General features: G+C 70.9%; 60 protein-coding genes and 2 pseudogenes (1 of these 62 cut by a window edge). 40 read left to right on the forward strand and 22 right to left on the reverse strand.

The genetic code is table 11. The features are described 5' to 3' along the window. Positions 1-56 precede the first annotated feature (56 nt). On the reverse strand, positions 57-974 hold the full coding sequence (locus JHN45_RS31110) for an SDR family oxidoreductase (protein WP_201051967.1): 918 nt from the start codon (positions 972-974) through the stop codon (positions 57-59). Positions 975-1,069: 95 nt separating this feature from the next. Here JHN45_RS31110 and JHN45_RS31115 point away from each other — a divergent pair, with 95 nt between their 5' ends. Then, positions 1,070-2,026 (forward strand): cyclase family protein, encoded by a 957-nt coding sequence (locus JHN45_RS31115; RefSeq protein WP_201051969.1) that lies wholly within the window; start codon positions 1,070-1,072, stop codon positions 2,024-2,026. A gap of 341 nt (positions 2,027-2,367) precedes the next feature. Here the strand turns inward: JHN45_RS31115 and JHN45_RS31120 are convergent, their stop codons facing one another. The 4 genes from JHN45_RS31120 to JHN45_RS31135 all read right to left on the reverse strand — a co-directional run bounded on the left by JHN45_RS31120 (position 2,368) and on the right by JHN45_RS31135 (position 6,554). Beyond that, complete coding sequence (locus tag JHN45_RS31120) at positions 2,368-2,838, reverse strand: ATP-binding protein (protein WP_019075564.1); 471 nt, start codon at positions 2,836-2,838, stop codon at positions 2,368-2,370. A gap of 509 nt (positions 2,839-3,347) precedes the next feature. Beyond that, entirely contained in the window at positions 3,348-4,223 is an 876-nt protein-coding gene (locus tag JHN45_RS31125) for an acyl-CoA dehydrogenase family protein (protein ID WP_201051971.1), read from the reverse strand. Between the two features lies 1 nt (position 4,224). Then, positions 4,225-5,358, reverse strand: a complete 1,134-nt coding sequence (locus JHN45_RS31130; protein ID WP_201051978.1) for an acyl-CoA dehydrogenase family protein — start codon at positions 5,356-5,358, stop codon at positions 4,225-4,227. Further along, entirely contained in the window at positions 5,358-6,554 is a 1,197-nt protein-coding gene (locus JHN45_RS31135) for an amidohydrolase family protein (RefSeq protein ID WP_200715005.1), read from the reverse strand. Before JHN45_RS31135 ends, JHN45_RS31130 begins: the two co-directional genes overlap by 1 nt. Before the next feature lie 86 nt (positions 6,555-6,640). Here JHN45_RS31135 and JHN45_RS31140 point away from each other — a divergent pair, with 86 nt between their 5' ends. Further along, the gene (locus JHN45_RS31140) at positions 6,641-8,182 is read left to right on the forward strand and encodes a class I adenylate-forming enzyme family protein (protein WP_201051983.1); all 1,542 of its coding nucleotides are present in this window, start codon (positions 6,641-6,643) and stop codon (positions 8,180-8,182) included. Here the strand turns inward: JHN45_RS31140 and JHN45_RS31145 are convergent. Next, on the reverse strand, positions 8,166-8,678 hold the full coding sequence (locus JHN45_RS31145; protein WP_200715007.1) for an EF-hand domain-containing protein: 513 nt from the start codon (positions 8,676-8,678) through the stop codon (positions 8,166-8,168). The genes JHN45_RS31140 and JHN45_RS31145 overlap by 17 nt on opposite strands. A 141-nt stretch (positions 8,679-8,819) precedes the next feature. After that, the gene (locus tag JHN45_RS31150; protein ID WP_200715008.1) at positions 8,820-9,209 is read right to left on the reverse strand and encodes an STAS domain-containing protein; all 390 of its coding nucleotides are present in this window, start codon (positions 9,207-9,209) and stop codon (positions 8,820-8,822) included. A gap of 321 nt (positions 9,210-9,530) precedes the next feature. On the opposite strand from JHN45_RS31150, the gene JHN45_RS31155 reads away from it, so the two are divergent. Beyond that, entirely contained in the window at positions 9,531-10,112 is a 582-nt protein-coding gene (locus tag JHN45_RS31155) for a sigma-70 family RNA polymerase sigma factor (protein ID WP_019075572.1), read from the forward strand. A gap of 59 nt (positions 10,113-10,171) precedes the next feature. Beyond that, positions 10,172-11,362 carry a maleylpyruvate isomerase N-terminal domain-containing protein gene (locus JHN45_RS31160; protein ID WP_236584312.1) on the forward strand — a complete coding sequence of 397 codons (1,191 nt, stop codon included), beginning with the start codon at positions 10,172-10,174 and terminating at the stop codon, positions 11,360-11,362. Positions 11,363-11,538: 176 nt separating this feature from the next. On the opposite strand, the gene purU is transcribed toward JHN45_RS31160, so the two are convergent. After that, positions 11,539-12,420, reverse strand: a complete 882-nt coding sequence (gene purU / locus JHN45_RS31165; protein WP_200715010.1) for a formyltetrahydrofolate deformylase — start codon at positions 12,418-12,420, stop codon at positions 11,539-11,541. 70 nt (positions 12,421-12,490) lie between these two features. Then, positions 12,491-12,991, reverse strand: coding sequence for a hypothetical protein (locus JHN45_RS31170; protein ID WP_200715011.1), 501 nt, complete (start codon positions 12,989-12,991; stop codon positions 12,491-12,493). Between the two features lie 117 nt (positions 12,992-13,108). On the opposite strand from JHN45_RS31170, the gene JHN45_RS31175 reads away from it, so the two are divergent. Beyond that, the gene (locus tag JHN45_RS31175; RefSeq protein ID WP_200715012.1) at positions 13,109-14,422 is read left to right on the forward strand and encodes an ABC transporter substrate-binding protein; all 1,314 of its coding nucleotides are present in this window, start codon (positions 13,109-13,111) and stop codon (positions 14,420-14,422) included. A 27-nt stretch (positions 14,423-14,449) separates the two neighbouring features. Here JHN45_RS31175 and JHN45_RS31180 read toward each other — a convergent pair whose 3' ends face one another. Further along, a complete protein-coding gene (locus JHN45_RS31180; protein ID WP_201051986.1) occupies positions 14,450-16,210 on the reverse strand; it encodes a hypothetical protein in 1,761 nt (586 codons plus the stop codon). A gap of 201 nt (positions 16,211-16,411) precedes the next feature. Further along, positions 16,412-17,797, reverse strand: coding sequence for a transcriptional regulator (locus JHN45_RS31185; RefSeq protein ID WP_200717061.1), 1,386 nt, complete (start codon positions 17,795-17,797; stop codon positions 16,412-16,414). 265 nt (positions 17,798-18,062) lie between these two features. Here JHN45_RS31185 and JHN45_RS31190 point away from each other — a divergent pair, with 265 nt between their 5' ends. The 3 genes from JHN45_RS31190 (at position 18,063) to JHN45_RS31200 (ending at position 21,182) form a co-directional block, all read left to right on the forward strand. After that, positions 18,063-18,716, forward strand: coding sequence for a bifunctional DNA primase/polymerase (locus JHN45_RS31190; protein ID WP_201051988.1), 654 nt, complete (start codon positions 18,063-18,065; stop codon positions 18,714-18,716). An 85-nt stretch (positions 18,717-18,801) separates the two neighbouring features. Beyond that, positions 18,802-19,575: an ABC transporter ATP-binding protein gene (locus tag JHN45_RS31195; RefSeq protein WP_201051995.1), complete on the forward strand. Its 774-nt coding sequence runs from the start codon at positions 18,802-18,804 to the stop codon at positions 19,573-19,575. Then, a complete protein-coding gene (locus JHN45_RS31200) occupies positions 19,572-21,182 on the forward strand; it encodes a transporter (protein ID WP_201051997.1) in 1,611 nt (536 codons plus the stop codon). The genes JHN45_RS31195 and JHN45_RS31200 overlap by 4 nt, the downstream gene beginning before the upstream one ends. Positions 21,183-21,332: 150 nt before the next feature. Here JHN45_RS31200 and JHN45_RS31205 read toward each other — a convergent pair whose 3' ends face one another. Then, complete coding sequence (locus tag JHN45_RS31205; RefSeq protein WP_201051999.1) at positions 21,333-22,190, reverse strand: alpha/beta fold hydrolase; 858 nt, start codon at positions 22,188-22,190, stop codon at positions 21,333-21,335. A 529-nt stretch (positions 22,191-22,719) separates the two neighbouring features. Further along, positions 22,720-23,412 carry a metal-dependent transcriptional regulator gene (locus JHN45_RS31210; RefSeq protein ID WP_019075666.1) on the reverse strand — a complete coding sequence of 231 codons (693 nt, stop codon included), beginning with the start codon at positions 23,410-23,412 and terminating at the stop codon, positions 22,720-22,722. A 226-nt stretch (positions 23,413-23,638) separates the two neighbouring features. On the opposite strand from JHN45_RS31210, the gene JHN45_RS31215 reads away from it, so the two are divergent. Further along, a complete protein-coding gene (locus JHN45_RS31215) occupies positions 23,639-24,394 on the forward strand; it encodes an SIS domain-containing protein (RefSeq protein WP_200715393.1) in 756 nt (251 codons plus the stop codon). A gap of 39 nt (positions 24,395-24,433) precedes the next feature. Here JHN45_RS31215 and JHN45_RS31220 read toward each other — a convergent pair whose 3' ends face one another. Continuing rightward, entirely contained in the window at positions 24,434-25,852 is a 1,419-nt protein-coding gene (locus JHN45_RS31220) for a PAS domain-containing protein (protein WP_201052001.1), read from the reverse strand. Between the two features lie 101 nt (positions 25,853-25,953). Here JHN45_RS31220 and JHN45_RS31225 point away from each other — a divergent pair. After that, positions 25,954-26,287 (forward strand): annotated as a pseudogene (locus JHN45_RS31225) (nucleotidyltransferase family protein). A 172-nt stretch (positions 26,288-26,459) separates the two neighbouring features. On the opposite strand, the gene JHN45_RS31230 reads toward JHN45_RS31225, so the two are convergent. Both JHN45_RS31230 and pdxH read right to left on the reverse strand, forming a co-directional pair. Then, entirely contained in the window at positions 26,460-26,951 is a 492-nt protein-coding gene (locus JHN45_RS31230) for a DUF3592 domain-containing protein (protein WP_200715391.1), read from the reverse strand. A 139-nt stretch (positions 26,952-27,090) separates the two neighbouring features. Continuing rightward, positions 27,091-27,810: a pyridoxamine 5'-phosphate oxidase gene (pdxH, locus tag JHN45_RS31235; protein ID WP_374192803.1), complete on the reverse strand. Its 720-nt coding sequence runs from the start codon at positions 27,808-27,810 to the stop codon at positions 27,091-27,093. A gap of 153 nt (positions 27,811-27,963) precedes the next feature. Here pdxH and JHN45_RS31240 point away from each other — a divergent pair, with 153 nt between their 5' ends. After that, positions 27,964-29,070, forward strand: a complete 1,107-nt coding sequence (locus tag JHN45_RS31240) for a citrate synthase 2 (RefSeq protein WP_201052003.1) — start codon at positions 27,964-27,966, stop codon at positions 29,068-29,070. Positions 29,071-29,136: 66 nt separating this feature from the next. Here JHN45_RS31240 and JHN45_RS31245 read toward each other — a convergent pair whose 3' ends face one another. From JHN45_RS31245 to JHN45_RS31270, 6 genes and pseudogenes are all read right to left on the reverse strand, one after another. Further along, a complete protein-coding gene (locus tag JHN45_RS31245; RefSeq protein WP_200715389.1) occupies positions 29,137-29,763 on the reverse strand; it encodes a TetR/AcrR family transcriptional regulator in 627 nt (208 codons plus the stop codon). Continuing rightward, positions 29,751-30,485, reverse strand: coding sequence for an enoyl-CoA hydratase family protein (locus JHN45_RS31250; RefSeq protein ID WP_200715388.1), 735 nt, complete (start codon positions 30,483-30,485; stop codon positions 29,751-29,753). The genes JHN45_RS31245 and JHN45_RS31250 overlap by 13 nt, the downstream gene beginning before the upstream one ends. Continuing rightward, positions 30,482-31,402 (reverse strand): annotated as a pseudogene (locus JHN45_RS31255) (AMP-binding protein); the annotation flags it as partial. The gene JHN45_RS31250 and the pseudogene JHN45_RS31255, both read right to left, overlap by 4 nt. 109 nt (positions 31,403-31,511) lie before the next feature. Continuing rightward, positions 31,512-33,143 (reverse strand): recombinase family protein, encoded by a 1,632-nt coding sequence (locus tag JHN45_RS31260; protein ID WP_307783238.1) that lies wholly within the window; start codon positions 33,141-33,143, stop codon positions 31,512-31,514. After that, positions 33,140-33,490 carry a hypothetical protein gene (locus tag JHN45_RS31265; protein ID WP_201052005.1) on the reverse strand — a complete coding sequence of 117 codons (351 nt, stop codon included), beginning with the start codon at positions 33,488-33,490 and terminating at the stop codon, positions 33,140-33,142. Before JHN45_RS31265 ends, JHN45_RS31260 begins: the two co-directional genes overlap by 4 nt. Positions 33,491-33,525: 35 nt before the next feature. Further along, complete coding sequence (locus tag JHN45_RS31270) at positions 33,526-33,972, reverse strand: helix-turn-helix domain-containing protein (protein WP_201052007.1); 447 nt, start codon at positions 33,970-33,972, stop codon at positions 33,526-33,528. Between the two features lie 260 nt (positions 33,973-34,232). Between JHN45_RS31270 and JHN45_RS31275 the strand changes: the two genes are divergently transcribed. From JHN45_RS31275 to JHN45_RS54155, 29 genes are all read left to right on the forward strand, one after another. Then, positions 34,233-34,439: an XRE family transcriptional regulator gene (locus JHN45_RS31275; protein WP_201052009.1), complete on the forward strand. Its 207-nt coding sequence runs from the start codon at positions 34,233-34,235 to the stop codon at positions 34,437-34,439. Continuing rightward, positions 34,436-34,627, forward strand: a complete 192-nt coding sequence (locus JHN45_RS31280) for a hypothetical protein (RefSeq protein ID WP_201052011.1) — start codon at positions 34,436-34,438, stop codon at positions 34,625-34,627. Before JHN45_RS31275 ends, JHN45_RS31280 begins: the two co-directional genes overlap by 4 nt. A gap of 68 nt (positions 34,628-34,695) precedes the next feature. Next, positions 34,696-35,118, forward strand: coding sequence for a hypothetical protein (locus JHN45_RS31285; RefSeq protein WP_307783239.1), 423 nt, complete (start codon positions 34,696-34,698; stop codon positions 35,116-35,118). Then, on the forward strand, positions 35,115-35,492 hold the full coding sequence (locus tag JHN45_RS31290) for a hypothetical protein (protein ID WP_201052013.1): 378 nt from the start codon (positions 35,115-35,117) through the stop codon (positions 35,490-35,492). The genes JHN45_RS31285 and JHN45_RS31290 overlap by 4 nt, the downstream gene beginning before the upstream one ends. Then, on the forward strand, positions 35,483-36,973 hold the full coding sequence (locus tag JHN45_RS31295; protein WP_201052015.1) for a DNA cytosine methyltransferase: 1,491 nt from the start codon (positions 35,483-35,485) through the stop codon (positions 36,971-36,973). The genes JHN45_RS31290 and JHN45_RS31295 overlap by 10 nt, the downstream gene beginning before the upstream one ends. Then, positions 36,970-37,488 carry a hypothetical protein gene (locus JHN45_RS31300; protein ID WP_201052017.1) on the forward strand — a complete coding sequence of 173 codons (519 nt, stop codon included), beginning with the start codon at positions 36,970-36,972 and terminating at the stop codon, positions 37,486-37,488. The genes JHN45_RS31295 and JHN45_RS31300 overlap by 4 nt, the downstream gene beginning before the upstream one ends. An 84-nt stretch (positions 37,489-37,572) precedes the next feature. Continuing rightward, positions 37,573-38,532, forward strand: a complete 960-nt coding sequence (locus JHN45_RS31305; RefSeq protein ID WP_201052019.1) for a mucin-2 — start codon at positions 37,573-37,575, stop codon at positions 38,530-38,532. Then, on the forward strand, positions 38,529-39,221 hold the full coding sequence (locus JHN45_RS31310) for a cell surface glycoprotein (protein ID WP_201052021.1): 693 nt from the start codon (positions 38,529-38,531) through the stop codon (positions 39,219-39,221). The genes JHN45_RS31305 and JHN45_RS31310 overlap by 4 nt, the downstream gene beginning before the upstream one ends. Continuing rightward, positions 39,218-39,691: a hypothetical protein gene (locus tag JHN45_RS31315; protein ID WP_201052023.1), complete on the forward strand. Its 474-nt coding sequence runs from the start codon at positions 39,218-39,220 to the stop codon at positions 39,689-39,691. Before JHN45_RS31310 ends, JHN45_RS31315 begins: the two co-directional genes overlap by 4 nt. Beyond that, positions 39,688-39,855 (forward strand): hypothetical protein, encoded by a 168-nt coding sequence (locus JHN45_RS31320; protein WP_201052025.1) that lies wholly within the window; start codon positions 39,688-39,690, stop codon positions 39,853-39,855. Before JHN45_RS31315 ends, JHN45_RS31320 begins: the two co-directional genes overlap by 4 nt. 131 nt (positions 39,856-39,986) lie before the next feature. Next, positions 39,987-40,502, forward strand: coding sequence for an HNH endonuclease signature motif containing protein (locus JHN45_RS31325; RefSeq protein WP_201052026.1), 516 nt, complete (start codon positions 39,987-39,989; stop codon positions 40,500-40,502). 83 nt (positions 40,503-40,585) lie between these two features. Next, on the forward strand, positions 40,586-41,293 hold the full coding sequence (locus tag JHN45_RS31330; protein WP_236584307.1) for a hypothetical protein: 708 nt from the start codon (positions 40,586-40,588) through the stop codon (positions 41,291-41,293). Beyond that, positions 41,290-41,508: a hypothetical protein gene (locus JHN45_RS31335; RefSeq protein ID WP_201052030.1), complete on the forward strand. Its 219-nt coding sequence runs from the start codon at positions 41,290-41,292 to the stop codon at positions 41,506-41,508. The genes JHN45_RS31330 and JHN45_RS31335 overlap by 4 nt, the downstream gene beginning before the upstream one ends. Next, complete coding sequence (locus JHN45_RS31340; protein ID WP_201052032.1) at positions 41,505-41,999, forward strand: hypothetical protein; 495 nt, start codon at positions 41,505-41,507, stop codon at positions 41,997-41,999. The genes JHN45_RS31335 and JHN45_RS31340 overlap by 4 nt, the downstream gene beginning before the upstream one ends. 17 nt (positions 42,000-42,016) lie before the next feature. Beyond that, the gene (locus JHN45_RS31345) at positions 42,017-42,856 is read left to right on the forward strand and encodes a hypothetical protein (protein WP_201052034.1); all 840 of its coding nucleotides are present in this window, start codon (positions 42,017-42,019) and stop codon (positions 42,854-42,856) included. A gap of 174 nt (positions 42,857-43,030) precedes the next feature. Further along, positions 43,031-43,888: a hypothetical protein gene (locus JHN45_RS31350; protein ID WP_201052035.1), complete on the forward strand. Its 858-nt coding sequence runs from the start codon at positions 43,031-43,033 to the stop codon at positions 43,886-43,888. 83 nt (positions 43,889-43,971) lie between these two features. Continuing rightward, positions 43,972-44,343: a hypothetical protein gene (locus JHN45_RS31355; RefSeq protein WP_307783240.1), complete on the forward strand. Its 372-nt coding sequence runs from the start codon at positions 43,972-43,974 to the stop codon at positions 44,341-44,343. A gap of 235 nt (positions 44,344-44,578) precedes the next feature. After that, positions 44,579-44,923: a hypothetical protein gene (locus JHN45_RS31360; RefSeq protein ID WP_201052039.1), complete on the forward strand. Its 345-nt coding sequence runs from the start codon at positions 44,579-44,581 to the stop codon at positions 44,921-44,923. 58 nt (positions 44,924-44,981) lie between these two features. Next, positions 44,982-45,905 carry a hypothetical protein gene (locus tag JHN45_RS31365; protein WP_201052041.1) on the forward strand — a complete coding sequence of 308 codons (924 nt, stop codon included), beginning with the start codon at positions 44,982-44,984 and terminating at the stop codon, positions 45,903-45,905. A 76-nt stretch (positions 45,906-45,981) separates the two neighbouring features. After that, positions 45,982-46,275 carry a hypothetical protein gene (locus JHN45_RS31370; RefSeq protein WP_201052044.1) on the forward strand — a complete coding sequence of 98 codons (294 nt, stop codon included), beginning with the start codon at positions 45,982-45,984 and terminating at the stop codon, positions 46,273-46,275. A gap of 279 nt (positions 46,276-46,554) precedes the next feature. Beyond that, positions 46,555-46,968, forward strand: a complete 414-nt coding sequence (locus JHN45_RS31375) for a hypothetical protein (RefSeq protein ID WP_201052046.1) — start codon at positions 46,555-46,557, stop codon at positions 46,966-46,968. A 70-nt stretch (positions 46,969-47,038) separates the two neighbouring features. Then, a complete protein-coding gene (locus JHN45_RS31380; RefSeq protein WP_201052049.1) occupies positions 47,039-47,560 on the forward strand; it encodes a helix-turn-helix domain-containing protein in 522 nt (173 codons plus the stop codon). Then, positions 47,550-48,782: a PBSX family phage terminase large subunit gene (locus JHN45_RS31385; protein ID WP_201052051.1), complete on the forward strand. Its 1,233-nt coding sequence runs from the start codon at positions 47,550-47,552 to the stop codon at positions 48,780-48,782. The genes JHN45_RS31380 and JHN45_RS31385 overlap by 11 nt, the downstream gene beginning before the upstream one ends. Further along, a complete protein-coding gene (locus JHN45_RS31390) occupies positions 48,779-48,979 on the forward strand; it encodes a hypothetical protein (RefSeq protein ID WP_201052052.1) in 201 nt (66 codons plus the stop codon). Before JHN45_RS31385 ends, JHN45_RS31390 begins: the two co-directional genes overlap by 4 nt. Beyond that, entirely contained in the window at positions 48,966-50,441 is a 1,476-nt protein-coding gene (locus JHN45_RS31395; protein WP_236584308.1) for a phage portal protein, read from the forward strand. Before JHN45_RS31390 ends, JHN45_RS31395 begins: the two co-directional genes overlap by 14 nt. A gap of 694 nt (positions 50,442-51,135) precedes the next feature. After that, on the forward strand, positions 51,136-53,355 hold the full coding sequence (locus JHN45_RS31400) for a phage minor capsid protein (protein WP_307783241.1): 2,220 nt from the start codon (positions 51,136-51,138) through the stop codon (positions 53,353-53,355). Positions 53,356-53,364: 9 nt separating this feature from the next. Then, a complete protein-coding gene (locus JHN45_RS31405; RefSeq protein ID WP_201052054.1) occupies positions 53,365-53,529 on the forward strand; it encodes an Rmf/CrpP fold protein in 165 nt (54 codons plus the stop codon). A 456-nt stretch (positions 53,530-53,985) separates the two neighbouring features. After that, complete coding sequence (locus JHN45_RS54150) at positions 53,986-54,615, forward strand: hypothetical protein (protein ID WP_201052056.1); 630 nt, start codon at positions 53,986-53,988, stop codon at positions 54,613-54,615. Between the two features lie 21 nt (positions 54,616-54,636). Beyond that, a protein-coding gene (locus JHN45_RS54155) for a major capsid protein (protein WP_201052058.1) crosses the window boundary here: on the forward strand, positions 54,637-54,766 show its 5' portion. Its footprint extends 875 nt past the window's final position; 130 of the gene's 1,005 nt are visible here — the first part of the coding sequence; it begins with the start codon at positions 54,637-54,639; its stop codon lies beyond the right edge, outside the window.

Below are 54,766 nucleotides of genomic sequence, written 5' to 3' on the forward strand. Positions count from 1 at the left end.
GCGCGACCAGCCCCCACGCACCCGCACCCGCCACACAACGCATCGCCCCCACCCCCTTAGGCGTTAGGCCGACTCCCCTCCCGCGCAGCCCGCTCCATCTCCTGCAACCGAGAAAGCATCGGCATCGGATCCACCCCCACGGACCCCGGCAAGAACTCCGCGATCTTCTCGGCCGTCCAACCGCCGGAGGCAGACGCATACCCCGCCCGCAACTCCCGAGGCTGCGCCCACACCGCGATCTTCGGCCCCGCGACGGTATAGACCTGACCGGTGACCCCGAACTCCCGAGCCGCATCCGACAGCAGATAGACGACCATCGCCGCCACATCCTCCGGCGACCCGATCTCCGCCAACTCCATGGGCACGTTCGCCGACATCCGCGTACGAGCGACAGGTGCCACCGCATTCGCGGTCACCCCGTACTTGTTCAGGCCCAGCGCAGCGCTCCGCACCAGCGAGATGATCCCGCCCTTGGCCGCGCTGTAGTTGGCCTGCGAAACAGACCCTTGATGATTCCCACTGGTGAATCCGATCAACGTCCCGCTCCGCTGCTTCCGCATCACCGCGGAAGCCGCCCGGAAAACAGTGAACGTCCCCTTCAAATGCGTGGCGAGAACGGGATCCCACTCCTCCTCGGACATGTTGAAGAGCATCCGCTCCCGCAGAATCCCGGCAACGCACACCACTCCGTCGAGGCGCCCGTACGAAGACAGCGCGACGTCGACGACCCGCTGGCCGCCCGCCATCGTAGAAATGTCATCGGCGACGGCGACGGCGTCTCCCCCCGCCGCCTCTATCTCCTTGACGACGCCCTCGGCGATCTCGCTCGTCGGCGACGCGCCGTCCATCGAGACGCCGTAGTCGTTGACGACGACCCGTGCCCCCTCGGCCGCCGCGGCGAGCGCGACGGCCCGGCCGATGCCCCGGCCCGCGCCCGTGACGGCTACGACCTTGCCTGCCAAGAAGTTCCCCATGTCCGGCCCCTCCCGCAGTTTCTGACGGTCCGTTAGATTCGACTCAGATTCTACGACCCGTCAGATGCCTGAGGACAAGCCCCGGGGAGCCCCCGATGTCACTGCCGCCGTCACCACCGCCACCGCCGTCACTCGGTCCGGAGTTCCACGACATCGCCAAGCGCGTGAACAACTGGGGCCGTTGGGGACCGGACGACGAGATCGGCACGCTGAACCTGATCACCGACGAGGTGGTCCGCGAGGCGGCCGCCGAGATCCGGACCGGCCGCCGTATCCCGCTCGCCCTCCCCCTCCAGGCCGACGGCGTGCAGACGGGGATGATCCCGGGCCGGGTCAACCCGCTGCACGCGATGGTGCAGATCAACCAGGAGCTGTTCGGCCCGGGCACGGTGGCGTGCAGCGACGACGCGGTGACGATGGGGCTGCAGGCGGGCACGCACTGGGACGCGCTGACGCATGTCTCGCACTCGGGGAAGCTGTACAACGGCCGCCCGGCCGGCACCGTGACGCCGCACGGGGGCGCCGAGTTCAGCGGTATCGACAAGGCGCGGCACATCGTCTCGCGCGGGGTGCTGCTGGACGTGGCACGCGCGCGGGGCGTCGACCGTCTCGAAGGCGGTCACGCGGTGACCCCGGAGGATCTGGAGGCCGCCGAGCAACTCGCCGGCACCCAGGTGCGCGCGGGCGACATCGTGCTCGTACGGACCGGGCAGGTGCAGGTGTACCTGTCCGGCGACAAGCACGGTTACGGCTATCCCTCGCCCGGTCTGTCGGTCCGTACGCCGGAGTGGTTCCACGCGCGGGATGTCGCGGCGGTCGCCAACGACACCCTGACCTTCGAGATATTTCCGCCGGAGATCGAGGACTTGTGGCTGCCGGTGCACGCTCTCGACCTGGTCGAGATGGGGATGCTGCAGGGGCAGAACTGGAATCTCGAAGAGTTGTCCACAGCTTGTGGACAAGAGAACCGTTACGCGTTCTTCCTGTCGGCGATGCCCGAACCTTTCGTGGGCGCCACGGGAACCCCGGTGGCCCCGATCGCCATCCTCTAGGGCAGTCCGGTTTTGACGAGGGCCGGACTTACGGTCGGATGGCGGCGCGCTGCTGCCCGCCCCGAGCACGGCACCGCGCTGCCGCCATCCGACTCCGGCGCACCCGTCCCGGCCCCCGGCCCCGAGGGAACCCACGCCGAACACGACCCACACTCGCCGAGGGCTCCCGTCACCGAAGCCCTCGTCGTCCCCTCGCGGCGAATCGCTGCCCACAAGCGTGACCAAACGGTCACGTCGCGTCAACGCCCATCCGGGGATTTATTCCTTAAGCACCACTTTGCCGCAGGGCGCGCGTGGAAGCACGGCCCGGCGCATCTTCGCCGGGCACTTGCAGACAGCACCTACACGGCTTCGTACGCGAAGCCCTCGAACCCCCCGTACGCCGTGACACCGCCCCCGAACGCGGCTGCGGCGTCCCGGGGTTGGCTGCCCCGGTCCAGCTCGCACCAGATGCGCTTGCCGGTGCCCTCGGCGCTCCAGCCCCAGCGGTCGGCGAGGCCGTCCACCAGCGCCAGTCCGCGACCGCCGGTCTCGTCACCGTCCGCGCAACGCGGCACGGGAGCCGTACAGCTGGTGTCGGCGACCTCGAGACGGACCGTGGCCGACTCGTCCGCCTCGTCCGGCAGGGAGAGCCGCAGCACAGCCGGACAACCGGTGTGCACCACCGCGTTGGTGACCAGCTCGGAGACCAGCAGGATCAGCGTCTCCGCGAGCGGTTCGTCTGCTTCTATCCCGGACCCGGCGAGCCGGGAGCGCGCCCATCTCCTGGCCCGCCCCACCTCTGCGGGGTCGGGCCGGATCTCCAGCTGCACTTGAAGCACCTGCACCGCTCACACCATCCGAACCGGCGGACACATAGCCTCGCGCCTCACGAGGGCCACGATCGTAGCCATTTTCTGCATGGCCAGAACAACGACCGGAGCCAGGGTCACGGAACGTGAATCCCTTGCGAGACAGCATGATTGACGTTCCGTCACCCCAACAAGCGCTTCGGGCATATTCCAGCGCGAAGGAGTACGCGTGCGGGATACTGTGCGACGCTCGTTGCGGGGAGTCGAACAGGCAGGGGTGAAAGCCCGTTCTGCCATACGAACTGCGGAGCGCACCGCCCGACCCGGAGCCGCCTCACAGGCAACTCCGGCATGGCTCGTACCTTGAACCACTCGCATCCCACACAAGGTACCGGAGCCCCACGGCGACTCCGGGCCGTGACGAGTCACGCCTAGGACACAACCCGATATCAACGCTGCGTGATTCCGCTGTGCCACGATCCGCGACACCGTTGTCGGAGCCGCCCCGGTCGCCGCAGGCAGGCGCCCCACTACACCGCTCCGCCCACCAGATCGGCCGCGAGCAGCTCCTCACTCTCCGTACTCCCACCACCACGCTGGGCCCGCACCCACGCCCGCTTCAGATGCAGATGGACCTCGGACTCCCAGGTGAAGCCCATCCCGCCATGCACCTGCAGACAGTCCCGGGCCCCGCGCACGGCGGCCTCGTCGGCCAGCAGCCGGGCCGCGGCGATGTCCACCGGATCGGCGGTCACAGCCGCCGCGTACACGGCGGCCCGCGCCACCTCGACGCGCACCAGCAGCTGCGCGCACAGATGCTTGACGGCCTGAAACGCCCCGATCGGCTGCCCGAACTGCTCACGAGTCCGGGCGTGTTGCACCGCGAGCCCACACACCCGCCCGGCCGTACCGAGCTGCTCGGCAGCGGTGAGCAGCACGGCAACAGGGTCGCTACGCGCAGGTGCCGGCACCCGATGCAACGGCGTCAACGGATCCACCGACCGCAGCGCTACGGCCCCCTCGGCCCCCGGCAACACGACATCGGCCGCGTCCAGCCACTCCACGAGCCGCCCATCGGCAGCGGCGACCACGGTCTCCCCGGTGGCGGCCCCCGGAACCACCCCGGCAGCAAGATGCGTGGCGACCAACGGCCCGGGCACCAGCGCCGCCCCGACCTCCTCAAACACCAACACGGCTTCGGGCAGGCCGAGTCCGGCTCCGCCGTCGGCTTCGGGCAGTCGCAGGGAAAACACCCCAAGCTCTCCGAGAGCCCGCCAGAAACTCCGATTTAGGGGCGCGGGGAACTGCGCGCCCAGCCCCCACACACCCGCACCCGACGAACGACCAATCACATCCCGCACCGCAGCCCGCAACGCCCTTTGATCATCCGTAAGTTGAAAGCGCATGTCAGCGACCCTTCGGCAACCCGAGAATCCGCTCGGCCACGATGTTCTGCTGAATCTGCGAGGTCCCCGCAGCGATCGTGTACGACAGCGACGACAACCGATCGAGAACCCAAGGCCGTTCAAGATCAAGGGAGTCAGGACCAAGCACATCCGCCGCCACGTCATACAGCTCCTGACGGGCATGCGAGTACCGGAGTTTGAACACCGACCCGCCCACACCGGGAACGCCACCGGAGGCTTCCGCCTCACTCACGTTCCACTGGGTCAGCCGCCACAACGCCCGGAACTCCGCGTTCAACCGCCCCAGTTGCCGCCGCAGCACGGGATCGTCCCACCGCCCGTTCCGCCGCGCCTCGACGGCGAGTTCACCCAATACCCGCCGACAAGCGACGACCTCGCCCACAAAAGCCGTCCCGCGCTCGAAGGACAGCGTCACCATCGTCACGCGCCAGCCGTCGTTCTCGTCCCCCACCCGGTTGCCGACAGGCACCCGCACCTCGTCGAGGAACACCTCGGCGAACTCCGCGGACCCGGCGAGCGTGCGCAGCGGCCGTACGGTGATGCCCGCCGCGTCCATCGGCATGGCGAGCCAGCTGATCCCCCGATGCTTGGGCGCCGCAGGATCCGTCCGCACCAACAGCTCGCACCAGTCGGCGACTTCGGCGTGCGAGGTCCAGATCTTGGAACCGGTCACCACGTACTCGTCGCCGTCCCGCCACGCGCGCGTGCGCAACGACGCGAGGTCGGAACCGGCCTCGGGTTCGCTGAACCCCTGGCACCACACCTCGTCGCCGCGCAGCACGGGCGGCAGCCAGCGTTCCCGCTGCTCGGGCGTACCCTCGGCGGCTATGGTCGGGCCCGCGTGCAACAACCCCACGAAGTTGGCCCCCACGTAGGGCGCGCCCGCCTTCTCCGTCTCCTCCAGGAAGATGAGGCGGGTGGTCGGGGACGCGTCCCAGTGCACATCGGCGTACCCGGCGTCGTACAACATCCGCTGCCAGCCGAGGTCGTAGGAGCGCCTGCCCGGCCAGTCGTCCGGGGACGGCTTCGCGGGCAGGGTGGGGAGCACCTTGGCCAGCCACTCCCGCAATCGGACCCGGTACTCGTCCTCCTCGGCCGTGTAGGAGAGGTCCATTACCGGTCGAGGTCCAGGCCCAGCATGCGGATCGCGTTGCCCCGCATGAGCTTGTAGACGGTCTCGTCGTCGAGGCCCTTCACATGGTCGAGGGCGACTTCCTTGGTGTGCGGGAAGGTCGAGTCGACGTGCGGGTAGTCGGTCTCGAAGGTCGCGTTGTCCCGCCCCACCACGTCCAGCGAAGCGACCCCGTGCTTGTCGCGGAAGAAGCAGCAGAACATCTGGCGGTAGTAGTACGTGGACGGCGGGTCGGGGATGAGGTCCCGCACCCCGCCCCACGCGCGGTGCTCCTCCCAGACGTCGTCGGCGCGCTCCAGGGCGTACGGGATCCAGCCCATCTGCCCTTCGCTGTAGGCGAGTTTGAGGGTCGGGAACTTCACCAGGACCCCGCTGAAGAGGAAGTCCATCATCGAGGCCATGGCGTTGTTGAAGGAGAGCGAGGCCTGTACGGCGGGCGGTGCGTCCGGGGAGGCGGCGGGCATCTGGGAGCTGCTGCCGATGTGCATGTTGACGACCGTGCCGGTCTCCTGGCAGACCGCGAAGAACGGGTCCCAGTAGCCGGAGTGGATGGACGGCAGTCCGAGGTAGGTGGGGATCTCGGAGAACGTCACCGCGCGGACCCCGCGTGCCGCGTTGCGCTTGATCTCCTCGACCGCCAACTCGACGTCCCACAAAGGGATCAGGCAGAGCGGGATGAGCCGGCCGCCGCTGTCGCCGCACCACTCCTCGACCATCCAGTCGTTGTAGGCGCGCACGCAGGCGAGCGCGACCTCCTTGTCGTGCGCCTCGGCGAAGGTCTGGCCGCAGAAGCGCGGGAAGGTCGGGAAGCAGAGCGAGCCCTCGACGTGGTTGGCCGTCATGTCCTTGAGCCGCTCGACCGGGTCCCAGCAACCCCGCCGCATCTCCTCGCGGGTGATGCCCTCCAGGGTCATCTCGTCGCGGTCGAAGCCGACGGCGGCGATGTTGCGCTTGTACGGGAACTTGAGGTCCTCGTAGATCCACCAGTCGGTGGGCGGGCCGTCCGGGTCCATCGTGATCTGGTACTTGCCCGCCACGTAGGCGAGTTCGCCGATTCCGGCGGTGAGCGGCTGGGGGCCGCGCTCGCGGTACTTCGCCGGCAGCCAGGTCTCGAAGAGGTGCGCGGGTTCGATCACGTGGTCGTCGACGCTGATGATGCGGGGCAGTTCGGTGGTCATGGGTTCCCCTCCGCCGGACGGTACTTATCTGATGACCCGTCAGATAGCATGTCACCTGACGAGTCGTCAGCCAAGGAGGGGGCACCATGAACGAGACGCCGCACTCCCTGAGTTCCGCCCCCACGCTGTGGGAACTGGTCGTCCGCCGCGCCGAGTTGACTCCCGACCGGCCGGTCTTCCTCCAGGACGACCGCGCCCTGACCTTCGGCGGGTTGCGGGACCGCTCGGAGCGGGTGGCGGCGGGTCTGTACGGCATGGGTGTACGGCCCGGCACGGTCGTCGCCTGGCAGTTGCCCACCCGGATCGAGACCGCCCTGCTCTCCTTCGCGCTGGCCCGCCTGGGCGCCGTACAGACGCCGGTGATCCCCTTCTACCGCGACCGCGAAGTCGGCTTCGCGCTGCGGGAGTCGAAGGCGGAGTACTTCGCGGTGCCGGGCACCTGGCGCGGCTTCGACCACACGGAGATGGCACGACGGCTCGGCGCGCGAGGGATCTTCGAGGCGTACGACGACGCCCAACTCCCGGACGGAGAGCCGTCCTTGCTCCCCGCGCCGCCCGCCGACGGCACCTCGGTCCGCTGGATCTACTGGACCTCCGGCACCACCTCCGACCCCAAGGGCGTGCTGCACACGGACCGTTCACTGATCGCCGGCGGCTCCTGCCTCGCGCACGCGCTGCGGCTGACGGCGGAGGACGTGGGCTCGATGGCTTTCCCGTACGCGCACATCGCGGGGCCCGACTACACGGTGATGCTGCTGCTGTACGGCTTCCCCGCGGTGATGTTCGAGCAGTTCGCGCTGCCGGACGCGTTGGAGGGCTACCGCAAGCACGGGGTGACAGTGGCCGGCGGCTCAACTGCCTTCTACTCCATGTTCCTTGCCGAGCAGCGCAAACAGCCCGACCAGAAGGTGATTCCCTCGCTACGGCTGCTCGCCGGCGGCGGGGCGCCCAAGCCACCGGAGGTCTACCACTCCGTCGTACGGGAGATGGGGGTCCAACTCACCCATGGCTACGGCATGACCGAGGTGCCGATGATCACCATGGGCGACCCGGAGGACACCACCGAGAACCTGGCGACGACCGAGGGACGGCCGCCCGAGGGGATGGAGATACGGATCGCCGAGGGCGGGGAGGTGCGGCTGCGCGGGGAGGCCGTGTGCCAGGGGTACTTGGACCCGGCGCAGACGGCTGAGGCCTTCGACGCGGACGGGTTTCTGCGCACCGGGGACCTGGGGGTCGTGACCGACAGCGGGCATCTCATCCTCACCGGGCGGCTCAAGGACGTGATCATCCGCAAGGGCGAGAACATCTCCGCGAAGGAGATCGAGGATCTGCTCGCCGCGCATCCGGACGTCGGTGACGTGGCCGTCGTAGGACTGTTGGACGCGGAGCGCGGGGAGCGGGTGTGCGCGGTGATCGAACAGCCGCCGGGGGCCGGGGAGTTGACCTTGTCCGTCGTGACGGACTATCTGCGCGCGGAAGGGCTGTCCGTGCACAAGCTGCCGGAGCAGCTGGAGATCGTGGACGCCCTTCCGCGCAACGAGACGCTGCGCAAGGTGCTCAAGTACAAGCTGCGGGAGCGCTATTCGGATCCCGGGACGGATCCCCGACCTACTCAGGCACGGTGAAGTAGCGGGCGAAGGCGGAGACGATCTCCGACTCGCCGACCTTGCCGTCGCTGTCCGTGTCGAGGGCGTCGGCGGCCATGGCGGCGATGTCGTCGGGCACCCCGAGGGCCTTGAGGACGCGCACGGTGTCCTCGATGGTGGCCGAGCCGTCACCGTCCGGGTCCGCGACGTCGAGGGCCGCGTGCAGGAAGGGGCGGCCGATCTCGGCGAAGCGCTCCGGGTTGTCGCGCAGCCGCTTGACCGCGCCACCGACGAACTCCTCGCGGCTGACCCGCTGGTCGCCGTCCCGGTCCGCGATGCCCGCCATGCCCTGCCAGAACGCCTCCGCGCCGATGTACAGGGCCTGTCCCTTGTCGGAGCGGGCCGCCGTGCCGAACTCCGCGAGCAGCGCCTTGGCCGCCGAGTTGAAGTCCTCGCGGTCGATGAAGCCGTTGCCGTCCTGGTCGAAGGTGGCGAACCGGGCGGCGATCCGTCGCTCGTACTCGGTGCTGACCATGTCTTTCGGGCCGCCTTACTCATGTGGGGGTGCGCTTGGCTGGAGCGTACGACGCCGGGGCGGGTCCGGGAGCCGAAAACGTCGCTTGTACCAAGACCGGGGAAATTCCGAAACAACGGCGTCACCCCGGAAACCGACGCGTCACGCCGAGAGGGGGTCCGCCTCCTCTTCGGGGTCCTCTTCTGTGGCCGTCATCACATCGGGGTAGACGTCGAACAGGCGGCGCACTCCGAGGGCGCCGAGGACCCGGTTGACGTGCGAGCCGTCGACAGCCCCCTGGGCCGGCAGGATCAGCCGCAGGTGCCCCTGGCAGGAGCGGATCAGGCGGCGGGCGGCGATCAGCACGCCGACACCGCTGGAGTCGCAGAACAGCACCTCGGAGAGGTCCACGACCAGGCTGTGCCGGCCGTCCGCCACCACGTCGTGCACCCGCTGGCGCAGCACCGGCGAGGTCACCAGGTCCAGTTCGCCGGACACGAGGAGCACGGACCAGCCGCCGCGCTCGCCGTCGTTCACTTTGAAGGCCACCATCGCGCCTTTCGCTAGCCGGAACTCCCGGAAACCGTCCGGAAACGGAAGCCGTACCTACGCTTCCTTGCAGCGCGGCTGCCCAGCGGCCGTTCCCTGAAACACGGGGACAGAAACGGAAACCGGTCCGAAGAGGCTTGTTTTAGTCGCCTTCGATCCTGTTCGATCAGTTGTGGACCGGGTAGGCACACGTCCGCTACCACCTGCGCCCCCTCGGGGGCGTGCAATTGCACGAAGGGGCGTGCGCTGTCCGAGGTGCCGACTACATTCGAAGAGACGGTGGGCGCAGGCTTGACCCGGGCACGGACACGGTGAGGGGGCCGCATGGCGACGAAGGACGCACCGCCCCGATGGGACCGCAAGATGCAGCAGCGGCTGGCCCGCGGCGAGGCGGCGGCCCTCGGTGAGCTCTACGACCGCTTCGCCTCCCTCGTGCACGCCCTCGCCCACCGCGTCCTCGGCGACGAGCGCGCCGCCGACGGCATCACCCGCGAGGTCTTCGCCCACGTGTGGGAACACCCCGACGCCTACGACCCCAAGCAGGGCCCGCTGCGCTCCTGGGTGGCCGCGCTGACCGCCCGCCTCGCCGTGCAGCGGCTGCGCGCCACCGAGACCGCCGCGCTCGCCCAGGGCGGCCAGGGCTCCACCGAGGAACTGGAGCGCAAGGTCCGCCGCGCCTCCGTCGCCGCCCGCGCCGACTACATCGTCACGTCCATGCCCGCCCCGCTGCGGGCCGCCCTGGAGCTGGCCTACTTCCAGCGCCGGGACTACCGCCAGACCGCCGTCGACCTCGGCGTCACCGAGGACGAGGCCCGCCGCCGGCTGCGCCTGGGCCTCCAGCTCCTGTCCACCGCCCACGACACCGGCGCACCGCCGGAACCAGCGGGACCAGGGGGTGCGGTGTGAGCGACGCGAACGACGAGCACGAGGCGTACGAAGGGCCCGCCGTGCCGCCGCGCATTCCCATGCCCCGGGCCTCCGTCGAGGACGGCGGGCAGCCGTTGCCCGAGCTCGACGAGACCGCGTCCCGGCCCGCGCCGCTGGTCCTGGAGCACCCGGTGCTGAAGGCACTGCTCGGCGCGTGGGCGCTGGCCGCGTGCTCGGCGGCGGAGACCGCGGCCGTGGAGGAACACCTCGGCGAGTGCGGCGCCTGCGCGGACGAGGCGCTGCGGCTGCGCGGAGCGGTCGGCCTCCTCCACCCCGTCGAACCCCTCGACCTCGACCCCGGCCTGCGCACCCGCGTCCTCACCGGCTCCTTCGACCGCCGCCCGCCGCGCATCCCGGTACCCGAGTGGGCGACGCCGTACGACGCCGAGACCGCGCGCCTGGACGCCCTGCTCCAGGACATAGGCGACGCCGAGTGGCACGCGCCCGTGCGGCTGCGGTGGTTCGACGGCCAGGCCCCGACGAGCCGTCGTACGACCGTCGCCGGGGTCATCGCGCATCTGCTGACCGTCGACGGCCTGGTCGCGACGGCGCTGGGCCTCGACGACCCGCTGACCGGCGAGACCGCCGGCAAGGCCACGAACCCCGCCGCACGCACCGAGGCGTACTGGCGCGCCTCGTACTTCCCGCCCACCCGCTCCATCCGCGCACCCTGGCGCGAACAGAGCCACACCATCGTCCGCACGGTGTCCTTCACCGGCACCACCACCGGCAAACGGGCCGTCTCCTACGGCGACTTCGAGCTGCCGCTGCACGACGCGATGCTCGACCGGGCCTTCGAGTGCTGGGTCCACGCGGAGGACATCGCGGACGCGGTCGACTATCCCTACGAGCCCCCGTCACCGCGCAGCCTGAACCGGATGATCGACCTCGCGGCCCGCATGCTGCCCGCGGTACTGGCCGAGCGGCGGCGCCACGGGTTGGCTGCGCCGGCCGAGGGGCGGCACCTGGTCCCGGCCGGGGATCCCGGGCGCAGCCTGCGGCTGGAGATCGAGGGGCACGGCGGGGGTGAGTGGCTGATCCCGCTCGACTCACCCGGGGCGGTGGGGTCGGCCGAGCGGGAGGTGGCCCATATCGCCCTGGACGGGGTGGAGTTCTGCCATCTGGCGGCCGGTCATGTGTCGCCGGAGGATGCGGCGGCTGGGCAGTTGGGGGATCGGGGGGCGATCAGGGATGTGCTGTTCGCGACGGCGTCGTTGAGCCGGATGTAGTCGGGCGGGTGCGGGTGAGTGGGGGCTGGCCGCGCAGTTCCCCGCGCCCCTAAAAGACGAAACTCAGCCCGAGTTAAGAAGGGGCGCGGGGCTGTGTCGATTTGCGGCTCCGCCGCGTGGGCGCGACCAGCCACGAACTACCCGCAGCCGCCCTCGAAACCGAACCCCCCGAGCTCCTAGGCGAACACAACCGTCCGGCGCCCGTTGAGCAGAATCCGCCGCTCCGCATGCCACTTCACGGCCCGCGCCAGCGCCTGGCACTCCACATCCCGGCCGATCGCGACCAGCTGGTCCGGAGTGACGTCATGCCCCACCCGCTCGACCTCCTGCTCGATGATCGGGCCCTCGTCGAGGTCGGCGGTCACGTAATGTGCCGTCGCGCCGATGAGCTTGACGCCCCGCGCGTGTGCCTGGTGATACGGCTTCGCGCCCTTGAAGCTCGGCAGGAAGGAGTGGTGGATGTTGATGATCCGGCCGCTGAGCGCCTTGCAGAGGTCGTCGGAGAGGACCTGCATGTAGCGGGCGAGGACGACGAGTTCGACGTTCTCCTCGCGGACCAGGTCGAGGACCCGTGCCTCGGCCTCGGCCTTGTTGTCCTTCGTGACCGGGATGTGGTGGAAGGGGATGTGGTACGACTCCACCAGCTCGGCGAAGTCGGTGTGATTGGACACCACGGCCGCGATCTCGACGGGGAGCGCACCGATCCGTGCGCGGAACAGCAGGTCGTTCAGGCAGTGGCCGAACTTGCTGACCATGAGGACGATGCGCATCTTCTCGTCGGCCCGGTTGATCTGCCAGTCCATGCCGAAGGCGTCACCGATCGCCGCGAAGCTCGCGCGCAGCTTGTCCACGGTCACCGGAGGCTCCGCCGAGAAGTGGACGCGCATGAAGAACAGTCCCGTGTCGTGGTCGCCGAACTGCTGGCTGTCCTCGATGTTGCAGCCGGTCATGAAGAGGTAGCTCGACACGGCGTGCACGATGCCCTGCTTGTCGGGGCAGGACAGGGTCAGGACGTACTGGTCGGCGGGCGCCGCGGCTCGGGTGGACTGCGCGTTCATGCAGGACAGGGTCCCATATCCCCCTGGGAGGGGGGACCGGCGTCCGCCACCCGGACCGACGGCCCGCGGTCTACGCCGACCGCGTCATGATCTGCAGCACCTCGAGCGTGCGCGGCGGCGCGTCCGGGTCCTCACCGTCGCTGGACGCCATCCGTACGTGCGCGTCGCGGGCCGCCCGCACCGCCTCCGGCCACGCCTGGTGGTCGACGTACGCGGAGACCGGGGCGTCGGGCCCGACCTGGTGCATGATCCGCAGCACGCGCAGGACGGCGGAGTCGACGAGGGCCGCCTCCTGGGAGTCGCGGAAGATCGTGCCGACGTATTTCTCGGCGGACCAGTTGTCCAGCCAGGTGTCCTCGACGAGGCGGTAGACGGCGTCGGTGACGTCCCCGTACCCGTCGACACCGGCCAGCCAGACGTTCTGCTGGAACACCGGATCGGAGAGCATGTGCAGCGCGGAACGCACGTTGCTGCGCCAGCGCCACCACGGCATGTCGTTCAGTGGCATGCCGCCCATGGTGAAGGAGCGACGGGGGCGACGGGAAGAGTTCTCCGGAGCTTGCACGGTCATCGATCGTACGTTCCTTGTCACACACACAGGAACGCCCCCCGTAATTCACCTCCAGGTCACCACTCGTTGACCGGGAGTCACTCCCGGGTTAGTGGTGTGGCGGAAGCGTGTGTGTACATGACCGGCAGTCGGCGCAACCGCAGCACCTTCCTCCCCACGATCACCCGGCCCGTCAGAGCCACCGCCAGGTCGGCGGCGGTGCTGCTGGCGTGCGCGTCGTTCGCGGCCGGCTGCGGGGTCATCCCCGGCACCTCTGGCTCCGCGGACTCCCCGATCACCGTCATGACCTGGGCGCCCTGGGACACGAACGCGACCAACAAACCCGGCATGCCCGCGATGGCGACCGCGTACGCGAAGTGGATCAACAAGCACGGCGGTCTCAACGGCCGCAAGCTCAAGGTCCTGACCTGCAACGACCACAACACCAGCGTTTCGGCGGCGAAGTGCGCCCGGCAGGCCGTCAAGGAGAACGTCGTCGCGGTCGTCGGCTCCTACAGCGAGTTCAGCGACTCGTTCTTCGCCCCGCTGGAGGGCGCCGGCATCCCGTACATCGGCGGCTACGGCGTGACGAGCGAGGAGTTCACCCGCGCGCTGTCCTACCCCGTCAACGGCGGCCAGCCCGCGCTGCTGGCCGGCCTCGGCAAGCAACTCGCCCCCGGCTGCGGCACGGTGACCCTGGTCCGGCCCGACTCCATCGCCGGCGACGACCTGCCCCCGCTGCTGAACGCGGGGCTCTCGGCGGGCGGGCACGCACCGGCCACCGACCAGCTCGCGGCCGACAACCTCACCGAGTACTCCCGGCAGTCGACGAGCGCGCTGGAGAGCGCGTCCGGCGGCAGCTCGTCGAAGGAGGGGTGCGTGGTGCCCTCGCTCGGGGACCGCACCGACACCTTCATGGACTCCTTCCGGCGCGAGCGCGAGGACTATCCCGCCGTGCGCACCGCGACCGTGCTCGGCAGCGTCGACCAGACCGAGATCAACTCGACGGGCGGGCAGTCCGGTCCGTACGAGGGGTCGTACATCACCGGCTGGTACCCGGTCGCGGGCGACCCGCGCTGGGACCCGATGAAGAAGGCCGTCAACGAGGTGGCCTTCGGCGACAACCGCATCGACCCGGCGGACGCGGGGGTGGAGACGACCTGGATCGCGTACACCGCGTTCAAGACGGTCGTGAACTCGCTGGGCAACGGTGAGGTGACCGCCGACACCGTACGGCGCGCCCTCGACGACGGCGTCAAGGTCACCACCGGCGGGCTCACGCCGACGCTCCGGTGGAGTTCCACGGACGAAGACGATCTCGCCTCCGTGGGCCTGTCCCGCCTGGTCAACGCCTCGGTGACCCTTCAGGTCGTACGCAAGGGCGTTCTGGTGTCGGCGAAGAAAGGCTTCTTCGACATGACGGGGACGCTGGAGAGCGCGAACCTCGACTGAGGTCCGCGCCCGTCCGTGCCTGCCTGCTCAGAGCTGGGTCGGCTGGCGCTGGGTGAGACCGTAGGTCTTCGCGATCGTGTTCCAGAGCGCGGCGGCCTTGGTCTTCTGGTTGCTGGCGACGCCGCTCGCCGCGTTGCCGGCCGCGGTCTGGCCGGTGGTGCGGGCCTGGCCCTTCTTGCAGCCGTGCTTGCCCGCGGCCTGGTCGGCCCAGGACGCGTAGTGGTTGTCGGCCGAGGCGGACGCCTTCCACGCGTTGGTGAGCGCGGTCGTCAGGGCCGCGTTGTCCGGCAGCTTGTCGACCGTCAACTGCGAGAGTTTCGTGACCAGTTCGGCGCGCTGCTTGGCCGCGTCCCGCAGGTCGGAGGCGGAGTCGCCGAGGTTGTCGCAGGCCTTCACATTGCCCACGGCACGGATCACCGAGGCCCGGCTGCTGCCGCTGTCGGCGAGCAACTTGTCGAGCGCGACGGCCTGTTGCTTGGCTGCGTCGCCGCCCGCCGAGGAGGAACCCCCGGTCGGGGCCGACGTCGCGGCGACCGTCTTGTTGTCGTCGCTCTTGCTCCCGCCACCGCTGAGCAGCGCCCCGGCACCGACCCCGAGGATCGCGATGACGATCCCGACCCCGGCGATCAACGGCACCCGCGAACGGCGCCCGCCCCGGCCGCCGTCGTCGTCCTGCCCGGGCGGGGCGTAGGGCGGTTCGGCGTAGGGAGGTTGGGCGTACGACGGCTGCGCGTAGCCCTGTTGGCCGTGACCCTGTTGCCCGTAGCCGGGCTTCTCGGCCTGTGGCGGCGGCTGTTGGAAGCGCGGCAGCTGCTGCGTGGACCCGGCCGGTGCCTCGCCGGTGCGGAAGAGGTTGTCGAACTCGGCCGGTGGCTGCCGGTCCTGCGCCCCGCCCGGCCGCCCCCCGTACCCGGGAGCGCCGCCCTGCGCGGGCACCGGCGGGAGGAACTGCGTGGGCTGCGCGTCGGGATGCGCGGCCGGCGGCATCGGCCCGGCGCCGCCCGGCATCTCGGGCGGCAGCGCCCCGGGCAGCACGGGCGGGAGGAACTGTGTCGCCCCCTCGTCCATCGGCGCGGCCGGGACCGGCGGCAGGAACTGGGTGGCACCCTCGTCGCCGGGCAGGTTGACCACCGGCGGGATGAACTGCGTCGCGCCCTCGTCGGCGGGCGGCAGCGGAGCGCTCGGGAACGCGGACGAGGAAGGGGAGGAGGACGTGGAGGCGCCGGGGGGCAGAGGTGCGGCGCCCGAACCGGAAGCTCCGTATCCGTAGCCGTAGTCCTGTGCGCCCGTTCCGTAGCCCTGTGCGCCCGCCGCGTACCCGGCGGGCTGCTCCGGGGCGTATCCCGGTCCCGTCGAGTACTCCTGCGCGTACGACTGCTGCTGCACGCCGTAGGCCGCGTGCTGGGCGCTCTCCTGGGGCAGCGCCCCCGGCTGGCTCGGGATGCCGTCCTGGGCGCCCCACGGGGAGGGCTGCTCGGGGGCGGCGCCCCACTGCTGCGGCGGTTGCTGTTGCTGCGGCTGCTGCTGTGGGTCCCCCCAGCCCTGGCCCGGCGGCGGGGCCGGGGTCCGCTGCTGGTGGTGCTGGGGGTCGTGCTGCTGGTCCGGGCCCCATGACCCGCCCCAGGCCTGGCCGCCCGGGGGGGTGCTCGGCGGCTGCCCGACCGACTGCTGGTTACCGCGTCCGCCCGTCATACCCGGAAGGAGGGGTTCACCTCCGTCGGAGGGCAGCACGATGCCTTCGCGCGCGGGCCGCGCCGAGGGCTCCTCGCCCTGTCCACTCTGCGTCACCGGGACTCCTACGAATGGGGGACCTACGGGATCGTCGGTTCACGCTACCGGGTACCCCGAGCCCGGTGCCACGCAGCACTGGACTGGACCTCTCCACTTGTGACCCCGGTAACAGTTCCGGCCCCTCATCCGCGCCAAATCCCGCTCCACGCCCTCCTTTCACCACCGGAAGCACCACCGAACGCTTCGTTCACTCCCTGTTCACGCGGCCGCCTGCAACTCCATCCGCGCCCCGAACTCCCGCACCACCGGCTCGTCCCGGTACGGCTCCAGGCGCTGCTGGAAGTCGTCCAGGTACTCGGCGCCCCGGTTGGAGCGCAGCGAACCGAGCAACTCCACCGCTTTCAGGCCCGTGTTGCAGGCCTGCTCGACCTCGCGCTGCTGCACCTGCGCGCTCGCCAGCAGGACGTAGCCGATCGCCCGCCGGCGCGCCCGCGACTCCGGGTGCCCGTCCAGGGACTCCTGCGCGCACCTGGCCGCCGCCTCGGCCTGCCCGAGGTCACGGTGGCAGTGCGCCAACTCGTCGGCGAGATACGCCTCGTCGAAGTGTCCGATCCACGCCGGGTCGTCCCCGGACGACGGATCGGCCGCGTCCAGCGCGCTCACCGCGCGCCCCGACGCCAGCTGCGCCGACCGCGCGTCACCCATCAGGGCGTGCCCGCGCGCCTCCGCCGCGTGGAACATCGCCTCGGCCCGCGGGGTCACGCGACCGCGCGCCCCCTCCTGCGCCGCCCGCGCCAACTGCGCGATCTCACGCGGGTTCCCGAGCTGTGCGGCGAGATGACTCATGGACGCGGCGAGGACGTATCCGCCGTATCCCCGGTCCCCGGCCGCCTGCGCGAGGCGCAGCGCCTGGATGTAGTACCGCTGGGCCAGGCCGGGTTGACCGGTGTCGACGGCCATGTAGCCGGCGAGTTCCGTCAACCGGGCGACGGCGGCGAACAGTTCACGCCCCACGGCCTCCCGGTACGACCCCGCGAGCAGCCCGGAGACGACACTGTTGAGGTAGTGCACGACGACCGGGCGGACATGCCCGCTGCCGTACTGGTGGTCCAGGTCGCTGAGCGCCTGCGTCATCGCGCGGACCGCCGCCACGTCGGACTGCCCCACCCGGGGCCCCGCCGCGCGCGCGACCTGCGAGTCCGGCGAGGAGATCAGCCAGTCACGGCTCGGCTCGACCAGCGCGGACGCGGCGACCGACGAACCGGACAGGAAGTCCCGCCGCCCCACGTCACTGCGCCACAGCTCACACACCTGCTCGATGGCACCGAGCACGGTCGGCGAGAACTGCAGGCCCACGCCCGACGCGAGGTTCTTGCCGTTGGCCATGCCGATCTCGTCGATCGTGACCGTACGGCCCAGTTTGCGGCCCAGCGCCTCGGCGATGATCGCCGGAGCGCGCCCGCGCGGCTGCTGTCCCCGCAGCCAACGGGCCACGGACGTCTTGTCGTAGCGCAGGTCGAGACCGTGCTCGGCGCCGCACATGTTGACCCGGCGGGCCAGCCCGGCGTTCGAGCACCCCGCCTCCTGGATGAGCGCCTGCAGCCGTTCGTTCGGCTGCCGCGCGACAAGTGGCCTTGCGGCCATGGCGTACCCCCTGGGAACAACCCCTGAAGCGAAAAGATCCGGCCGAGAAGATCAATGCCCAGCGAACATGGCGAAAATGCGAAGCATGTGAGGAATGCCGGGGTAAAAGCTGGTGCCCGCCCCTCAACTGGCTACCCAGCTACCGCCCTCGGTCCTCCCGCGCGCCCCCGCACATGCATCCATGCGCCCCAGTTGCGGAATCGATGCTCCTCCCCCGCGCGCGCTACAGCCGTAACCCGAGGTGGGTGCGGGAGTTGTGTTGGGCGTGGAAGAGACGATCGCGGGCACCGAAGCCGCTCAGATTCCGAAGCAGCGCGGGGAATCGCTGCTGGAGACAGCCGTACGCTACGCCGAGGAGCGCCACTGGGACGTCTTCCCCGGCACCTGGCTGGAAGCCGTCGACGGGGTGCAGCGCTGCTCGTGCGAGGACCCCGCGTGCGCCGCACCCGGCGCACATCCGGCGCGCGAGGACTGGGCGACCCAGGCGACGGGCAGTGCGACGGTCGCGCGGCGGATGTGGCAGAAGCAGCCAGGGGCATCGATTCTGCTGCCGACCGGGCGGACGTTCGACGCGATCTCCGTTCCGGAGACCGCGGGGTTCCTCGCGCTGGCGCGGATGGAGCGCATGGAGTTGACGTTGGGTCCTGTCACGTTGACGCCGGCTCGGCGGATGGAGTTCTTCGTTCTGCCGGGGGCGTCGGTGAAGGTGCCGGATCTGGTGCGGAAGATCGGCTGGTCTCCCGCCACTCTTGATCTCGTGGTGCTGGGTGAGGGTGGATATGTGGCTGCGCCGCCTACTCGGTTCGGGTCTCGGGGGGCTGTGCAGTGGGCCTGCCGGCCGACCGCTGCGAATCGGTGGTTGCCGGATGCGGAGGAGTTGATCTCGCCGCTCGCCTATGCGTGTGGGCGGGATCGGTAGCGTTGGCGGGTGCGGGTCCGGTGGGGGCTGGTCGCGCAGTTCCCCGCGCCCCTTCAGGGCGCCTCCCTGGCCGTAGGCTGCACGCATGACGTCTCCTGCCGTGCGCGTACACGGGCTCTGGAAGCGGTTCGGGCAGCAAGTCGCCGTTGCCGGGATCGATCTGGAGTTGCCTGCCGGGAAGTTCATCGGGCTGGTCGGGCCCAATGGGGCCGGGAAGACCACCACTCTCTCCATGGTGACCGGGCTGCTGCGGCCCGATCAGGGGACGGTCGAGGTCGTCGGGCACGACGTCTGGCGTGACCCCGTGGCCGTGAAAGCGCGGATCGGCGTGCTGCCGGAGGGACTTCGGCTCTTCGAGCGGCTCTCGGGGCGTGAACTCCTCGGCTACAGCGGGCGGTTGCGGGGGCTGCCCGGGGCCGAGGTCGACAAGCGGGCCACGCAGTTGCTGGACGTGCTCGATCTGGCGGGGGCGCAGCACAAGCTCGTCGTCGACTACTCCACCGGTATGCGCAAGAAGATCGGGCTCGCCGCCGCTCTCCTCCACAATCCCGAAGTCCTGTTCCTGGACGAGCCGTTCGAGGGCGTCGACCCGGTCTCCGCGCAGACCATCAGGGGCGTCCTGGAGCGCTACACCGCCTCCGGCGCCACCGTCGTCTTCTCCTCGCACGTCATGGAACTCGTCGAGTCGCTCTGCGACTGGGTGGCCGTGATGGCCGCCGGCCGCATCCGTGCCCAGGGCACCCTGGCCGAGGTGCGCGGCGAAGCGCCCACGCTGCAGCAGGCGTTCCTCGAACTCGTCGGCGCGGGCGCCCGTGACCACGGCTCCGACCTCGACTGGCTGGGCGGCGGCACCCGATGACCGACACCCTCACGCCCCCGGCCTCGATCACTCCCGTCGTCGTACGCCTGAAGCTGTCCCTGCTGCGCAACGGTCTACGGCAGTCCGGTGGCCGGCGGGCCGCGTATGTCGCGTCGGCGGTCGTGGCGCTGCTGTTCGCGGCGCTCCAGCTGCTCGGGCTGATCGCACTGCGCGGGAACACGCACGCGGTCTCCGTGGTCGTCATCCTGGTGGCGGTGCTGGGTCTAGGCTGGGCGGTGATGCCGCTGTTCTTCCCGTCCGGCGACGAGACCCTCGACCCGACCCGCCTGGTGATGCTGCCGCTGCGGCCCCAACCTCTCGTACGGGCGCTGCTGGCGGCCTCGTTGGTCGGCATCGGGCCGCTGTTCACGCTGGTGCTGCTGCTCGGTTCGGTGATCGCGGTCGCGCACGGCGCCGCCGCGTACGTCACGGCCGTCCTCGCCCTCGTGCTCGCGCTGCTGATCTGCGTGGCCCTCGCGCGGGCCGTCGCCACCGCCAACCTCCGCCTGCTGACCAGCCGGAAGGGCCGGGACCTGGCGGTGCTGAGCGGGCTGGTGATCGCGGTCGGCGCGCAGTTGGTCAACTTCGGTGCGCAGCGCCTCGGTTCGTCCGGACTCTCCCAACTCGAACCGGCGGCAGAGGTGTTGCGCTGGGTGCCGCCCGGGTCGGCGGTCGGCGCGGTGGACTCGGTGAGCAAGGGTTCGTACGGCCTGGCGATCATCCAACTGGCCCTGTCCTTGGGCGCTTTGGCGGCCCTGCTCTTCCTCTGGTCGCGCAGCCTCACCAAGTTGATGACCTCGCCCGACGGCTCCACCCTCCAGTCCGCCGAACCGGCCGCGAAGGACAAGGGATCCGCCGGCGGCCCGGCCCGTCTCCTGCCGGCCGGCCGCACCGGCACGGTCATGGAACGCAGCCTGCGCTACATCTGGCGCGACCCCAAGACCAAGGCCGCGTGGGTGACTTCACTCGCGATCGGTCTGATCGTGCCGGTGTTCAACGCGCTCCAGGGCACCGGCTCGGTCTACTTCGCGTGCTTCGCCGCCGGGATGCTCGGCATCCAGATGTACAACCAGTTCGGGCAGGACACCTCGGCGTTCTGGATGGTCGCGATGACGATCTCCACGACCAGGGACGCCTACGTCGAACTCCGCGCCCGCGCACTGGCGTTGCTGCTGATCACCGTCCCGTACGCGGCGCTCGTGACCGTCCTCACGACGGCGATGCTCGGCGACTGGCAGCGGCTCCCGGAGGTTCTCGGCCTCTCCTTCGCCCTCCTCGGCGCGATGCTCGCGACCGGCGCCTGGACCTCGGCCCGCTTCCCCTACTCCATCCCCCAGGGCGGCCACAAGAACGTCGCCCCCGGTCAGGCGGGCCTCGCCTGGATCTCCATCTTCGGCGGCATGATCTCGGCGGCCCTGCTCTGCTCCCCCGTCATCACCCTCACGATCTGGGCCAACGTGAGCGCGGACGGCGATCAGTGGAGCTGGGTGCTGCTGCCGGTGGGGGTGGGGTACGGGGCGGCGATCACGTACGCGGGGCTGAGGTTGGCGGCACCGGGAACGGCGAGGCGCCTGCCGGAGATCCTGGCGGCGGTCAGCAAGGGCTGACTTACGGCTTTTGCCTTTGTCTTTTGCCTTTGTCTTTTGCCTTTAGGGGCGCGGGGCTGTATCAATTTGCGGCTCCGCCGCGTGGGCGCGAGCAACCACGACGCACCCGCACCCGCCAAACAACCGAACTCCCCACCCCCATAGGCGATCTCACACCAGCACCCCATCAAGAAACGGCTCAATAGCCGCCCGCCAAGCCAACGGCTGGTCGTAGTGCACCAGATGCCCGGCGTCGGCAACCTCCGCATATTCCCCTCGGGGGAGAACCCGCACCATCTCCTGCGCCTCCGCCCGCCCCAACTCCCCGTCCAGCCCCCGCACGACCAGCGCGGGACACTGCACCTGGGCCAGCTCCTCCCAGTGCGCGTCGTACACCCACGTCTCCCGCGACTTCAGCATCTGCTCCGGCTCGAACACCGGCCGCCACCCGTCGGGAGACTCGTGCATGACCTCGGCGTAGAACTCCCCCCGGGACGGATTCGGCCGTTCCACCCACGGGTCGTCCTCGCCGAAGAACTTCCGCACATCGGCCAGCGTGGCGAAGGGCACGGGCCAGGACTTGAACCAGTCGGACCACTCCCGCTGCGAGGCCGCGCCCAGCGCGGAGGCCCGCATGTCGCAGATGATCAGCCCCCGTACGAGATCGGGGCGCTTCGCGGCGAGCTGCCACGCGGTGAGCGCGCCCATGGCGTGGCCGATGAGGACGACCGGGGCGAGCGCCAGCTGTTCGAGCGCGGCCTCCGCGTCCTCGACGTAGGCCTCACGGGTGAACGCCGCCTGCGGCGGCTTGTCGCTCTGGCCGTGGCCGCGCTGGTCGAGTGCGACCGCGCGGTGCCGTTCGGAGAGCCAGCGGGCGGTGGACGCCCAGTGCGAGGCGCGGCCCATCAGGCCGTGCAGTAAGAGAACTCCGGGTGCCCGCTCGATCTCCCCCGATTTGGGAGGGTCCGCGAACTCCCATGCGGCCAGGCGTACGCCGCCTGCTCCGGTCACGTCGATGCGCCGCGCCATTGGTCCTGGCACCCCCCTAGCCACGCTCTGCCGCTTGTGCCGTTCGTTCTTGCTGCTGTCTCTTCTCTTGCTCGTCTCTTCCTACAGGTCACGCCCCGCGCGTTTCATCACCCACAGGTTATCGAATACAGATTCGAAAATGCGGTCTCCGGCCGCAACACCCCTCGTTCGAGTGACCCCGCTCAAGGAATGATCGCCGCTGCCGAGGGGAGATCTTCAGCGGGAGGCGGACCGCTCGGGGAAAACGGTCCGAAGGGGATGACCTTGAGAGCTCGGGGCTCCGGGTCAGCACAGGGGAGGACAGGCCCCGGCGCCGCACGGCGCCGGGGCCCTCTCCACGTTCGCGGCACATCCTCCCGCCCCCTCACGGTCATATGCCTCTCGCGACAGCCTGGCACGCGAAGCGTCCCCGCGCTGCGATTCAGCGCACTGAATCTTGGAATCTCCGCGACCGGCGGAACGCCACAACTGCCTCTCCGGCCCCACGAGTTGACGACCCTGCCGGGCTCTGGGCGTGGTCAGCGCTTGGTCAGCGCTTGGCGACGAACACATGCGAGGCAATGTCCGAGTCCAGCTCGGCCGCCTCGCCGCCGCTGCCCACCAGCACCCCGCCCGCCGACTCCGTCACGCTCACCACCGAGCCGGGCTGCACGCCCGCGCGGCGCAGCGTGTACATCAGCTGGGCGTCCGTCTGGATGGGCTCGCCGATCCGGCGCACCACGACCGTCTTGCCGTCCAGACCCGGGTCCAGCTCGGCCAGCGACACCATGCCCTCGTCGAGGAACGGGTCCGCCCCGTCCTTCTCGCCCAGCTCCTCGAGACCGGGGATCGGATTGCCGTACGGCGACTCCGTGGGGTGGCGCAGCAGCTCCAGGACCCGCCGCTCCACGGCCTCGCTCATCACGTGCTCCCAGCGGCAGGCCTCGGCGTGCACCTGCTCCCACTCCAGGCCGATCACGTCGACGAGCAGACACTCGGCGAGCCGGTGCTTGCGCATCACCCGCGTGGCCAGGCGACGGCCCTCGTCGGTCAGCTCCAGATGGCGGTCGCTGGCGACGGCCACCAGGCCGTCGCGCTCCATGCGTGCCACCGTCTGGCTCACCGTCGGGCCGCTCTGGTCGAGCCGCTCGGCGATGCGGGCGCGCATGGGGACCACACCTTCCTCCTCCAGCTCGAGGATGGTGCGGAGATACATCTCCGTGGTGTCGATCAGTCCGGACATACGTGCCCCTCGATTACCTCTGCCCGAAGCTCGGCGGCTCCGCGGCGCGTGCGCTGGCCCTGGACTCAATTCTGACGCATCGCACTGACAACCGTGCCGCGCCGTTGAAACCAGCCGGTTACGGCCGCCCGCGGCGGCCCTGGAGACGTGCTGTCGCCGTATTGACATCCCCTTGGTCCAGACCGCACGGTGATCCGCGACACAAACTCACAGAGGGGGCTCCCGCATGAGCGACCGTACGCCGGCCGGCCAGTTCTTCGACGCCGCGATCACCCTGCTCCAGCGGGTCAGCGACGAAGAGGCCGACTCCGTCGGGGCGGCCGGCACGCTCCTCGCGGACACCGTGGCCGACGGCGGGCGCCTCTTCGCCTTCGGCGCCGGGCACTCCTCGCTCGCCGCGCAGGATCTCGTCTACCGCGCGGGCGGACTCGCCCTGATGAACCTCCTCGTGGTCCCCGGTGTCCTCGGCGTCGACGTCATGCCGGCCACGCTGGGCTCCGCCCTGGAGCGCGTCGACGGCCTCGCGGGCGTGGTCCTGGAGACGTCACCGCTGCGCTCCGGCGACGCCCTGGTGATCATCTCGCTGTCGGGGCGCAACGCCCTGCCCGTGGAGATGGCCATGAAGGCCCGCGCCCTCGGCGTCCGCGTCATCGGCGTCACCTCGGTGGCGTACGCCTCGGAGACGACGTCACGGCACACCTCGGGGACGTACCTCAAGGACCACTGCGACGTCGTACTCGACTCGAAGATCGCGATCGGCGACGCGGAACTCACCCACGACGCCATCCCGGCCCCCTTCGCCCCCGCCTCCACGGTCGTCACCACGGCCCTCCTCCAGGCCGTCATGGCGACGGCGGCGGCGACCCTGGCCGACCGCGGCATCGAGCCGCCACTGCTGCGCTCCGGGAACGTCGACGGCGGCCACGAGTGGAACGGCCGGGTCTTCGAGGAGTACCGGGACCGGATCTTCTACCAGTACTGAGGTGCCCCCGTGCTGAGGTGCCCCCGTGCTGAGGCACCCCTACGGCTTCTCGCCCGCCTCCGCCGCCAGGTCCAGGGCCGCCGCGATCCGTACGGCCACGTCCTCGGCGTAGATCGAGTCGGACCGTTCGAACGGGCTGCGGCCCGCCCCGCGCAGGAACGTCACCACACCCAGCGTCCGCCCCCGGCTGCGCAGTACCGCGCACAGCGCGTGCACGGCGTCCTGGGGCCACTGGCGGGCCCGGGCCCACTCCCGGGCCTGTTCGGGCGGGACGGCGCCGATGCTGGCCCGTACGGAGCCGACGCGTTCGACGCACTGCAGGGCGGGATGCCCCTCTCCGTAGCGCACGGGCAGCCCGGCCGCGCCGGTGAGCAGGCTGGGCCCCGGCGCCCCCGTGGGCGTGGCGGCGACCCGCACGAGTCGTACGGCCGCTGTCGGCGTGCCGTCGGGATCGTTCAACGATCCACCCACGACCCGATCGACAAGGGCGTGGTCGGCGAAACCGGCGAGCGCGAAGTCGAGGTGGACGGTGGCCGCGTCGCGCGGGTCCTCGCACTCGGCGGCGGCGCGTGCGGCCCGGTGCAGTTGCTGGGCGCGGAAGCGCAGCAGGGAGGCCTCCTGCTCGATCTGCTTGGCCTCGGTGACGTCCTGGAAGAGCCAGCCGACACCGAGCGGCACCGGTTCCTCGGTGAGCGGCGAGGCCAGCCGCAGGAACCCGCTCCGCCAGCAGCGCCGCAGATGCCCCTCGGGGGTCCGTACGCTCACCCAGATCTCGGCCGGTGCGGGCGGCGCGCCCTCGGCCAGCACATGCGTGAGCGCGGCCTCCAACTCCTCGACGCCTTGCGCCAGTAGCTCACCAAGAGGCCGCCCGAGGACGGAGGTTCGTCCGGTACCGAGCGCCCGCGCGGCATGCGCGTTGACGACGGCGGGCCGCAGATCGGCGTCGACGAGCACGACCCCCCAGGAGGCGTCCTCGAAGAGAGCCTCACTCAACGCGATCGACCTCTCGAGGTCGATCTGGGCATGCACTTCACTGAAGGCGCAGTAGACCCCGGCGGGCTTCCCGTCGGGCCCGCGCACGGCGGCGGACTGCGTCCGCACCAGCACCCGCCCACCGTCCTTCGTCAGGAGGGCGAACTCATTGACCTGCCGCCCGGGAGCCTGCATGGCGGACATCAGCCGCCCCTCGACCTCCTCGGCGTCCGCGGTCCGTACGGCCCACCCGGCGAGCCCGTGCCGTCCGACGGCCTCGGCCGCGGTCCAGCCGAGGATGCGCTCGGCCTCGCGGTTCCAGTGGGTCAGCACTCCGTCGGCGTCGAAGGCACACAGTGCCGCGTCCATGCCGTCCAGCAGGGCAGCCAGCAGGTCGGACCCACCGGGCCCCTCGGGACCACCGTCCCGCTCGGGCTCGTCGGGACCCAACTCGTCGGTGGTCCCACTACGCCGGGAAGCACTCACCTGGACCCCCTGCAGGCTGCGTCCGCGGACACGGAGCGTCGGTTCACTCACTCACCATCATTCAACTCGAACGTGACGCAGCACACACCGCGTTCCTAAAGATTGAGGGAATCGTTGTACGGCTCACCGCGCTGCGGACGACGCTGTCCCGCGACCGGCCCCTCCTGGAAGTCCTCGACCGCACCGCGGCCCTCGGCCTCCCCGACTGGTACCTGACCGCGGGCTGCCCCTTCCAAACGATCTGGAACACGGTGACCGGCCGTCCCCCTACCCACGGCCTCTCCGACATCTTCGACCTCGTCGTACGCCCGAATCCGGTCCGGGCACCACAAGAGGTCTACGAGACGAAGACGTCCCGCCGGCGGGAGCCTGCGGGAGTCCTGGCCGGAGCTGATGGTGCTGCCGTGGCCTATGCCGTCCGCGAAAAGCGGTTGATCGGTGGCCGACGGCTTCTTAGGGTGGCGAGTACTTCGGAAAGGAGGTGGTTCGGCAGATGTATGAATACCGGACGGAAGAGGTGACTGCGGGCTAGTGGCCCGCCGTCGTACTCGGTTCGGCGCCGGACCAGCGTGTGCGAGTTGCACGCAACCGGCCTAACCCAACGCAGTCACCCGACCCGCGAGCTCGCCGGTACGTCCGGCCGGCTCCCCCGCCGCGAGGCGGAGGGACCTGAGCTCGCGGGTCGCCTGCGTGTCAGGCGGGCGACGACCGTCGCGATCACGACCATCACCAGGCCGATTCCGCCGAAGATCAGGGGCAGCAGCCACAGGGAGACGAAGCCGTTGATGCGCGCGTCCTCCGGGGAACTGGCGTGGTAGAGGACCTCGACGCGGTCGCCCGTCTCGTACGACGGCGGATTCGAGCCCGTGGAGCTGCGGAACGTGCGCGGTGTGCCTCGTGCCGCGGTGAATTCGACGACCGGGTACGCCATGGGGCCGCTGTTCGTGCGGTGGGTGCGGGAGGTGCCGGTGCTGTGGCTGGTCCGCCAGTCCAGGGAGACGACCGTGCCCGGGGCGCGGTCCGCGCCTGTCAGGAACGAGATCGACACCCCGGCGAGAATCAGCCCGACGGTCAGGAACAGCGATCCGAACGTGGTCACTCCGACGAGGATCCATCGGCGGGCGCCCGGCCCGCCCCGCCCGCTCAGCTGAAACCGAAACCGCACGTCGTCCCGCCCCTCTCCCTCGCTCCTTCGGCCGAAGTCAGGGACCTTATCCCAGGTCCGGGGCCAGGAGAGGTCAGGGGCTGAGCCGCTCCACCCGCCAGCTGCCGTCCTGTTCGGCGGTGTAGCGGAGGCGGTCGTGGAGGCGGTTCTCTCGGCCCTGCCAGAACTCGACCGTCTGCGGGGCGATGCGGAAGCCGCCCCAGTGGGGTGGGACCGGGACCTGTTCGCCTTCGGGGTAGCGGGCGGCCAACTCGGCGTACGACGACTCCAGTTCGGTCCGGGAGGCGATCACCGAGGACTGGGCGCTGGCCCACGCGCCGAGTTGGGAACCGTGCGGGCGGGTGCGGAAGTACGCGGCGGTCTCGTCACGCCCGGTGCGGCGGGCGGTGCCGGTGACCAGGACCTGGCGGGCCATCGGGTGCCAGGGGAAGAGCAGGGAGACGTACGGGTTCACGGCGAGCTCGCGGGCCTTGCGGGACTCGTAGTTCGTGTAGAAGACGAAGCCCTGGTCGTCGTAGTCCTTGAGGAGGACCGTGCGGGAGCTGGGGCGGCCGTCGGCGTCGGCGGTGGAGACGACCATGGCGTTCGGCTCGTAGACGAGATCCTGGAGCGCCGCCTCCTCGAACCAGCGGCCGAACTGTGTCATCGGGCCGGCCGCCAGGTCGGTCTCGTCCAGTCCCGACGCCCGGTACTGCTTGCGCATCGCGGCGGGGTCGAGGCGGGGATCACGGGCGGCGGTATCGCGGGCGGTGGCTTCACCGGCGGTGGGATCGCGGTCGGTCACGGCGGTCATCTTGCCGTACGGCGGGTGCGGCCACGAGTTCGGGTGGCACTCAGTGCCGCACACCCTCCCCAGAGGTGGCACCCGGCGTTATGGTGCTGGTGTCTCTATCTTCGGCCCGCGAGTCACCGGTGACCGTGGAGCCACAGCATGAGGAGCCGCCTGATGTCCGACCCGGGCTTTGTACCTGGACTCGAAGGAATCGTCGCGTTCGAGACGGAGATCGCCGAACCGGACAAGGAAGGCGGCGCCCTGCGGTACAGGGGCGTCGACATCGAGGATCTGGTCGGGCATGTCTCGTTCGGCAATGTGTGGGGACTGCTCGTCGACGGCGCCTTCAACCCCGGGCTGCCGCCGGCCGAACCGTTCCCGATCCCGGTGCACTCCGGTGACATCCGCGTCGACGTACAGTCCGCGCTGGCCATGCTCGCACCCGTGTGGGGCCTCAAGCCGCTCCTCGACATCGACGAGGAGCAGGCCCGCGACGACCTCGCCCGCGCGGCCGTCATGGCCCTGTCCTACGTCGCCCAGTCCGCGCGCGGGCAGGGCAACGCGATGGTGCCGCAGCGCGAGATCGACAAGGCGCAGTCGGTTGTCGAGCGGTTCATGATCCGGTGGCGGGGCGAGCCCGATCCGAAGCATGTCGCCGCGGTGGACGCGTACTGGACGTCCGCCGCCGAGCACGGCATGAACGCGTCGACCTTCACCGCTCGGGTCATCGCGTCCACCGGAGCCGATGTCGCTGCCGCGCTGTCGGGGGCCGTGGGCGCGATGTCCGGGCCGTTGCACGGTGGTGCGCCGTCTCGTGTTCTCGGGATGATCGAGGAGATCGAGCGGACCGGGGATGCCGAGGCGTATGTGCGGCAGGCGCTCGACAAGGGTGAACGGTTGATGGGGTTCGGGCACCGGGTGTACCGGGCCGAGGATCCTCGGGCGCGGGTGCTTCGCCGTACCGCGCGGGAGTTGGGGGCGCCGCGGTTCGAGATCGCGGAGGCTCTGGAGAAGGCCGCGCTCGCGGAGTTGCACGCTCGGCGTCCTGACCGGGTGCTCGCGACCAACGTCGAGTTCTGGGCGGCGATCGTGCTCGACTTCGCCGAGGTGCCGGCGCACATGTTCACTTCGATGTTCACGTGTGCGCGGACCGCGGGGTGGTCGGCGCACATTCTTGAGCAGAAGCGGACGGGGCGGTTGGTGCGGCCTTCCGCGCGGTATGTGGGGCCTGCGAGTCGCGGGCCGCGGGAGATCGAGGGGTTTGGGGACATCGCCCACTGAGAGGGGTGGACCGGTTCGTGGACGGGTGCGGGTGTGTGGGGGCTGGTCGCGCAGTTCCCCGCGCCCCTAAAGGACTCGGCCCAAGGCGTGCTCCAGAAGTGCCGCCCATTGGGCCACGACTCGCTCCCTGCGTCCTCTGTCGTCTGTGAGCAAGTTGGCCAGGCCCAGGCCTCTTGCCATGTCCAGGAGGCCCTGGACCGTTTCCCGTACGCCCGGTCTCGACTCGTCCGCGTTCAGTAGGTCTACGGCGATGCGGTGGGTTTCTCGGCCTACCCTCGCCTCCAACTCCGTTACCCGAGGCCGGAGTTGGTCCTCGTTCGACGCGGCCACCCAGAGGTGTAGGGCCGCTCGGAACAGGGGGCCCGTGTAGAGGTCGACCAACGCCTCGACCACCGCTCGGCGGTCGTCCGCGCCCTCCGGGAACAGGGCCCGGAGGGCCGTGGAGCGTTCCTCGGCCACGTACTCCACGGCTGCCGTGAAGAGGTCTTCGCGGGTGGGGAAGTGGTGTTGGGCGGCGCCTCGGGAGACGCCGGCGCGTTCGGCCACGACGGAGACCGTGGAGCCTGCCCAGCCGTGTTCGGCGAGGCAGGACACGGCGGCTTCCAGGAGGCGCTGCCGGGTGGCCCGGCTGCGGTCCTGCTTGGGTCTGCGGTCGACCGTGCCCGTCGCGGGCGCCGCGCTCACACCAGCCATGCGGGATCCCGTCGTTCGAGGAAGGCCGTCATCCCCTCGCGGGCCTGCGCGGAGGCGAACAGCCGTGCCGAGAGCGCGGTCAGGTCGGCCGCGTCCCGGTCGAAGGTTTCCAGCACCCTAGCCGTGAGCAGCCGTTTCGTCTCGGCCAGGGCCTCGGGGGCGGAGCGGCGCAGGCCGTCGAGGATCGGGGCGAGGGACTCGTCCACGTCCTCCCCCGCCGTCGTCAGCAGGCCGATGCGGGCCGCTTCCGGCGCGTCGAAGCGTTCGCCGGTGAGGTAGTAACGGGCGAGGGCGCGGGGGTCCGTGCGGGGCAGCAGCGGGAGGGAGATCACCGCCGGGGCGACCCCGATCCGTACCTCCGTGAACGCGAAGCCGGCCTCCCCGGAGGCCGCCGCGATGTCGCAGGCCGCGAGGAGGCCGAGGCCGCCCGCCCGTACGTGGCCGGTCACGCGGGCGACGACCGGTTTGGGCGTCTCCACTATCTGACGGAGTACGGCCACCAGGGCGTCCGGGGGCGGTGGGTTCCGTAGGTCCGCGCCCGCGCAGAACGTGTTCCCTGTGTGGGTCAGCACGATCGCGCGTACGTCCGTGTCCTTTGCGCAGTCGGCCAGCGCGTCCGCCAACTCGGCCACCAGGGGCGCCGAGAGCGCGTTGCGGGTGGCCGGTGAGTCCAGGCTCAGGGTCTCGATGCCGCGTTCGCGGGTCCGTCCGATCAGGGTCATGAGCGGCCTCGGAGTTCGCGGCGCAGGATCTTGCCCGAGGCGGCGCGCGGGACGGCGTCGATGAAGGTGACGCGGCGGACCCGCTTGTAGGGGGCGACGCGTTCGGCGACGTACATCATGACCTCTCCTTCAGTCATTTCGGGGAGGTCTACGGCCGCCTGCTGGCGGACCACGTACGCGTGCGGGACCTCGTTGTTGTCCTCGTTGTACTCGCCGACCACGGCCGCGTCGGCGATGCCGGGGTGGGTGAGCAGGAGGGCCTCCAGTTCGGCGGGGGCCACCTGGAAGCCCTTGTACTTGATGAGTTCCTTGACCCGGTCGACGACGAACGTCCAGCCGCCGGCGTCCACATGGCCGACGTCCCCGGTGTGCAGCCAGCCGTCCGCGTCGATCATCGCGGCGGTGTCGTCGGGGCGGCCGAGGTAGCCCTTCATCACCTGGGGGCCGCGGATGAGGAGTTCGCCGGCCTCCCCTATGCCGAGATCCTTGGCGGGGTCGTCGAGGGAGACGATCCGCATCTCGGTGCCGGCGATGAGTTTGCCGACCGTGCCGGGGGGTGCCGTGGGCATGTCCTGGACGGGGACCACGTGGGTGCCCGGGGACAGTTCCGTCATGCCGTAGGCCTGGCCCACGGGCGGCAGGCCCAGGCGCTGCGAGCAGGCGGCGGCGAGGTTCGCGTCCAGGGGTGCGGCGGCGCTGATGATGTACTTCAGCGACGAGAGGTCGTACTGGGCGACCGCCGGGTGCTTGGCCAGGGCCAGGACGATCGGCGGGGCGACGTAGAGGCCGGTGATGCGGTGGTTCTGGATGGCCGCGAGGAAGGTTTCGAGGTCGAAGCGCGGGAGGACGACGACCGCGGCGCCCTTGCGCAGGGGTGCGTTCATCAGGGCCGTGAGGCCGTAGATGTGGGTCAGTGGGTCTAAAGGACACGCGAGCATCTGGCCCCCTCTCCGTCCGCTGAAGTGCGACGTTCAGAGAGTGGCAGCGGGCACGAAAACAATCAAGCGTGCCTGCATGGTTCGTGCTCTAGCGGTCGGCCCAGGGGTCAGGCTCCCACACGGGGTGGAACTCATACGAGCGGTTGAGGCTCCATTGCGCGCCCCGGTCGCTCTTGGTGCTGGTGACCACGAAGCGGCGTAGAACCTGCCGCAAAATGGCGTTCTTCTCTACGGGGGTGATGGTGTCCCACTCGGCGAGCAGGCCGACGACCAGCGGGCGGAAGTCTGCGCGGTCTGGTGTGGCCTCGTCGTCGGCGACCGCTTGCAGATCCTTGACCAACACACCTTTTCGGTCTAGCAGTTGGTCGCGCACCTGCGCGAACGTGTCGGCCGGATACTTGTCCGGGTCGAGGACGTGATCGGTGGTGAGCCGAACGAGTGCGTCATCGATCTTGGCGAGTTCGGCCTGTAGACGTGCGCGAGCCTCAGCGGCCTGCTGGCGTGGGTCTGGCGGCGGGGTGCGTTGTGGGGGGACGGCGGCCGGCGCGTTGTCGATGCCGTCGGCGACGTCGCGCGTGAGCCAATCGCGTATCTCCTTTTCCACCTCGTCCCGGCGTACGTACATGCCGAGCAGGCATTCGGACTTGCCCTTGTTCTTGTGGTTGTAACAGGTGAGGGTGTCACCACGTCCGTAGCGGCTGGAGCGGGCGACGGCCGACCCTCGGCAGTTTCCACAGCTTCCAATGCCGGTCGTTGAGTACGTGGCACGGCGGGCCCGCGGGGGCGTCGCCTTCACTTCCTTACGGTGCTGTTGGTACTCCTCCCACTGGTCGGGCGCGATAAGCGCCGGTTGGGCACCGGCTATGTAGATCATGCGGTCGGCCTTGCAGCCGTCGAAGTAGTCGCGGCCTAGGCCGCATGTGCACTCTGGGTCATGAACACGGAGCAGGCCGGCCCCGAATCCTGAGTCGAGATACCGCTGCACCGTGTTGGGCGCCCATCGGTTTCCGCGCGTGGTCGGGATGCTCATCTCGTCGTTGAGCCAGTGAGCGAGCATGGCGAACCCTTCGCGGGCGATCTTCCTCTCGTACAGTTCTGTGCCGACTGGTCCGAGGTCGGGGTGTCGTTCGTACCGTTCTTCTTGCAGGCGGATTCCGCCCTGTGCCGTGGGGTCGGGCACTCGTCTTGGGTGCCAGATGTACCCGAAGCGCGGCCGACCGGTGGCGGGGAGTTTCAGTGCGCGCCGGTGGGCGTGTGTCTCCTTCCATTGCTCGCCGGCGCGGTCGCTTTCGAATACAGCGAGGTCAAAGAGGATGGCGCGGTTGAAGCGTCCTACGGCGGTTCGCGCGTCGACGTCTTCGGTGGCCGAGGCGAGTTGACCGCCGGCGTGTTCGAGTCGGGCAAGGTTGACGGCGATGCCGAGATCATTGCGGCCGAATCGGCTGAACTTCCAGACGGCGATGCCGACGGGTTCGCCGCGCTCGACTTGCTCTATGCCTTGCATGATCTTGCGTTTGAAGTTCCGGCCGGTGGCGTCGAGGTCGACTATCCAGCCGATGATGCGCCGCCCGGTTCGCTTGGCCCATGCGTTGATGGCCGTTTCTTGCAGCTCAGGGCTGATCTTCTCTTCCTTCCACGTCGAAACGCGGATGTACCCGAGCCAGGGTTCGCCGATGTGCGGCGTTGCCTGAAAGGTGGGTGGTATCAGGAGGTCGGTCACTGTGCCTTCCGTTCGGTGTGTCGAACGCGGTTCGGGTTCAACGTGATCACGTTGCCCGCATCCCGCTCGGCGCGGTCCTCCCGGTTGCCCGGCGTGGGCGGGGTGGGTGCGTCGAGCAGGCCGCGGGCGACGTGGTCAAGGGCGCGGTTGTATCCGGCGCGGTCGGCGTCGGCGAGTTGGTCGTCGGTGACGCGCTGGGAGTTCTGCACAGTGCGGATGATGGTCAGGGGAAGAGCGGCGAGGACGATGAACAGGCCGGTCCCGAACAGGTCGTCGTTGTTGCCGAGTAAGCCGACAGCGCCCGCGCTGATCCCCACCGCGAGCAGGGTGAAGGCGAATACGGGCATGTATCGGTGGGTCACTGTGCTGCCTCTCCGTGCGGTTAGTTCTCGGCGATGCGTCCCTCGCCGTTCTCGGCGCGCTGCTCTCGCAGGGTGGCGGTCATGTTGACGAAGAGGCGGCGTGACTGCGGGTCGGTGATGCCTAGTTCGTCGGCAGCGGTTTCGGGTGTTAGTGGGTCGGTGCGGGTGGGGTTGCGGACGTCGTGCAGCTCGCGTGCGCTGAGCACGCCGGCGGCGACGAGCACCTCGGCGAGGGGCAGGCGGAGGGCGGCGGCAATCGCCTGAAGTGTGCGTGTCTCCGTGACGGCCTGCCCCCGCAGAATGCGGCTGACGGTGCCGCCGCCGAGGCCGGCGTCTTCGGCGAACCTGCTTTGGCCGCCCCCTCTGGGCTTCAGGTCGTAGCCGCGTTGCTCAAGCTGGCCCTTGAGCCAGGCGCCGAACTGCTCCGGCGTCGCGAGGTCGCTCTCGCCCGAGTTCGTATGTTCCATGGATGGAACATACCGTCCGTGGAACGTAGCTACCAGGCGACCATTCCAACTCGCCCGAAGCGTGCATGTTTAGCACGGTTCACCCCCAATGAACTGCGGCGATGCACTCGAACAGGTGACCGATTGTTGTCGGGCATATGCCGAGTGTCAACAGCATTCGGCAAGTGCTTTCCGTACAGGCGTTCGACTCATCCGCCACATCAGCATGTTAACGTTCCATCCATGGAAGGAAGTAATCCATCCATGGAAGGAAGGTGCTCATGTATGACCGCGCCGCCCTGATCGCCGCCGCCCGACAAGCGGGGGACCGCACTCCGTCAGACACGGCACGACGATTGACGGTTGCACGCACCACCGCATGGCGCTTGTGGAACGGACACACGGCCCCAAGTGCCAACGTAGCGGCGGCAGTTGAAACGCACTACGGCGTTTCCGCCGGGCAGTTGATCAAGAAGGCCGCCGCATGACCGGCCACGTGATCCCCCGCGAGCAGGCATTCGCCAGCGCCCGCCGGGTCCTCGACGCCGCACGGGACCGCCGCGACCGCGACCGCGCCGCCGGCCGCCTCGCCCCCGAGGCCGAACTCGTCTTGCGCCGCCTCGAACGCCAGCAGCGCCAGCAGGCGCCCGCCGTCGAACGCCGCGCCGCCGCCTGAAGCCCCCGAGGGCCGCCCGGATTACGCCCGAGCGGCCCTCTCACGACCGCCCCAGAGAGGCACCGACCGTGAACACCAAGCCTAGCTACCGCGCGCCCCGCGCCGCCCTCGCCGTACTGGGGGGCCGTACCGCGCGGAGACGTCTCACCCGTACCGAAGTGATCGCCCGGCAGTTGGACGCCATCGCGCCCGGCACGGTCCGTGTACGGACCGTGCCGGTACGGACCGACCGCGACGGCGAGCAGCGCGTCGCGACGTGGGTCGTCCTCGACGACGTCCTCGGACTGCCGGTCAAGGCCGACCGAGCCGCGCACAGCGCGGCCCGCGGCCTGCTCGTCCGCATGTTTCCCGGCGCCGACTGGTCGCGCGCCCTCGCCTACGACGCCCGTACGGGCGACCTCCGCCTCGACGACCCCGCCGCGCCCGCCGACCTCGACCTCGACCTCGACCTCGACCTCGACCTCGCGAGCGTCCCGGAGCCGCGGCGATGATCCCTCAACTCACCGCCGACGGCCTCGCCGTCCGCCTGCCAGTCGCCCACCGCACGGCACGCGTCCTCGACGAACTCGCCCTCGCCTATGCCGAGGGACCCGACGACGTCGGCCGTCTGCTCGCGCTGCACGCCGCCCATGTCGTCCGCCTCGATCACGCCGTCGTGAGCGAGGACATGCCCGAGTTCGAACGCAGCATCCGCGCCGCGCAGGCCGACGCGAGCCGCGAGGCCCTGCTCGCCGAGGCGCCGAGCGCCGACGGCCTCGACCCGCTGTTCGGGCCCGATGACGCGATCACCCTCGCCGGCCGCCTCACCCGGTTCGCCGCCCGGATCCGTCTCGCACGGGACGGGAGCACGCGCCCATGCCCCTGACCCTTGAACGCGTCGCGCAGTTGCTCGCCGAGCGTGCCGTCGAGATGGTGCCCGGACAGCTCGCCATGCCCGACGGTCTGCGGATCGGTTCCCTGTGTTCGGGGTACGGCGGGCTCGACATGGCCGTCGCCGGTCTGCTCGGCGCGTCCGTGGCATGGCACTGCCAGTACGAGCCCGGCGACAAGCACCAGTACGCCGCGCGCATCCTCGCGCACCACTGGCCGCACGTCCCCAACCACGGCGACATCACGGCCCTCGACTGGTCAGAAGTCGAGCCGGTTGACGTCCTCACCTCCGGTTTCCCCTGCACTGACGTGAGCCTCGCGGGCAAGCGGGCTGGGCTGATCGGCGACACCGTCGTACCGGCGGGTGCCATGGAGTGCGGTAACTGCCGGTGGGGTGAGCACGACCTCGCAACGTGTGAGGCCGCCGCGCCGTCCGGTGCCGTTCCCGCGCGCCTGGCCGGCATGGAGGCCGCCGCCGCGGTCGCCGAACTCAACGCCCGCGACCTCGCCGACCCTGCCGGCCCACCGCCCGAGCGGGTCATCGAGGGGACCCGGTCCGGCCTCTGGTTCCACGTCGCCCGTGCGATATCCGTTCTCCGACCCCGATTGGTGGTGATCGAAAATGTCCGCGGGCTTCTCTCGGCCAAGGCCGTTCGCGGTGTGGGACCCGACTCCCCGCCTGTGGATGCAGACGGCGGAGACGCCGACACTCTTCGAGCTATCGGCGCTGTTCTCGGCGACTTGGCCGACCTCGGGTTCGATGCGGAATGGCACGTGCAGCGCGCATCCGACGTTGGGGCACCTCACCAGCGTGAGCGCGTTTTCATCATCGCGTGGTCTGCTGCCGACGCCGACGACGAGCGAGTGGAACGGTCCGGGGACGCCGGACGGGAACCGCAACGACACGTTGCGGGCCCGCATCGCGCACCTTCCGACGCCCCTCGCGAGGGACAGCCGGGGCAGGGGGCACGACGACGGGCTACCGGCGGTCGTACGGCTGCTGAAGACCCCGACGGCATCGCTCGGGATGAGCGGGGGATCTCAGCACCCGGAGAAGAGGAAGGGGGGCGGGCACGGCCCGACGCTCGCCGACGAGGTCGAGCACCTGCTACCGACGCCCCGGGCGAGCGACGGCACGAAGGGGAGCCCCAACCAGAAGTACGGGGACGGGACGCCGACTCTGGCGAGCGCGGCAGCGTCGATTGGGGCCCCTACGCCCACGCCGTTGCGCAGTGGGAAGCGGTCACGGGGCGACCGGCACCCCGGCCAACTGACGATCGAGGCCGCCTGACCCCGACGTTCGTCGAATGGATGATGGGGTTGCCCCTCGGCCACATCACCGGCGTACCGGGACTGTCCCGCCCCGCCCAGCTCAAGGCGTTAGGCAACGGCGTCGTCCCCCAGCAGGCCGCGCACGCGCTGCGGTTCCTGCTGCACCGCGCCGGGATCGCCGCACGGTTCGGACTGGCCGCATGAGCGCCGGCACGCCCGTACGGGGCGTTTCCGTCGACCTCGCCCTCGCATTCCTCAAGCGCACCCGCGAGACCGGCGACGGGCACCGGAAGTGGACCGGCACCCCTGCTAAGGGCGGGGGCCGGTTCCAGCACAAGGGCACGTCGTACACCGCGTTCCAGGCCGCGTTCATCCTGTGGCACGGGCGGCCCCCGGCCGGCAGCGTCCGGCCGTCGTGCGAGGTGCCGATGTGCTGCTCGCCCGCCCATGTCGACGACCAGGAGACCCGGGAACGCGACCGCGCCGCGCTCGCCGACGTCAAGGGCATGCGGCACCGGCCGCGCAAGTGCAAGCACGACCAGGCCGTACACGGCCGCCACCGCGACGACGGCCGCCGGTACTGCGCGGAGTGCAACCGGCGTTCCAGCAAGCCTAGTTGCGGGCACGGCAACCCGACGTGCCACGACTCCGAGGTACGGCCCTACCCGTGCGGCCCGCGGTGCGAGGAGCACCAGCCGGCCCGCACCCGCCCGTACTGACCGCCGCCGCATGACCGCCCCGGGGCGAGGACTAGCCACCGACGCCCCTCGCCCCGGGCGCCCCATCCGAGGAGCACAACCCCCGTGACCTGGTTCAAAGTCGACGACACCTTTTACGGGCACCCGAAGACGCTCAAGGCCGGCAACGCGGCCGTCGGTCTGTGGACCAAGGCCGGTGCCTATGCCGCGCAGCACCTCACCGAGGGCGTGGTACCGGGCGTCGTCGCGCAGTTGTACGGCACCGCGCCGCAGGCCCGGAAGCTGGTCGCCGCCGGCCTGTGGCACGAGCACGGCCACACGTGCCCGCACCCGAGATGCAAGCAGCCGCCCCCCGGCGACTACTACATGCACGACTTCCTGATCTACAACCCGACCCGCGCCCGGGTCGAGGACGAGCGGGCAAGGTCGGCCGAGCGTCAGCAGCGGGCCCGCGAGCGCGCCGCCGGGCAGCGGACGCAGGAGCGTAATCCGTCCGGTCCGTCGGCGAATGGCGAGCGAACCGACGACGATCCGCCGCCCGAAAATCGTGAACCGTCCGCGAATCAGATCGACTTCCCGGACGGCATCGCAGGTCAGGGCGGTACGTCACAGCGTGACGGGGGTGAGCCGTCACGGTCCCCCCGACCCGACCCGTCCCGTCCTGCTGTACCTCCTTCGGAGGTACAGCCAGCTAGCTACGGCCCGACCCCCGCCGTCCCGGTGAACCTCGCCCCGTTGCGGGACGCGATGACGGCCGCGGGGATCGTCGTCGAGTGGTCGCTCGCCGAGGCCGACTGGTTCCGCCTTGAGGCGATCGTGAAGCGGACCGCCGTCCCCGCCCTGGTCGACCACGCCCGCGAACAGTGGCGCCGAGCCCGGAGCCGCCCCCGCTCGGTCCGGTACTTCCTGCCTGGCTGGAGTGCGCTCCCGCCCGTTCCCGCCGGCGCCCCGACCGCCCCGGATGCCGACGTGATCCCCCTCGACTCCGCCCGGCCCGGACGCGTCGCCCGCGCCGCCGGCCTGTTCGCCGCCGCCCTCAACTCGCCGCAGGAGAACGCCAGATGACCCGCGAAGAGGTCGCCGCCCTGCTCGCCTACGCCGTGCGCCTCGACCCACGCACCGCGCCCGCCGACCAGGCCACCGCCGCCGAAACCCTCGACCAGTGGGCCGACCTGCTCGCCGACGTCGCCACGGCCGCCCCGCACCCCAACGGCCGCCACTGGGACGCCGCTCAGGTCGTGCGCCACCACATCGCGACCAGCCCGTACCCCATCAGGCCGAGCGACGTCTCGCGCCCGTGGCACAGCTTCCGCCGCGACGTCGTCGACCGCCACCACGACCCCGTTCCCGCCGCCGACCCCGACAACCCCGAGGCGTACCGCGCGGAACTGCTCGGCACCCGGCACGCCGTCGCGAGCGGCACCGCGACCGCCGCGACGTACCGGGAACTGACCGGCGCCACCCGCGAGGAGCGCGAGCAGTTCGCCGCCGACCGCCTCGCCGCCCTCGGCGACTACGTCCCGCGCAGCGCCGCCGACGCCCTCGCCCCCTACCGGCGCCGCCGCGCCGAGCGCGAACGCCGCGCCGTCGAGGGACTGCCCGACCCGCTCGACGTGGCGTGCCCGTACGAGCAGTGCCGAGCCCGCGCCGGCAATCCGTGCGTCAACTACCGCCGCCACCCGCGCAGTTCAGCGCACCCCTCGCGCCTCGACCTCGCCACCTCCCGCCACTACGCCCAGGAGCCGGCCGCATGAACCGCAACCGCAAGCACCCCGACCGCGCCCCGCACCGCCGCCGCGCCAGCGCCGGCGACCGCACGAAGAACACCAAGTCGTTCCGGATCACGGGCAGTTGGGACCAGCGCCCCGACCGGCCATGGGTGAAGGCGACCCCGGACCGCAAGGCCGTACGCCGCATCGCGCGCGAGATGGCCGAGCAGGGCGCGTACGTGATCGTCGAGCAGCACGCCGGATACGGGCAGTGGTCGACCTGGTTCGAGGTCGACGGCCCCGCCCTGCTCGCCGGGCGCCGCCGCGCCGACGCCGAGCAGCGCCACCGCATCGAGGAGCAGCAGCGCGCCACCACCGAGGCCACGCGCCGCGCCGCCGCCGAGCACTCCGAGCGCGAGCGCGCCGGCCTCGCCCGCCTCATGACGCGCCCGCCGGTCGCCCGCGAGCAGTGCGGACGCCGCGAGGCACGGCACGTCACCGGGGCACAGCGATGATCCCCGCCGCAGCCCTCGCCGTCGTGCGCGCGGGCGTCGAGAACGCCCGCGGGAATGGCCTCGACACCGCCGGGGATGTGGCCGAGCAGGTCGTCGAGGAACTGCTCGCCATGGGGTGGACGATCGTCCCCGCCGGACCCGACGACGACCGGCAAGCCGCGTAACTGCCGCCCGGGGGGCGGGAATCGGAACGGCCGAGGCCGCCCCCTGTGCACTATGTTCCATCCATGGATGGAACATTCCGTCCACGAAAAGAACATCGAGAACGACTTGCATCCCGCGAGGAGGTACGTCCGTGGACCGGCCCACCCCGGCCGAGCGGTTCGCCGACAAGGTGAACGCCGCCGGCCCCTGGTCACTCCGCCGGCACTGCCCCGGCCCCTGCCGTCTGTGGGACGGGAGCACCAACGAGAAGGGCTACGGCACCTTTTGGGCCGACGGCCGCACGGTCAAGGCCCATCGGTACGCCTACGAGCAGGCCAACGGTCCGATACCTGCCGGTCTTGAGGTTGACCACCGGTGCCGCCGCCGCGCGTGCGTCGCCCCCGGCCATCTCGACGCCGTCACCCACCGCGTCAACATCCTCCGTTCGGCGAACCACGTCGCGATGCGCGCGGCCGTGACGCACTGCCCCGCCGGACACCGCTACGACCAGGCGAACACGATCCGGGCGAAGAACGGCACGCGCAAGTGCCGGGCGTGCAAGAACGCCCAGGCCCGCGCCGCCCGCGCCGCCAAACGCGCGCCCCGCCTCGCCTCGGTCCACCCCATCCGACCCCGTCCCGCCCGCGCCCTCGAACGGGCCGCGTGACCGGCCGCGCGTCCGGACGCGGGCCCGCCCGCGCGCGCGAGCAGTACCTCGGCCCACCCGATACGAGACAGGAGCACCGCCCCATGACCCGCGTTCCCGACGCCGTCGCCGTCGCCTCCCTCGACACGCACCGCCTGATCGTCGCCGTGCCGAACGAGGGACCGGCCGACATCGCAACCAACTACACCCGGCAGACCGCCGCCGACGTGCTGCGGCAGCTCGCCGACGGCCTCGACAGCCCGGCCGGACTCTGCGCGACCGCCCGCGCGACCGGCCGCCCCTGCCCGATCCACGACGCCCCGGCCCCGCCCTCGGCCGTCCTGCTCACCACCAGCCCGGCCGAAGCCCTCGCCCGGGGCATCCGCCAGGCGCAGCGTCCCGACGGCCTCGACCGCCTGCTCGCCGCCGTCGCCGAGGAGTTGCCCCAGGACGACGCCGACCAGGCCGCCGCCGGTCCCGCCGGTATGCGCACCCCGGCCGAGCGGGCGGTCGACGAGGCCCGGCAGTGCCTCGCGTTCAACGCCGGCGAGCCCTCGCCCGCCCTGTCCACGCTGCGCGACCTGCTGCTCGACACCGAGGAGCGCACACCGGCCGCAGCCCTCGCGACCGCCTACGTGGTGCTCGCCGCCCACGCCCGCGGCATGGCCGCACTCGCCCGCGAGCGGTACGACGCCACCGCCGGTCAGCACGGCGTGAACCGCGGCTCGCGCGGCCTGCTCACCGGCATGAACAGCATTCGCAGGCTGCTCGATGACCTCGCCGACCGCCTCGACGAGCAGGCGCAGCAGTGAGCGCCGCCCAGCAGCTCGCCGCCGATGTCCTGGTCGTCACGGCGACCGTGATCGTGGCGGGCGCCCCCCTCGGATGGTGGGCCGCCCGCCGGGACCCCGGCCCCCTCGCCCGCCGGGACCGCGCATCTTGCCGGGCCCGCGCCGGCGGGCAGGCCGATCGCGACCTGTTGCGCCTCGCCCGCAACGCCGACCGCCGCAAGGAGAAGACCCCGTGACCACCCGCCGTCGGCACTCCCGCACCAAGCCGCGCGACCACGAGCACGCCGACCGCCGCGCCGCCCTCGACGTCCTGCTCGCCCGCGCCCAGCGCGGCCGGCTCAGCGCCGCCGAGGCCCGGCTGTTGTGCGAGTACGTCGGGCAGGAGCGCCGCAGCGCCGACGAGTCGCGCAAGGCCAACGAGGGCACCACGCGCACGCTCGCCCGCCACCGCGCCGCCGCCGACGCCGTCGTACGCGAGCTTGAGGGCGACGTCGCCGAGGCCCGGCAGCGCGCCGCGGACGCCGAGGAACAACTCATCGCGTACCGGGCCGTGTTCGGGCCCGGCGCACTCGACCGCTACCGGATCGCCCGGCAGCAGGTCGCCGCCGTTCGGGCCCTGCTGCCCACCACGCCCCGGCCCCGCCTCGGACTGCCGAACGGCCTCGCCTACATCAACGGCAGGCACGACGCGTACGACGCCGTCCGCGACGCCCTCGCCCAGCACTGAGCCCAGGAGCAGCCACCATGACGACCCCCCTCGACCACGCCGCGCCGCCGGTCGCCCGACGTGCCGCCGTCGACCTCGCCGCGGTGCGCGAGCAGTGGGGCGACCTGCTCGCCGCCATCGCGCACCCCCCGGCCGCCGAGTGGCCGCCGCGCGAGACCCGCGGCGGATTCCTCGACCAGCTCGCCGCCGCCGACCGCACCGACGACCCCATGCCGGCCGCGCCCGTCATAGGCCGGCTCCCGCTCACCATCCGCGAACACCCGGCGCCGCTCAACCTCGACGCCCTCGACACCGCCCTCGACACCGAGCGCGACCTGTTCGACCTCGCCGACGCCGTCGCCGAGCAGGTACAGCGCCCCGTGCGCCGGACGCCCGTCGCGCTGCGGTCGCTCCCGCCCCGCACGGTCACGCGGGAAGACCTCGGCGACCAGCAGGACCCCGGCCGGTGGCACTACCAGACGCCCGAGTCGGCCGGTTCGCGGGCGTACGGGCTGCACTGGGCCGCCGTCTGGCTGGAGGGGCGGGCCCTCGGCGAGGAGTACGGCGACCTGTTCACGCCGGTCCCCGCCCTGCTGCTCGACCACCTCGCCGCGACGGCCGCCGGCGCCCGCCGCAGGGTCGAGCGTGCCCTCGGCCGCGACGGCCGGTCGACCGCCCTCGACCGGCCGTGCCCCTGGTGCGGGGGAAGCCTCACCGGCCGCACCCGCGCCGACGGCGAACCGGCCGTCGCCTGCTCGACCGGCGCACGGTGCACCGCGCCCGCCGAGGACGGCCGCCGCCGGGGCGAGTGGCGAGGGGCCGACCTGGTCGCCCTGTGGGCCGCCCTCACCCCCGACCGGCAGCGACCGGCCGCGTAGCTGGGGGCGGGTGACCGGCCAACTCCCCATGTACGCGCGGCAGTTGGCCGCTCACCAACTTTCTGAACTAACTCCTGAAGTGACTTGTGTAGTCACTTCAGAAGTGCCTACAGTGGTCACGTCAACGGCGGTCCTCACCCGCCACCACCACCGAACAGAGGGAGCAACCCCCTGATGAACACCAACCGGACGCGCTACCACGTGGGCTCTCACGAGATCGGCCTCGCCCCCGAGTACCGGGTCGAGTGCATCGGCGAGGACATCGCGGAGATCTTCGCTTGGCTTGAGGGAGACATCGCCGGCGTTGCCGAGGACGTCGAGAACGAGACCCCGTTCGACGAGCTGTACAACCGCCTCGCCAAGTGCGAGACCGTCGCCGAGCTGGTCGGCGAGCACACGGTCGACACGTTCGTGTTCTTCGTGCGCCCCGTGACCGACTGCGGGTGCCCGTGCGACTGCGACGAGCACGGCGAGGAGTGCGACGGCGAGCACCGTCGCGAGGCCGCCGCCGAGCCGCAGCTCGCCGAGACCGACGAGCAGGGCCGTGCCCCGTTCAAGTTCGACCGCGCCGAGTACGTCGTGTTCAACACGGCCAGCGAGCCCCTTGACGGTTACTGGGCCGTCGCCAAGGTCCCCGCCGAGGGCGACACCTACCCGCCCCGCGACTACCTGCTCGCAGGCATGGCCACGCGCGAGCGGGCGTTCTCCCTCGCCGTCGAGAAGCTGCGCCCCACCCGCCTGATCACGTTCCTCCCGCGCCAGTACCGCGACGTCACCCTCCCGCGTGAGGACCAGGAGCGAGAGGAGTACCCGACCGTCGACCGCGACGGGTGGGTCTGCGCCTGGTCGACCCTCGGGCACGCGGTCGTGTTCGAGGACGGCACCGAGCGCGGCATCGTCTACGCCGAGCGCCCGATCGAGGCCCACGTCACGGGCGCCGACGGAATCGACGTCGAACTCGACGGCCCGTGGCGCTGCTTCGAGCAGGCCGCCGCCGCCATCCGCGCCCACGTCCTCGACGCCCGCGCCTGACCGACCACCGAGGGGGCGCCCCGCGCGGGCGCCCCCACCCGAAGGGACACCCAATGAAGTGCCTTGAGTTCTTCCCTGTGGTCGTGACCGCGCTCCCCGACGACGAGGACCATGCCCCGCTGCTGGTCGACCCCGCCGCCGCCCGCATCGTGCGCGCACGGGACATCGCCGACGGCGACACGATCCTCGCGTCGTTCCCCGGACACCACTACGGCGACATCGTGCTCGCGCAGCTTCCCGCCTACCGGAGTCTCGGCCGCCGTCTGCCCCGCTCGGACTACTTCAACGACCAGTACCAGGCGCACCCGATGCCCTACGACCGCACGTGCGGGTGCGGGTCGTGCGTCAACCTCGCGGACTGCACGGAAGCCGTCGTGAACCTCGGCGACGACAACCCGTGGGACGTCTGCGACCCGTGGCCCGCGACCGACCTCGCACTGATCGTTCCCGCCTGACCGCCCCAGGGCCCGCCCCGCCGAGGGCGGGCCCGCCCCGACGCGAGGAGTACCAGCCGTGCCGAAGCCCCAGCAGACCCGCCGCCCCGTCCTCAAGGTCGACCACCCCGAGAACAGCGAGGAGCGTTGTCCGAACTGCGGATGTTCCGAGAACGAGTTCGCCCCCTCCTGTAACTGCCCGAACCTGGTGACCTGCCCCGCAGGTTGCGGACACCCGTAGCCGAGGAACCCGCTGATGCGTCCCGAGACCCACGCCGTGCGCGGCACCGCCCTGAAGATCACCGGGCACTACCGCCGCCCCGGAACGCAAGACCTGTACTGCGGACGCCCCGCGGGCGGACGCAACAGCGTCTTCGCCGCCGTGCGCGGGTGGCGCCTGTGCAAGCGGTGCGTACGGGCCGAAGCCCAAGACCGGGCCGAGGCCGAGGCCGTCGCCGCCCAGTGGCGGACCACGGTCGAGGCCGCCGAGCCCTCGGGCATGCTGGTGATCCCCGCGCCGTGGCGACCGTCCCGCCCCGAACAGCTCGCCCTCGACGGCGTGCCCCACAAGCCCGAACAGGTCGCCCTGTTCGCCGCCTGACCGCCCCGCCCGCCCTCGCCCGAGGGCGGGCCCGACCACACCGACAGGAGCACCCTGCATGAGCACGAAGAAGCCGCCGCAGACGTTCGAGGAGCAGCGGGCCGCCGTACGGCACGCCGTAGACGCTCGCGGGTACGAGATGGCGCCGGCGCCCGACCCGGAGCAGGCCCGCGCAGCCCTCGACGCGCTGCTCGACGGCCGCCCGCAGCTCGCCGCCCTCGCCCTCAAGCTGGTGACGGCCGTCGTCGACTCCGGAACGGTCGTCACCGACGGCCGCCCCATGTCGTCGGTCGAGGTCGTGCGCAGGCTCCGCCGAGACCGCCGCGCCCAGACGCTCGCCGAGCGGACGGCCACGATCGAGGCCGAGTTCCCGGTCGAGCTGCACCCGGCGGCATTCGCCCTCACGAAGCTCGCCGACACCCGCAAGGCCGGTGAGAAGGCCATCGAGGTGACCCCGGGCATGATCCGGCGGGCCAAGGCCCAGGGCATGAAGCCGGCTGACATCGCGCGCCTGCTCAAGGTCACCGACTCACACGTGTACGCCGTCCTGCGCAAAGCGCCCGACGAGGACACCGCGCCGGTCGAGGACTTCCTCGCCCAGTTCACGGGACTGATGGCGCAAGCCGACCATGAGTCGTACGAGGCCCGCCGCGCCCACGTGCCGGCAGGACACACGCTCTACAACTGGCGACTTGAGCTGTTCGACGGCCCTGAAGGCGACGGATGGCAGTCGTACCAGGAAGGCGACGCCGCCGACGTTCCGGGCAGCGAGACAAACCTCGCCCTCGCAGTGCTCGCCGACGCCGAGGAAGACGACCAGGAAGTGAGCCAGCACCGCGCCCGAGTCCTGGTCTGGGAAGGCCCCGAAGGGGACGAGAACGACGCCGATCACGTCCACGAGCGCGAACCGGCCGCTCTGCCCGAACCCGAGTTCCCGGTCGACGAGTACAGGATCAGCACACGGAGCGACGACCAGCAGTAAGCCCACCGACAACGCGGGCCCGCCCGACGCCTCACACGTCAAGCGGGCCCGACTCGCCAAACGGGAGCAACCCCCGATGACTACCGCCAACCCTACCCAGCAGCCGGCCAAGGCCCCGAACCTCCCGCCCGACGTCGGACGATCCCTGTCCGTCCGCATCCTCGACCAGGGCATGTACGACGACCTGCGCGTGATCATGCAGACCGGCTGCGACGCGTCCGCCGCCGTCCGACAGGCGTTACTACTCCTCGCCAACGTGTACGACGGAGCATGGTCGCGCGGGCACTACCCGGTGGGCGTCGCGCCCGTCATCGTGACGACGAACATCAAGCCGTACAAGCCTGTCCGACAGCCTGACCAGAACGTATGACAGCCGCGCGCCCCGCTGTACGACACGGTGGGGCGCGCGCCCCGCGTCCGGACGCGGGCCGTCATGCGCGCGGGCGAGGCCGCCGGGCAAGACCAGTTGCGCCGTTATCGTTCCGTGACCTAGAGTGGGGCCCGTCTTCGGCGTGCCCGGAAACGGACACCCTTCCCGAACGCCCCGCCGCTCCCCCCGCGGCGGGGCGTTTGCATGCGCCCCGCAACCATCCCCACCCGTCACACGTCCCTCTTACGTAACGCTTACCAACCCGTGGGGGGACAACCCGTGAAGCACCAAACCACCGCCTTAGCCCTCGCCACCGTCGCCGCCCTCGCCGCGCTCACCGGGTGCAGCAGCAGCGACGACACCTCGGCGAAGTCGACGTCGTCGGCCGCCACCGAGTCCGTGAGCGCCAGCGACGCCGCCGCCGCTCTGCACAACGCCGGCATTCCGGCGAAGCCGACCGGCCAGGCTCGAACCGCCCTGCTCGCCGCACTGCGCAAGGTCAGCCCCGCGCTGGTCGCGGACGAAGACAAGGCCGTCGACAACAGCCGTAACCAGTGCTCCGCCATCAACGGCGAGTCCGCCAAGGTCGATTGGTCCGCGCAACAGCGCTTCGGCACCAGCTCGCACGAGGTGAGCGAGGCCGAGGCCAAGCAGATCAACACCGCGCTGACGGCGTTCTGCAAGACCGCCTGACCCACCCCCCGACGGCCCGGCACGCCCCTGTGTGCCGGGCCGTTCGCATGCCCGCGGGAGGTGAGCGCCCGTGGGACGCCCCATCGATGACGACGACCGCGAGCAGGTACGCCGACTGCACTCCCAGGGCAAGAGCCGGAACGAGATCGCGAAGACGATCGAGCGGTCGCCCTCGACCGTGTCGAAGATCGCCGCCGCGTGCGACCTCACGTTCGACCGCGCCGCCGAGGTCGAGACCGCCACCCGAGTACGCCGTGCCGACCTCGCCGCGCGCCGGGCCGAACTCGCGGTCACCCTGCACGACATCGCCGAACGGGAACTCGGCCGGATGACCGAGCCACACCTCTACTTCGAGTGGGGCGGGAAGGACCACACCTACGCCCAGAAGTGGCAGGACGAGCCAACCCCGGCCGACCGCCGGACCATGATGGCCACCGCCAGCGCCGCCCTCGACCGCTCCCTAAAGCTCGCCCCGCCACGCGACGAGGCCGGCGAGCGCTCCCGCTCCGTGATCGGGCGCCTCATGGAAGGCCTCGCCCGCAACTACGCCGACCGGCACGGCAGTTCACCGGACGGCGACGATGAAAAGTGACCTCGGTCTGTCGCCGAAGCAGGTCGATTCGATCGTCGAGGCCGCCGCGTTCCTCAACCTGTGGGAAGGCTCCGTGCGGTCCGGGAAGACCATCGCGAGCCTGCTCCGCTGGCTGGGGTACGTCGCTGACCCGCCGACCGGCGGCGAGCTGGTCATGGTCGGGCGCACCCGCGACAGCCTCGCCCGGAACGTGTTCGGGCCGCTGATGAACCCGGACGTGTTCGGCGAGGTCGCCCAAGACGTCCAGTACACCGCCGGCGCCGCGACGGCGACGGTCCTCGGCCGCACCGTGCACGCCCTCGGTGCCAACGACGCCCAGGCCGAGCCGAAGGTACGCGGGCTCACCTGCTCCGGCGCCTACGTCGACGAGGCAACGACCCTTCCCAAGAGCTTCTTTGACCAGCTCACCGCACGGTGCAGCGTGCCGGGTTCGAAGATCTTCGCGACGACCAACCCGGACAACCCGAATCACTGGCTACGCCGGGGCTACCTGCTCAGGCCGGAAGAGGCCCGGCTCAGGTCGTGGCACTTCCAGTTGGACGACAACCCCGGCCTTGACGACGAGTACAAAGCCCGGATCAAGTCGACGCACACCGGCCTGTTCTACAAGCGCAACGTGCTCGGTCTGTGGATTCAGGCCGAGGGCGCGATCTACGACATGTTCGACGAGTCCGAGCACGTCGTCGACACTCTGCCGGCCATGCGCCGGTACTGGATCGGTATCGACTATGGCACCGTGAACGCCACCTCGGCGATCCTGCTCGGTGAGGGTGTCGACGGCCGGCTGTACGCGTGCGCCGAGTGGCGCCACGACTCCCGCACCGCGCACCGGCAGATGACCGACGCCCAGTACAGCGCCGCACTGCGCACGTGGGTCGCCGACCTCGGCATCGCGCCCGAGTGGACGTTCGTCGACCCGAGCGCGGCGAGCTTCATCACGCAGTTGTGGGCCGACTCGTACGAGGGCGTTGCCCGCGCCTCGAACGAGGTCGTCGACGGCATCCGGTCCGTGGCGAGCCTGCTCGGCGCCGGTCTGCTGCGGATACACCGGTCGTGCGAGGGACTGCTCGACGAACTGCCCGGCTACGTATGGGACACGGCCGCCGCCGACAAGGGCGAGGACAAGCCCCTCAAGGCCGCCGACCACTCGTGCGACGCACTGCGCTACGCCGTCCACTCCACCGCCCACGAGTGGCGCCACCTGCTCACCCTCGCCGCATGAAGGAGGCCGCCGCCATGGCCGAGCCCACGCTCACCCTGCCCGTAACCCTCACCGTCGGCGAGCACACCGTCGAGGTAGGGGAACTGTCCCTCGCCCCCGGCGAGGAGGTACGCCCCGCCCTCGCCACCCTGTTCCGCCGCGCTGCCGCGGCGTTCGAGAACGCCGGGCAGGAAGGGGGCGACGATGGCGCTCCCTGACAACGGGACAGTGTGGCCGCCGTCGGCGTGGGCCGCGCACTACGAGGCGATGCGCGTCGACGACGCGTGGTACAGCGGCGACCGGAGACGCCTTGCCCGCGTCTACACCAACCACCCGCGGCACACCGAGCGGCGCCGCCTGTGGGGACGCCGGTCGTTCGAGCACCGCCTCGACCGGCGCGACCACCGGCTACATGTCCCCCTCGCCGGCGACATCGCCGCGACCTCGGCCGCCCTGCTGTTCTCCGACATGCCGACGATCGCCGTCGCCGACACCCCGACACAGGCCCGCCTCGACCAACTGCTCGACGAGGGCCGCGCCCAACAGGTGTTCCTCGGCGCCGCCGAGCAGGCCGCAGCCCTGTCCGGGGTGTTCCTGCGGGTGACGTGGGACCGCGACCTAGTGCCGCGCCCGCTGCTCACCGTCATGCAGCCCGACGGCGCGATCCCTGAATGGCGCTTCGGCCTGCTGCGCGCCGTCAACTTCTGGCGCGAGCTGGACGGTTCGACCACCTCGACCGTATGGCGGCACTTCGAGCGGCACGAGCCCGGCCGCATCGTGCACGCCCTGTACGAGGGCACCGCCGAGAACGTCGGCCGCCGGGTGCCGCTCACCGAGCACCCCGACACCGCCGACCTGGTCGACAGCCTCGACGCCGACGGCGACACGATCACGACCGGCATCCAGCAGCTCACCGCCGCCTACGTCCCCAACGTGCTGCCCAACCGGCTGCACCGCGGCGCGCCGATCGGACGCTCGGACTACGCGGCACCGGTCTACGACCTGTTCGACAGCCTCGACGAAACGTGGACATCGTGGATGCGCGACATACGCCTCGCCCGCGCCCGCCTGATCGTCCCCGACGGGTACATGCGCAACGAGGGCGCGGGCAAGGGCGCGTCGTTCGACGACGACCGCGAGGTCTGGCACTCCCTCCGCATGCCGCCCAACGAGGGCGCCGGCATCACCCTGAACCAGTTCGACATCAGGGTCGAGGAGCACCGCAGCACCACCGAGGCCATCACACGGGAGGCCGCCCAGTCGGCCGGCTACAGCCCGCAGTCATTCGGCCTCGACGGCGACGGAGCGCCAGTCACCGCGACCGAGGTCGACGCCCGCAACGCCCGGAGCATGGTCACCCGCCGCAAGAAGGCCGGCTATTGGCGGCACGCCGTCGCCGACATGTGTCACGTCCTGCTGCTGCTCGACGCGACACTGTTCGGCAGCAGGATCACACCGGACCGACCGCGCGTGGAGTTCGGCGACGGCGTCGCCGAGTCCGCCGAGCAGACTGCGACCACGCTCGACCTGCTCAACCGCGCCGGGGCCGTCAGCACGGCCACGAAGGTGAAGATCCTCAACCCGACGTGGGACGACACCGCCGTACAGGCCGAAGTACGGGCGATCCTCGCCGAGACCGGCGCCGCCGCTCCCGACCCTGTTGGTGCGTTTCCGAACTGACGCAATGTCATTGACCGACGCCAACATTGACACGACCAGCAATGTCGTCCCACCAATGTCGTGCGACCAAATGTCACTGCGAACTTTCATCACCAACTTTGACGCGTATAACTTTCCCCGTTGCATAACTCCAAGGTAGTGTTTCGCGTGAAACACCACGTCACGCTGTGCTCTGGCACAGCGAGGGACCCGAAGTCTGGTTCGCAGCCAGACAGCGGGCCCCCGCCGTGGTGTGCTGCTAGTGAGCCCGGCCGTCTTGGATTCGGTCGGGCTCCTTGCTGAGTCCGCCGTACGTCCGGGTCACGCCAGGGTCGCTTGCGCTACACCTGCCGCAGCCAGTCGATGATCATCAGAATGATCGGAAGCCAGTCGATCAGCCACTGCCGCACGTCGCGGCGCCTCTCGTCCTGGTCTTCGTCGTCTTGACGGTTCACCGAACCTCCTGGGCAACCCAGAGTGCACCCTGCCGAACAGGGGCTTCACCAACGGTGAAGTGATGGGGGGTCACCCGGAAGGTGGGCATCATCATATGCCTTCCGGACGTCCACGCGCGGAACACGCAAGTCACACCGTCACACGCGAATCCTCGCGAAAACTAGCGGAATTGGCCGCCTACGGCCTCCAGTGACCACAACCGGCCGGAACCGTCCTCTCGCACGTACTCCTGTGAGTTACATCACCAGACGGGGGTGCCGTGCCGATCCACCCCGGGATGGTCGAAGACCTCGCCGAGCGCACCCGCGACTTGTACGCCGATGCCGAGGAACGGCTGTTGGGCGTCATCGCTCGGCAGCTCGCCGACGGCCTCGACGCCCCGGGGTGGGTCGAACGGAAGCTCGCCGCCGTACAGGCCGTGCGCCGCGCGGCACAGGGCGTCGTCGACGAACTCGGCAAGGCGATGTCCCTCGACGTGTTCGACGCCGTCGCCGAGGCGTACAACACCGGGCACCGCGCCGCGGTCGCCGAACTCGGCGCCCTGTCCGACGCCTCCCGCCGCCTGGTCGACGACGTCACGCCGAACGCGCAGGCCGTCGACCGGCTCGCACAGGAAACCGTCGACCGGCTCACCGCGACGCACCGCTCGATTCTCCGGGCGGTCGACGACCAGTACCGGACGGTCGTCGCCGAGGTCACCGCAACGCCCCTGCTCGGCACCGGCACCCGCCGGCAGGCGACGCAGGACGCCATGCGCCGGTTCGCCGACCGCGGCATCGCGTCGTTCACCGACCGCGTCGGCCGTCGTTGGCAGCTCACCGCGTACGCGGAGATGGCCGTACGGACGTCCGTGGGCCGTGCCGCGACCGAGGCGCACATGCGCACGCTCGGCGAGGCCGGCGTCGACCTGGTGGTCGTGTCCGACTCCCCGCGCGAGTGCCCGCTCTGCCGCCCGTGGGAGCGCCAGGTGTTGACCGTGGGCGGGCCGGACGGCGAGCGCACGGTCGAGGCCGAGCACGCGACCGAGGACGGCCGCACGGTCCGGGTGAGCGTCGCCGGTTCGCTCGACGAAGCGCGCCGCGCCGGTCTCCAGCACCCGAACTGCCGTCACAGCGTGTCCGCGTACACCCCGGGGATCACACGCGTGGAGGACGCGGCCAGCGACCCCGCCGGCTACGAGGCAGGGCAGCGACAGCGGAAGATCGAGCGGAACATCAGGCGATGGAAGAACCGCGAGGCCGCCGCCGTCACCCCCGAGGCGCAGCGCGCCGCCCGCGTCAAGGTGCGGCAGTGGCAGGGCGCCATGCGCGACCACCTCGCCGCTCACCCCGACCTACGCCGGCTGCGGCACCGCGAGCAGCCGGGCGCATCCAACCTCCCCGCCCCGCGCACCGAGGCGACGCCGGCCCAACTCGACGCCGCACGCGTGTGGTCGGGGGATGACCGCTCGCTACGGGAGATGCGCGACGACCAGCTCGCCGCCGCCGAGGGTTCCCGCCTGCTCGACGACCGCGCCCGCGCGCGGATCGAGGCCGAGGCCGACCGCCGCGACCTCGACGACCTGCTCGACCGCGTGACGCCCGGCGGGCACCTCGCCGACGACCTGCTCGCGTTCGGCGACAACGACCTCGCCCGCGCGTTCCCCCACCTCGACGACGGCGACGCGCTGCGCGTCATGGTGGAGATGGACCGCCGCGACCTCGCCGCCCGGCTACCGGGCGTGCGGCGCGACCTGGTCGGCCTGTCCGACCACGACCTCGCCGCCCGCGCCCGCACCGCCGGCCCCGACGAGCGCGCGGCCCTCGACGCCGAGGCCCGCCGCCGCGACCTGCTCGCGACGTACTTCCCCGGCGGGAACCTCGCCGCGGATCTCTCGGACGTGGGCGACGACGCCCTCGCCTGGTGCATGCAGTACGCCACCAACGACGAACTACTGCGCATCGCCGCCGAGATGGACCGCCGCGACGCCGTCGAACTGCCACCGCCCGCCGCGACCGGCAACGCCGTCGACGACCTGCTCGCCGACCGCGACGCCCTCGCCGAAACGATGGACCCCGCCCCGGACCCGCAGACGTGGGGCGCCCTCGCCGACGACACCACGTTCACCGAGGAGTTGGCCGCCGCCGTCGCGTCCGACGCCGCCAAGGGCGTGACCGAGGAGACCGCCCGCCGGGTCACCCGCGCCGAGGCCCGCGCGATGTACGAGGAGTACGCATACCGGCAGCTACTCGCCGCCGAGGACGCGACGAACGGCTATCTCCTCAACAAGAAGGCCCAGGCCGCCGGGATCAATCCGGCTGAACTGTTCACCGGTCCGGCTCGAATCGCGTACGCGCGGGCGAGCGATGAACTGAAAGAGTGGTGGGCCGAGCACGGCAGGTTGACCCAGGCCGAGTTCATCGAGCAGGTGACCGGTCGCGAACAGCGATGGGCGTCCGGCGCACGCAAGAACGAGGGCGAGCAGCAGAACAAGCGGTAGGAGGCCCGTATGGGAACGCGCGAGGACATCGTCGAGGCCATCCAGCAGGGAGCCGAGGCCGGACGCCGCGGCGACGACGCGAGGACGTGCCCGTACCCCGGTGACTCCGTGTTGCGTACGGCATGGATCAAGGGTTACGCCCGCGAGCGCCCCGCGACGGCCGCCACCGAGTAGGACGGGCAGCAGCAGGGAGAACCCTTGCTGCTGCCCGTCATCGTTACTTCCCTCTGGGCATGTCCGCTTCCGGCTACTCGTGTGTTGAGGCGGTAGACCACTCGGCCAGCGTCCTCACCATTTCAAGCACGACCTGTTGACGTGCGGCGGAGAGAAACGGCCAAGAGATCCACGCTGGGGCGGAGAGCCCCACAATCACCAGCAGGGGAAGCGTTCGAGCCGCGACCAGCGACCACTTAGCGACGAACGCAATTGTCATGTCCACTCCGGTCAATGGCATTTTTTTTCCGGAGTGGCCGCCCCCCGCGCCGAAGTGTTCAGGCAAGCCGGGGCTGCGTCACGAGGCACTGTTACCCATCCATATCGCCCCCTAACCGCCCGTCGACGACGGGCGGTTCTTCATGCCTGCCCTCAATCACCCGCAGGAGCAGGCCCGATCACACCAGGAGTGCACCCATGACGACCCCGGCCCCGTCCTCGACCGCGCCGAGCGGACAGCCGCAGGGCGACCCCAGCGCCCCGCCGAGCGGACAGACGGCCGGCGCACCCGCGCCCGCCCCGACCGCGCCGCCGACGCCCGCCGCCGTACCGCAGCAGCAGCCCGCACCGGCACCGCAGCCAGCACCCGTCACCCCGCCCGCGCCGACCGCGCCCGCGCCGGTCCCCGCCGAGCAGCCGCAGCCCCCGCAGTCGGCACCGGTCCCGACGGCCGCCCAGGTCGCGCCAGCGGTCGAGGGCGACATCAGCCGTCTGCCGCAGTGGGCACAGCGCGCCATCACGGACAGCCAGACCGTAGCCCGCACCGCCGCCGTACAGACCGCCGTTCTCCAGGCCGCCCCCGCCGCGGGCGCCGACCCGCTCGCCCTGCTCGACTCCGTGTCCTTCCGCGCCACGGTCGAGGCGATCGATCCGAACGACACCGCCGCACTGACCGCCGCCATCACCGCCGCCATCACGGCAAACCCCCGCCTCGGCACCCCGGCCGCCGGACCGGCCCGCGGCGGCGCCGAGTTCAACGGGCCCCCGGCCGGCGACAAGCGCCCGGCCACCCTCGCCGACGCCATCGCCGCCCGGTTCAACAGCTGACCCCAGACAGGAGCAACCCCCATGCCCGTAACCCTCGACGAGGCCAAGCAGAACGCGACCGACGACGTCGACGTTCAGGTCATCGACGAGTTCCGCAAGGAATCCGTTCTACTCGACTCGCTCGTCTTCAACGACGTCGTCAACCCCGCTG

Origin of the sequence: Streptomyces sp. MBT53, assembly GCF_016654115.1 — a bacterium.
Taxonomy (GTDB): Bacteria; Actinomycetota; Actinomycetes; order Streptomycetales; family Streptomycetaceae; genus Streptomyces.

Excerpts from the sequence above, each read along its gene's own strand:
- JHN45_RS31125 (WP_201051971.1), bottom strand. The coding sequence starts at position 4,223 with ATGCGCTTTCAACTTACGGATGATCAAAGGGCGTTGCGGGCTGCGGTG.
- JHN45_RS31130 (WP_201051978.1), bottom strand. The coding sequence starts at position 5,358 with ATGGACCTCTCCTACACGGCCGAGGAGGACGAGTACCGGGTCCGATTG.
- JHN45_RS31135 (WP_200715005.1), bottom strand. The coding sequence starts at position 6,554 with ATGACCACCGAACTGCCCCGCATCATCAGCGTCGACGACCACGTGATC.
- JHN45_RS31290 (WP_201052013.1), top strand. The coding sequence starts at position 35,115 with ATGATCCCTCAACTCACCGCCGACGGCCTCGCCGTCCGCCTGCCAGTC.
- JHN45_RS31310 (WP_201052021.1), top strand. The coding sequence starts at position 38,529 with ATGACCCGCGAAGAGGTCGCCGCCCTGCTCGCCTACGCCGTGCGCCTC.
- JHN45_RS31245 (WP_200715389.1), bottom strand. The coding sequence starts at position 29,763 with ATGGCTGGTGTGAGCGCGGCGCCCGCGACGGGCACGGTCGACCGCAGA.
- JHN45_RS31330 (WP_236584307.1), top strand. The coding sequence starts at position 40,586 with ATGACCCGCGTTCCCGACGCCGTCGCCGTCGCCTCCCTCGACACGCAC.
- JHN45_RS31295 (WP_201052015.1), top strand. The coding sequence starts at position 35,483 with ATGCCCCTGACCCTTGAACGCGTCGCGCAGTTGCTCGCCGAGCGTGCC.
- JHN45_RS31360 (WP_201052039.1), top strand. The coding sequence starts at position 44,579 with ATGCGTCCCGAGACCCACGCCGTGCGCGGCACCGCCCTGAAGATCACC.
- JHN45_RS31160 (WP_236584312.1), top strand. The coding sequence starts at position 10,172 with ATGCCCCGGGCCTCCGTCGAGGACGGCGGGCAGCCGTTGCCCGAGCTC.
- JHN45_RS31370 (WP_201052044.1), top strand. The coding sequence starts at position 45,982 with ATGACTACCGCCAACCCTACCCAGCAGCCGGCCAAGGCCCCGAACCTC.
- JHN45_RS31350 (WP_201052035.1), top strand. The coding sequence starts at position 43,031 with ATGAACACCAACCGGACGCGCTACCACGTGGGCTCTCACGAGATCGGC.
- JHN45_RS31150 (WP_200715008.1), bottom strand. The coding sequence starts at position 9,209 with ATGGTGGCCTTCAAAGTGAACGACGGCGAGCGCGGCGGCTGGTCCGTG.
- JHN45_RS31385 (WP_201052051.1), top strand. The coding sequence starts at position 47,550 with ATGAAAAGTGACCTCGGTCTGTCGCCGAAGCAGGTCGATTCGATCGTC.
- JHN45_RS31195 (WP_201051995.1), top strand. The coding sequence starts at position 18,802 with ATGACGTCTCCTGCCGTGCGCGTACACGGGCTCTGGAAGCGGTTCGGG.
- JHN45_RS31405 (WP_201052054.1), top strand. The coding sequence starts at position 53,365 with ATGGGAACGCGCGAGGACATCGTCGAGGCCATCCAGCAGGGAGCCGAG.
- JHN45_RS31345 (WP_201052034.1), top strand. The coding sequence starts at position 42,017 with ATGACGACCCCCCTCGACCACGCCGCGCCGCCGGTCGCCCGACGTGCC.
- JHN45_RS31320 (WP_201052025.1), top strand. The coding sequence starts at position 39,688 with ATGATCCCCGCCGCAGCCCTCGCCGTCGTGCGCGCGGGCGTCGAGAAC.
- JHN45_RS31155 (WP_019075572.1), top strand. The coding sequence starts at position 9,531 with ATGGCGACGAAGGACGCACCGCCCCGATGGGACCGCAAGATGCAGCAG.
- JHN45_RS31390 (WP_201052052.1), top strand. The coding sequence starts at position 48,779 with ATGAAGGAGGCCGCCGCCATGGCCGAGCCCACGCTCACCCTGCCCGTA.
- JHN45_RS31175 (WP_200715012.1), top strand. The coding sequence starts at position 13,109 with ATGACCGGCAGTCGGCGCAACCGCAGCACCTTCCTCCCCACGATCACC.
- JHN45_RS54150 (WP_201052056.1), top strand. The coding sequence starts at position 53,986 with ATGACGACCCCGGCCCCGTCCTCGACCGCGCCGAGCGGACAGCCGCAG.
- JHN45_RS31110 (WP_201051967.1), bottom strand. The coding sequence starts at position 974 with ATGGGGAACTTCTTGGCAGGCAAGGTCGTAGCCGTCACGGGCGCGGGC.
- JHN45_RS31250 (WP_200715388.1), bottom strand. The coding sequence starts at position 30,485 with ATGACCCTGATCGGACGGACCCGCGAACGCGGCATCGAGACCCTGAGC.
- JHN45_RS31275 (WP_201052009.1), top strand. The coding sequence starts at position 34,233 with ATGTATGACCGCGCCGCCCTGATCGCCGCCGCCCGACAAGCGGGGGAC.
- JHN45_RS31395 (WP_236584308.1), top strand. The coding sequence starts at position 48,966 with ATGGCGCTCCCTGACAACGGGACAGTGTGGCCGCCGTCGGCGTGGGCC.
- JHN45_RS31365 (WP_201052041.1), top strand. The coding sequence starts at position 44,982 with ATGAGCACGAAGAAGCCGCCGCAGACGTTCGAGGAGCAGCGGGCCGCC.
- JHN45_RS31200 (WP_201051997.1), top strand. The coding sequence starts at position 19,572 with ATGACCGACACCCTCACGCCCCCGGCCTCGATCACTCCCGTCGTCGTA.
- JHN45_RS31300 (WP_201052017.1), top strand. The coding sequence starts at position 36,970 with ATGAGCGCCGGCACGCCCGTACGGGGCGTTTCCGTCGACCTCGCCCTC.
- JHN45_RS31270 (WP_201052007.1), bottom strand. The coding sequence starts at position 33,972 with ATGGAACATACGAACTCGGGCGAGAGCGACCTCGCGACGCCGGAGCAG.
- JHN45_RS31205 (WP_201051999.1), bottom strand. The coding sequence starts at position 22,190 with ATGGCGCGGCGCATCGACGTGACCGGAGCAGGCGGCGTACGCCTGGCC.
- JHN45_RS31240 (WP_201052003.1), top strand. The coding sequence starts at position 27,964 with ATGTCCGACCCGGGCTTTGTACCTGGACTCGAAGGAATCGTCGCGTTC.
- JHN45_RS31280 (WP_201052011.1), top strand. The coding sequence starts at position 34,436 with ATGACCGGCCACGTGATCCCCCGCGAGCAGGCATTCGCCAGCGCCCGC.
- JHN45_RS31210 (WP_019075666.1), bottom strand. The coding sequence starts at position 23,412 with ATGTCCGGACTGATCGACACCACGGAGATGTATCTCCGCACCATCCTC.
- JHN45_RS31170 (WP_200715011.1), bottom strand. The coding sequence starts at position 12,991 with ATGACCGTGCAAGCTCCGGAGAACTCTTCCCGTCGCCCCCGTCGCTCC.
- JHN45_RS31145 (WP_200715007.1), bottom strand. The coding sequence starts at position 8,678 with ATGGTCAGCACCGAGTACGAGCGACGGATCGCCGCCCGGTTCGCCACC.
- JHN45_RS31215 (WP_200715393.1), top strand. The coding sequence starts at position 23,639 with ATGAGCGACCGTACGCCGGCCGGCCAGTTCTTCGACGCCGCGATCACC.
- JHN45_RS31140 (WP_201051983.1), top strand. The coding sequence starts at position 6,641 with ATGAACGAGACGCCGCACTCCCTGAGTTCCGCCCCCACGCTGTGGGAA.
- JHN45_RS31185 (WP_200717061.1), bottom strand. The coding sequence starts at position 17,797 with ATGGCCGCAAGGCCACTTGTCGCGCGGCAGCCGAACGAACGGCTGCAG.
- purU (WP_200715010.1), bottom strand. The coding sequence starts at position 12,420 with ATGAACGCGCAGTCCACCCGAGCCGCGGCGCCCGCCGACCAGTACGTC.
- JHN45_RS31115 (WP_201051969.1), top strand. The coding sequence starts at position 1,070 with ATGTCACTGCCGCCGTCACCACCGCCACCGCCGTCACTCGGTCCGGAG.
- JHN45_RS31265 (WP_201052005.1), bottom strand. The coding sequence starts at position 33,490 with ATGCCCGTATTCGCCTTCACCCTGCTCGCGGTGGGGATCAGCGCGGGC.
- pdxH (WP_374192803.1), bottom strand. The coding sequence starts at position 27,810 with ATGACCGCCGTGACCGACCGCGATCCCACCGCCGGTGAAGCCACCGCC.
- JHN45_RS31315 (WP_201052023.1), top strand. The coding sequence starts at position 39,218 with ATGAACCGCAACCGCAAGCACCCCGACCGCGCCCCGCACCGCCGCCGC.